Origin of the sequence: Providencia sp. PROV236, assembly GCF_033676985.1 — a bacterium.
GTDB lineage: Bacteria > Pseudomonadota > Gammaproteobacteria > Enterobacterales > Enterobacteriaceae > Providencia > Providencia manganoxydans.
This window is the reverse complement of sequence record NZ_CP096297.1, coordinates 980416-1038086: the sequence shown is the minus strand read 5'-3', so window position 1 is coordinate 1038086 and position 57671 is coordinate 980416. Positions and strand designations below refer to the sequence as shown.

Genomic DNA, 57671 nt, shown 5'->3' with positions numbered 1-57671 from the left:
TTGGTCTTCCGGCGTGCGGGTTTTTCACCCGCATTATCGTTACTTATGTCAGCATTCGCACTTCTGATACCTCCAGCATGCCTCACAGCACACCTTCGCAGGCTTACAGAACGCTCCCCTACCCAACAACATCTAAATGTCGCTGCCGCAGCTTCGGTGCATGGTTTAGCCCCGTTACATCTTCCGCGCAGGCCGACTCGACCAGTGAGCTATTACGCTTTCTTTAAATGATGGCTGCTTCTAAGCCAACATCCTGGCTGTCTGAGCCTTCCCACTTCGTTTCCCACTTAACCATGACTTTGGGACCTTAGCTGGCGGTCTGGGTTGTTTCCCTCTTCACGACGAACGTTAGCACCCGCCGTGTGTCTCCCGTGATAACATTCTTCGGTATTCGTAGTTTGCATCGAGTTGGTAAGTCGGGATGACCCCCTAGTCGAAACAGTGCTCTACCCCCGAAGATGAGTTCACGAGGCGCTACCTAAATAGCTTTCGGGGAGAACCAGCTATCTCCCGGTTTGATTGGCCTTTCACCCCCAGCCACAAGTCATCCGCTAATTTTTCAACATTAGTCGGTTCGGTCCTCCAGTTAGTGTTACCCAACCTTCAACCTGCCCATGGCTAGATCACCGGGTTTCGGGTCTATACCCTGCAACTCATTCGCCCAGTTAAGACTCGGTTTCCCTACGGCTCCCCTATACGGTTAACCTTGCTACAGAATATAAGTCGCTGACCCATTATACAAAAGGTACGCAGTCACACCCGAAGGTGCTCCCACTGCTTGTACGTACACGGTTTCAGGTTCTATTTCACTCCCCTCGCCGGGGTTCTTTTCGCCTTTCCCTCACGGTACTGGTTCACTATCGGTCAATCAGGAGTATTTAGCCTTGGAGGATGGTCCCCCCATATTCAGACAGGATAACACGTGTCCCGCCCTACTCGTCGAGTTCACAACACCAACACCTTCGGATACGGGGCTATCACCCTTTACTGCCGGACTTTCCAGACCGTTCTCCTGATGCTGATGCTGATTAAGACTCTGGGCTGCTCCCCGTTCGCTCGCCGCTACTAGGGGAATCTCGGTTGATTTCTTTTCCTCGGGGTACTGAGATGTTTCAGTTCCCCCGGTTCGCTTCGTTTGACTATGTATTCATCAAACGATAGTGCAACGAATTGCACTGGGTTTCCCCATTCGGAAATCGTCGGGTATAACGGTTCATATCACCTTACCGACGCTTATCGCAGATTAGCACGTCCTTCATCGCCTCTGATTGCCTAGGCATCCACCGTGTACGCTTAGTCGCTTAACCTCACAACCCGAAGGTGTCTTTTTTGTCAGTCGACATGAAACCCGACGGTTTCTGTCTGTTGACGACATCTTCAAGTTGAGATTTTTGAGAGACTCTCACATTGTTTAAGCGATAAACAATGTGCGTTGTTTTCAATTTTCAGCTTGTTCCAGATTGTTAAAGAGCATAATTGTTAAACCCACTACACTGTAATGGGCTTAATCATTATTGGGGTATCGCCTTTCACTCGATGACCGGCGCATTGGCGTCCCCTAGGGGATTCGAACCCCTGTTACCGCCGTGAAAGGGCGGTGTCCTAGGCCTCTAGACGAAGGGGACATCAGTCTCTGCTTCGCAGACGCGCTTGCTGCTCTACTTTCTATCAGACAATCTGTGTGAGCACTTCACAAAAACACTTCAATGGTAAGGAGGTGATCCAACCGCAGGTTCCCCTACGGTTACCTTGTTACGACTTCACCCCAGTCATGAATCACAAAGTGGTAAGCGCCCTCCCGAAGGTTAAGCTACCTACTTCTTTTGCAACCCACTCCCATGGTGTGACGGGCGGTGTGTACAAGGCCCGGGAACGTATTCACCGTAGCATTCTGATCTACGATTACTAGCGATTCCGACTTCATGGAGTCGAGTTGCAGACTCCAATCCGGACTACGACGTACTTTATGAGTTCCGCTTGCTCTCGCGAGGTCGCTTCTCTTTGTATACGCCATTGTAGCACGTGTGTAGCCCTACTCGTAAGGGCCATGATGACTTGACGTCATCCCCACCTTCCTCCGGTTTATCACCGGCAGTCTCCTTTGAGTTCCCGACCGAATCGCTGGCAACAAAGGATAAGGGTTGCGCTCGTTGCGGGACTTAACCCAACATTTCACAACACGAGCTGACGACAGCCATGCAGCACCTGTCTCAGAGTTCCCGAAGGCACCAAAGCATTCTGCTAAGTTCTCTGGATGTCAAGAGTAGGTAAGGTTCTTCGCGTTGCATCGAATTAAACCACATGCTCCACCGCTTGTGCGGGCCCCCGTCAATTCATTTGAGTTTTAACCTTGCGGCCGTACTCCCCAGGCGGTCGATTTAACGCGTTAGCTCCGGAAGCCACGCCTCAAGGGCACAACCTCCAAATCGACATCGTTTACAGCGTGGACTACCAGGGTATCTAATCCTGTTTGCTCCCCACGCTTTCGCACCTGAGCGTCAGTCTTTGTCCAGGGGGCCGCCTTCGCCACCGGTATTCCTCCACATCTCTACGCATTTCACCGCTACACATGGAATTCTACCCCCCTCTACAAGACTCTAGCTGACCAGTCTTAGATGCCATTCCCAGGTTAAGCCCGGGGATTTCACATCTAACTTAATCAACCGCCTGCGTGCGCTTTACGCCCAGTAATTCCGATTAACGCTTGCACCCTCCGTATTACCGCGGCTGCTGGCACGGAGTTAGCCGGTGCTTCTTCTGTCGGTAACGTCAATCGTTGATGATATTAGCATCAACGCCTTCCTCCCGACTGAAAGTACTTTACAACCCTAGGGCCTTCTTCATACACGCGGCATGGCTGCATCAGGCTTGCGCCCATTGTGCAATATTCCCCACTGCTGCCTCCCGTAGGAGTCTGGGCCGTGTCTCAGTCCCAGTGTGGCTGATCATCCTCTCAGACCAGCTAGGGATCGTCGCCTAGGTGAGCCATTACCCCACCTACTAGCTAATCCCATATGGGTTCATCCGATAGCGCAAGGACCGAAGTTCCCCTGCTTTGCTCCTAAGAGATTATGCGGTATTAGCCACCGTTTCCAGTAGTTATCCCCCTCTATCGGGCAGATCCCCATACATTACTCACCCGTCCGCCGCTCGTCAGCGAGAAGCAAGCTTCTCCTGTTACCGCTCGACTTGCATGTGTTAGGCCTGCCGCCAGCGTTCAATCTGAGCCATGATCAAACTCTTCAATTAAAAGTGTTTGATGCTCAAAGAATGCTTTACTGTCGCCTGATTTCCGAAGAAACCAGATTACCTATTAGTTCATATGTATATGAATTAACGTGTTAGTCACTCTTCAAGACTTTAAAATCAAATATTTTTTGATAGTGTCTTGTGAGTGCCCACACAGATTGTCTGATAAATTGTTAAAGAGCGTTGCGACATTTTGATAATTTTTATCAATTAACTTCCTAGGATTTAATCACTTAGGTCGTTGTCGCGAGGTGGCGTATAATACGCTTTCCTCATCGAGAGTCAAGCTTTTTTTCACTTATTCTTTTCAGAATCTCTCGCTGCCTTCGTGATGCCTTTTAGGTTATCCCTTGGGCTTGCCATCACATTTCGTGTCGGCTCATCGTCGGTCAGTGGAGGCGCATTATAGGGAGTCAGGAAATTCTAGCAAGTGTTTTTTTGAAAAAAAATGACAACCGATTAACTTTTATACTTTAAGGCTATTTTTATAGCTAAAATAGTCTTTTTAGATGCTCAAATCCCATATCTAGAAAGATTAGTGATAAAAAAGGCGACCATGAGGCCGCCTTCTATATTTATATCTTTAGAGTTAAATGATTACTGCTTAGCGATGATTTCATCATTTTCAACATCTAACACAACTGGTTTACCTGGAATAAGTTTGCCAGACAGTATCTCTTGCGCCAGCGGGTTTTCAATTTCTTGCTGGATAGCACGTTTCAGTGGACGAGCACCAAAGATTGGATCAAATCCTGCTTCACCAATTTTTTCCAATGCAGCTGGTGTTGCACTCACATCATAACCATGCTCTTCCATACGTTTGTATAAACGTCCTAATTGGATATTCGCAATATTCGTAATTTGTTCTTTACCTAACGGGTGGAACACAACGACTTCATCGATACGGTTGATAAACTCTGGTCTAAAGCTATGTGCTACAACTTCCATTACCATATCTTTCATTTCTGAATAACCTATGGTGCCGAAACGTTCTTGAATCAAATCAGAACCAAGGTTAGACGTCATGATAATAACGGTATTACGGAAATCGACCGTACGACCCTGACCATCAGTCAAACGACCATCATCCAATACTTGTAATAGAATATTGAAAACATCTGGATGGGCTTTTTCCACCTCATCCAATAATATTACCGAGTACGGACGACGACGAACGGCTTCCGTCAGATAACCACCTTCTTCGTATCCCACATATCCTGGAGGCGCACCAACCAAACGGGAAACTGCGTGTTTCTCCATAAATTCAGACATATCAATACGAACCATCGCATCATCACTATCAAACATAAAGTTTGCCAGTGCTTTACACAGTTCTGTTTTACCAACCCCTGTTGGCCCTAAGAACATAAATGAACCAATTGGGCGATTAGGATCTGACAAACCAGCGCGACTACGGCGGATAGCATTAGACACAGCAACCACAGCTTCATCTTGGCCAATTACACGTTGGTGTAATTTCTGCTCCATACGTAACAATTTTTCTCTTTCACTTTCCAACATACGAGAAACCGGTATACCCGTCCAGCGAGCGAGAATTTCTGCAATTTCAACGTCTGTCACTTTGTTACGCAGAAGTTTCATGCTCTTACCTTCTGCTTTTGTCGCGGCTTCTAATTGCTTTTCCAACTCAGGGATACGGCCGTACTGTAGCTCAGACATCTTGGCTAAATCACCACTACGACGCGCCTTATCCATTTCGTGGCGTACATTTTCTAATTCAGCTTTAATATGCTGAGTACCTGTTAATGAAGCTTTTTCTGCTTTCCATTCTTCTTCTAATGAAGAATATTCACGCTCTTTTTCTGCTAACTCTTCTTCAAGCATATCAAGGCGTTTTTTACTTGCGTCATCGGACTCTTTTTTCAGTGCCTGCTGCTCCAGTTTGAGCTGAATAATACGACGCTCTAAACGGTCAAGGGATTCAGGCTTAGAATCCATTTGCATGCGCAAACTCGCACCCGCCTCGTCAATCAGGTCGATAGCTTTGTCTGGCAGCATACGATCAGTAATGTATCGATGTGATAATGTTGCTGCTGCGACAATCGCTGGATCTGTAATTTGTACATGATGGTGCAACTCATAGCGCTCTTTCAGACCACGTAAAATCGCAATGGTATCTTCTACGCTAGGCTCAGCCACATATACCTTTTGGAAACGACGTTCTAAAGCCGGATCCTTTTCAATATATTGACGATACTCGTCTAAAGTGGTTGCACCCACGCAGTGTAATTCACCACGAGCTAACGCAGGCTTCAACATATTCCCTGCGTCCATAGCTCCATCAGCTTTACCCGCGCCGACCATGGTATGTAACTCATCAATAAACAGAATGACATTACCTTCTTGTTTAGCAAGGTCATTCAATACACCTTTTAAACGCTCTTCAAATTCCCCACGGAATTTTGCACCTGCAATTAACGCGCCCATATCGAGAGATAAAACGCGTTTATTTTTTAGTCCTTCAGGGACTTCACCATTAACAATACGCTGCGCTAAACCCTCAACGATAGCGGTTTTACCTACACCCGGTTCACCTATCAATACAGGGTTGTTTTTTGTACGACGCTGTAATACTTGAATTGTACGGCGGATCTCTTCATCACGCCCTATCACTGGGTCTAATTTGCCTTGCTCTGCACGCTCAGTTAAATCAACTGTAAATTTCTTTAAGGCTTGGCGCTGGTCTTCAGCGCTTTGGTCATTCACTTTTTCTCCACCACGCATCTGTTCTATTGCCTTATTTAAGTTAGCTTTATTTACACCAGCCGCTTTAAGCATATCTGCGAGGGATGTATTCGCTTCTAAAGCAGCAACAAGAAATAATTCAGAGGAGATAAATTCATCTCCATTTTTTTGTGCTAGTTGATCACATAAATTTAAGTGACGGATCAAATCACTTGATGGCTGAACATCACCAGCAATACCTTGTACCTGTGGTAGGCGGGCAAGAGCCTCTTCAATTTTTTGTTTAAACTCTACTGCATTAACACCTATTGTGGTCAAAAGAGGACGAATTGAGCCACTCTCCTGATTAAACAGTGCACTTAATAAATGAATAGGTTCAATAAACTGGTTTTCGCGCCCAAGGGCTAATGACTGGGCGTCAGCGAGAGCTTGCTGGAATTTATTAGTTAAACGATCCAGACGCATAACACCTCCAATAAAATGGAATTAAAATTGCTTCTGGTGAATAGATGAGGTCTATTTCTATTTATTCAAGTTTACATCTTAATTATTTTAGTGATATTGGTTAATTTGGAACAATTCACTAATTACTAGTTATTTATCCATATCAATGATGCCATACGCCCCGTTTTACCCTCACGACGATAGGAAAAAAATCTGTTTTTATCATTTACTGTACAAAATGAGCCACCATAAATGGATGAAATCCCTATTGCTTGTAGTTTTTTTCGTGCTAATAAGTAAATGTCAGCTAAATACTTTTCACCGTACGGAACAAAACCTGATGCTAAATCCGTTGATTGTTTAATAAAGGCTTCCTTGACTTCAATACCTACCTCAAAGTTTTCAGGGCCAATGGCAGGACCGAGCCAAGCCATAATCTCACTTTTTGGGCATGAAAATTGAGCGGCTGTATTCTCAAGTACACCATCACACAAACCACGCCAACCTGCATGTGCAGCTGCGACTTCTTGACCATCTTTACTGCAAAAAAGGACAGGTAAACAATCTGCGGTCATGATGGTGCAAACTTGCCCCACCTGATTAGTATATACCGCATCAGCACGGGTGTTTTCCCAATCACCATTGTTTAAACACACAACTTCTGTTCCATGAACTTGCTGGAGCCACAAAGGTTGCTGTGGCAAGCCAGCTAATTTTTGTAATAAAGAACGATTTTCACTGACTAACACAGGGTCATCACCTACATGATCCCCTAAATTTAGGCTATCAAACGGCGCCAAACTCACACCACCAAGGCGAGTTGTGCTACAGCTGGATATATTGCTAGGTTGTGGCCAATCAGGGAAAATAAGTGAATTCATTACCAGTCCATATTATCTTTATGTAGTTGATAATCAGCCTTTAAGGCTTCGATAAGTTCCACCATATCATCTGGTAAAGGTGCATGCCACTCCATTTGGATCCCTGAAATTGGATGATATAAACGTAACATGGTGGCATGTAATGCTTGGCGGTCAAATTTACGCATGACGTCTAAAAATGCTTCACTGGCACCTTTCAATGGGCGAGGACGGCCACCATATAATGGATCACCAATAAGAGGATGGTTAATGTGTGCCATATGTACGCGTATTTGGTGAGTTCTTCCCGTTTCTAAACGCAAGCGCAAGCGAGTGTGTGCTCTGAAATGCTCCATGATACGGTAATGTGTTACGGCAGGTTTTCCCATCGGGTGTACGGCCATATGAGTACGTTTTGTTGGATGTCTCGAAATAGGTTCTTCCACCATCCCACCCGCAGTCATTCGACCAACGGCAACTGCTTCATATTCACGTGTGATTTCACGTAGCTGTAATGACTCAACTAAACGAGTTTGTGCAGGAACCGTTTTTGCAACCACCATCAAACCAGTCGTGTCTTTATCGAGACGGTGAACAATCCCTGCTCGTGGTACGTCAACAATTTCAGGATAACGATATAGTAATGCATTTAAGATAGTGCCATCTGGGTTACCTGCACCTGGGTGTACCACTAAACCACGAGGTTTGTTGATGACTAAGATATCTTCATCCTCATAAACGACATCCAAAGGAATATCTTGTGGCTCCCAACGATTCTCCTCTTCAATCAACGCATCGACTAAAATTTGTTCGCCACCTAAAACTTTTTCCTTTGGCTTATTGATAACTTTCCCATTAACCTGCACTCTATCATCTAAAATCCACTCTTTTATACGAGAACGTGAATAATCAGGGAACAATTCCGCTAAAGCCTGATCTAAACGTTGACCGAGCTGTGATTCAGCAACAGTTGCATTAAGTTGTACTTGTTGAGCCATAAATTAATCTACTTTTTTAGTGTTTGTGTTTTGACGGCGAGGCCGTTTTATTTAAAATATATGCTATTGTAACTCGAATTTTGCCGGGAGCCTTACGGATAGTCTCCCTCGAAACACTCAGAGGATAACCAACACGTGATGATACGTATGAAATATCTGGTGGCTGCCGCCACGTTGAGCCTGGTACTCACCGGATGCTCCAGCAATAATGAAATCAGCCCTGATAGCACCCCGGCTGAAATGTACAGTGTTGGCCAGCAAAAGTTGCAGGATGGTAACTACAAAGCGGCCATCAAGCAATTGGAAGCGTTGGATAACCGCTATCCATTTGGCCCATATGCCCAGCAGGTACAATTAGATCTGATTTATGCTTATTATAAATCAGCTGAACTACCAATGGCGATAGCTGCAATTGACCGCTTTATGCGTCTAAACCCAACCCACCCAAATATTGACTATGTGCTCTATATGCGTGGTTTGACTGCAATGGCACTTGATGATAGTGCATTGCAAGGTTTCTTTGGTATTGACCGCTCAGATAGAGATCCTCAACACGCACGAGTCGCCTTTAAGGACTTTAGCCAATTGGTTCGTTACTATCCTAACAGCCTCTATGCTAACGATTCCAGCAAACGTCTTATCTATTTAAAAGATCGTTTAGCGCGATTTGACCTCTCCGTCGTTGAATATTACAACAAACGTGGTGCCTATGTCGCGGTTGTCAATCGAGTTCAACAAATGTTAAGAGACTACCCAGATACTGATGCCACAAGAAAAGCATTAAAATACATGGAGATAGCTTACAATCAAATGGGGCTTAACGCGGAAGCAAATAAAGTTGCAAACTTGATTGCCGCTAATAGTAATTAATCAAGCTGTAGAATTGAGAAACAGCAGCTTCGGCTGCTGTTTTTTTATGGAAATCCAAGATAGATTAAATATCACTATGCTCTAAATAATTCGAGGTGCAGCTAGGCGACAAGCGAATGAGTCACTAGGAGCATAGAAAACTATATGACTGGTATGACTGGTGGGTAAGTGGTGCGAATGAGCGTAGTTGTTATACCTCAACGTAAAGCGCTGCAACTTGCAGTATGACGAGTATATATTGATTTTTCAGGCTATTTTCTACTATTTACTCATATATCAAATTTTAGCCCAAAGACAGTACCGACTATTAACCGTATTGATAGTCAACTTTTTCAGTTTGGCTCAAGAACTCAAACTTGGCAATCTCTTTCCCCTACTTTTTTATACCAAATCACAGTTCAGATGGTGAGAATGGACTGCATGTATCAAGTGTGATCTAGGTCAATTTTTTAAACTAAATAGTCGCTATTCTGAGTACATCGAAGACGGAAACAATGAGAGGTAACTATATGATAGTGAACATAACTAGCAAACAAATGGATATTACCCCCGCTATCCGAGATCACATTGAGAGCCGTCTGACTAAACTCGACAAATGGCAAGTTTCTTTGATTAATACTCATGTTGTATTATCGAAAGAACCACAAGGCTTTATGGTGGATGCCAATATTAAAACAGCCACAGGTAAACTGGTTGCAAGCGCCAAACATGAAGATATGTATGTCGCAATCAATGAATTAATTAACAAACTCGAAAGACAACTCAATAAAGCACAACACAAAGGAGAATCAAGAAGGGCCAACAATAGTGTAAAAGAAGCGAACCTTGTTACGTTATAATTTTATATTATCTACAAACTTATCTTGAAACCTTTCCAACGCGCTCATCATGGGCGCGTTTTTTGATGGTACAACTTCTTTTTTGTTGACATCCAGTTAACTATCAGTTCTATTTAAGAGAACACTCTGCAATTATGGTATTAATTATGAATATGAATCTTGGTTTCTTTTCTTTCTTTAGCAACTCCTACTAAGGGGCTTTTGTCGTTCGAGAAATAAAAGAAGACAAGATTTAAAGCCCCTCTAAATAGGGGCTTTTTTTATTCACTGATGTTTTAAGGGTAGGTAGGATGGATAACAGCACTAATTTACTGAAAGTACGTGAAAAAATCAGCCAATTGGACAGTGAACTTCTTGGCCTACTGGCTAAGAGACGCGGCTATGCCGTTGAAGTCGCACAAACAAAGCTAGAAGATAACCGCCCAATACGAGATAAAGAACGCGAGCGCCAATTATTGGATGTTTTGATCGACCAAGCAAAACCGCTAGGCTTAGACGGTTTTTATGTCACCCGACTATTTCAAATGATCATCGAGGATTCGGTTCTTACACAACAAGCTATCCTACAGCAACATCTCAATCTAACACCCAGTGATTCAGCACGATTTGCATTTTTAGGCCCTAAAGGCTCCTACTCACACATCGCAGCCCGTCAATATTCAGCTAGACACTTTGACCAACTTGTTGAGTGCAGCTGCCATAAATTCCAAGATATATTTTCTCTTGTTGAAAGCGGTCAAGCTGACTATGGTATTTTACCGATTGAAAATACCAGTTCAGGGGCAATCAATGATGTTTATGACCTATTACAAAACACCACATTATCGATTGTCGGTGAAATCCGCTTACCGATTAACCATTGCTTGCTAACATCCTGTGATACAGATCTTAGCAAAATAGATACAGTTTATAGTCATCCTCAACCGTTCCAACAATGCAGCCAATATCTCTCACAATATCCTCATTGGAAAATCGAGTATTGCGACAGCACCTCAACAGCAATGCAAAAAGTGGCTCAACAAAATTCACCAAATGTTGCAGCACTTGGCAGCGAAGCAGGCGGTGCGCTCTATAATTTACAAGTTCTAGAGCATAACTTAGCCAACCAGCAAATTAATATGACTCGGTTTATTGTTGTTGCTCCACAAGCAATTGAAGTTACTGAGCAAGTCCCTGCGAAAACGACACTACTGATTACCACAGGTCAACAAGCAGGGGCTCTGGTAGATGCGTTAGTTATCTTAAAAAATAATAAGATCATCATGAGCAAGCTTGAATCACGCCCTATTAATGGTAAGCCATGGGAAGAGATGTTTTATATTGATGTGCACTCCAACCTTCGCACCGAAAATATGCAACAAGCACTCAAAGATCTATCGACCATTACACGCTCAATTAAAATTTTAGGTTGTTACCCATCAGAAAATATTGTTCCTGTTGAGCCTGAAAAAATTACCCCTTAGATCTTGGTACATAAAAGCCAGTAATTGACTAACTGGCTTTTATTGATATCAAACTTTCAATTAATGCATTGAAAGGTCAACACGAAAATAATTAACTAGCTGTTTAAGGTGTAAGGCTTGCTGCTCCAATGCTCCAGCGGCAGCAACAGATTGCTCAACCAAGCTGGCATTTTGTTGTGTTGTGGCATCTAATTGCCCTACAGCACTATTAATTTGCAAGATCCCTGCACTTTGCTCATGGCTAGCTTGTCCTATTTCTTGCAAACGTTTATCCATCTCTTCAACATTTTTGACCATACCATGAATTTGCGTTTCCACATTTTCAACTAACTCCATCCCCTCTTTCGTTTCTGTGAGTGAATTTTCAATTAATACTCTAATATCATTAGCTGAATTAGCACTTTTTTGTGCTAAGAGTCGAACCTCTCCCGCAACAACAGCGAAACCACGTCCATGCTCGCCCGCCCTAGCAGCCTCAACAGAGGCATTCAATGCGAGGATATTAGTTTGAAAGGCTATAGAATCGATTAAATTAATAATATCAGTCATTTGACTTGATGATGCATTAATAGCACGCATTTTATCAGTCACTCGATTCATCATTTTGCCATTATTCGTAACGACTAGTGCAGTATCAGCAGCAAGCTGGGTGGCTTGATGGGTGTGTTCAGCCGTATTTTGTACTGTTGATGTGATCTGTTCCATCGAACTCGCCGTCTCTTCGACAGAGGTTGCTTGCTCCTCTGTTCTTGCTGCGAGATTTTGGTTGCCAGCAACAATTTGCCCCGCCGCCGCAGAAATACTTTCTGACCCATTTTGGACTTCCAGCACAATCTCCAATAAACGTTTTTTCATTTCCAACAATGCTTGAAGTAATATACCGGTTTCATCACGATATTTGATTTCTACATGTTGCGTTAAATCACCTTCAGCGATGGCTTGAGCAAAAGCTACCGCTTTTCCAAGTGGGCGAGTAATTGATCGGGTCATAAACCAGCCAATCACACAACCAAGCGCAATACTAATCAGCGCTAATATAATTAAGAAATATTTATTAAAATTGTATTCATCATTAACAACAATGCCCGCTTGCTGCATTTTGTGATTTTGTACCTCAATAAAGTTTTGTACTTTTTCACGATATTCACGTTGAATAGCCGATGTTTTATTCATCATTTCATCAATAGCTGCACGGCGATCATTATTGGCTAAAAAGCGATTCAAACGAGATTGGGATTGAAGAAAACGATCGCGAACATCATAGATCTGTTCAAGTACGCTAATAGACTGTTGATCTGTTGCATGATCATCAAGCTCCTTCAACAGCTGTGCCACATTCTCACTGATTTTGCTTAGTTCGTTTCGACGTCTTTCACTGTCTCTATCATCCAGTAAAATTAACTCTTGTATGCCAATATAAGAATAAAAATTATCCATTAGCTGATTAGCCTTAACAGTCATTGGATAATCTTTATAAATAACCGTCTGAATTCCATCATTCGCTCTATTTAAACTGATTAGAGAAAATGTTGAACTCAATAACATAAGTAAAATAAAGAAAGCGAATGCAATCGATAGTTTTACACCAATTTTCATATCCTTCAGGGACATAGATTCCTCACCGACCAATTAATCATTTCATGGGTCGTGTATTCAATATAGAGATCATCATAATAGATAGTGTTCACGTTCAATGAATGTCCCGATAATTTTGTCATGCATTTCAGGTGACTTCGAGTAACCTAACGTCTTACGGTTAAGGCGCTTCAAGCGGTTTCTCAGATTCAAATTCTCTCTTTCTATTCGTTGCGTATAAAACTTACTTGCTACATGTTTCTGCTTGGGCAATATCTCATAAGCACTGAACTTATCCGTGCACCAAAAAGCGACATTAAACCTAGACAGTAAAGCCAGTAACTGGCGAAGAGTCCTTTTGTTTCGACGACCAAACGTATGAGCAATAATCCGTTTTAGGCGGGGCTCCCACGCATACCAAAGCCAGCGTTGTTGCTTCTTATTAGTCACAAAAGACCACTGTTCATCGACCTCGCAAAGGAGTTCAATGTGCAGATTATCAAGAGGTAAAGAGGTTACCTGTCTAGGCGAGAGTTTTTTAAAGTACGAACAACCGCATTAATGCTGATATGAAGGGCCCTAGCAGTATCACGAATACCGGCATTATTCATCGTGAGGTCGATAATTTTATCTTTAGTTCCGGGTTGGCAAGCACGATATTTATAATCGAGTTGGAAGCTTCGGCAGCAATCTTGGCAACGATAACGTTGATGACCAGTGCTACCTAATCCATGTTTTTTCACTGGGGGCGTTTGTTGACAAAATGGGCACCTTACATCGACTTTAGCCATGAATATTCTCCGATAAATTACCCTATATTACAGGTTAATCACCGGATTGAATACATGACCATTTCATGGGCATTAATATCGGTAAATAATCAACTAACTTTATTATCAAAATCGCTCAATTTTAAAATGTTCAACCTATAAACCAATTAACTGGAGCTAATAGAGAGTTAGTCACTAACATTAGTATATTTATTGGTATGTTAAGTTATGGAATGCAGTAATAAGTAAAATCACATGCACATAGTAAAAAAGAGCGTGATGGCTTAATAATTTGCTTCGTACGATTTTGTAGGGAAATATATCCTCTACATATTGGTAGGTGCCGTTAGACAATTAGTGAATGCGTTATTTACATCTTAACGAAAAGTACTGCAACTTGAAGTATCAAAAATATAGCCCCAATTGGGGCTATAACAAGTATTATTTACGATTATCGTTAGCTCTTTGCAATAGAGACTGACTTTCCTTCATGAAGTGGTGAGCATCTTCACCAAACCACTCACTGACTTTATTAAATTGCTGTATAAATTCAGCTTTATCCTTGCGTTCCAGCATTTCAATCGATTCGCCAAATAATTGATAGTAACGGCGGATCAATTCAATATTTTCATCTGATGACATAATAATATCCGCATACAACTGCGGATCTTGGGCAAATAAGCGCCCAACCATAGCCAGCTCTAAACGATAGATTGGAGATGATAGATCCAGCAACTGCTGGAGATCTACATGCTCCTCCGCTAAATTTTGACCATAGGTAAAGGTGGTGAAATGGCGTAATGCCTGAATAAAGCTCATATTGCGATCGTGGTCGTTCGCAGTAATTTTTTTCAAGCGAGCCCCCCAAACCTGTAGCTGTTCAAGAAACCACTGATAAGCACCACTATCTCTTCCGTCGCAAAATGCAAACACTTGTTTTGCAACACTACCAACATCAGGACCAAACATAGGGTGTAAACCAAGGACAGGACCTTCATGTACCGCAAGCATCGCTTCAAGAGGCTGACGCTTCACTGATGCGATATCAATAAGGATCGTTTCTTTATCTAATTTAGGTAGCTTATGAATAATTTCTACCGTTGTATGTATTGGCACACTGACAATGACAACGCTTGCACCCGATACAATAGAGGTGGCTTGAGGCCAATCTTGCTCACCTAATGTTTTTACTTGGTAGCCTGACAACGTTAGTAAGCGGTTAAATAACCGCCCCATTTTACCGTCACCACCTACAATCACAATTGGGCCGGCATCTGGCTTTAGCGTTTTAAAACCTTTGTCATTTTCACGAGCGTAGGATTCTCGCATAATACGACGAAGTATATCTTCAATTAAATCAGCAGGGATCCCCATTCGCTCAGCCTCTTGGCGGCGGGCAGCCAACATACTTGACTCCCGCTCAGGCACATAAATCGGTAAACCATGTTGACTCTTAACTTCACCGACTTCGGCTACCAGCTGTAAGCGTTTAGCCAATAAATCTAATAATGATTTATCAACTTCATCAATTTGATCTCTCAGATGAGATAATTCAACAGACATACCTATACCTTGTATTAACTCGCAATTTCAAATTTTTCTGCGCGCTCTTCAAGCACAGGTAATAACGCTTGATGAAGTTTGCGCAGTACCACTTCTGTTGTTTCCCAATCAATGCAAGCATCAGTGACTGATACACCATATTTCATCGCATCACGTGGTTGTTCTGATGTTTGATTACCTTCATGTAAATGGCTTTCTAACATAATACCCGTTATTGACTGATTTCCATTAGTAATTTGTTCAATGATTGAATCAACAACTAATGGCTGACGACGGTAGTCTTTATTTGAATTACCGTGGCTACAATCCACCATTAATGACGGTTCAAGCCCCGCTTTTTTCATTTCAGCTTCACAAGCGGCAATATCTTCAGCGCTGTAATTTGGTGTTTTACCACCACGTAAAATCACGTGCCCGTTATCATTACCTTTAGTATGCAGCAAGCTAACTTGGCCAGACTGATTGATGCCCATAAATCTGTGTGGCATTGATGCAGCTTTCATCGCATTGATAGCAGTAGATAAGCTACCATCAGTACCATTTTTAAATCCAACAGGCATTGATAAACCTGAAGCCATCTCACGGTGAGTTTGTGATTCAGTTGTTCTTGCACCGATTGCAGACCAGCTAAATAGATCCCCTAAGTATTGTGGATTATTTGGATCTAAAGCCTCAGTTGCCAAAGGTAGCCCCATATTCACCAAGTTGGTCAATAAATCACGAGCAATATGTAGGCCTGTTTCCATATCAAATGAGCCATCCATCGCAGGATCGCTGATTAGTCCTTTCCAACCCACGGTTGTACGAGGTTTTTCAAAATAAACACGCATCACAATATATAAACTGTCATTCAGCTCAGCTGCAAGTTTTTGTAGACGCTGACCGTATTCAATCGCCGCATCAACATCATGAATAGAACAAGGACCACATACCACGAGCAAGCGCGGGTCACGCTGATGAATAATATCAGCAATAGTTTTACGTGAGGCCGCGATAGCATGCAGGTTATTGTTACTCAGAGGAAACTTCTGTTTCAGAGCTTCAGGTGTAATTAAAACCTGTTCATCATGAATATTCACATTATTGAGTACATCTTTTTGCATGATCATTTTTATTACCTACTTAACTGTTTATATATTTTTTGTGCGTTAAGGACTAACATACCACGCAACGTAAAGATTACAATCCATTAATGTAAAATAATTACAATACTGTAAATTTAAATGAACAAAAATATAAATAATTAATATTAAACAAATTATTTACATATCAATCATTTTAAATTGCTCAAAAAACACACAAAAACACACAAAAACACAATAAGTGTAATTTTATATTTACATCTAGATAATAAAAATCAGTTTAACCAATAAAATTAATTATATCTTAATGAACAGCAGAAAGGATCGCTGCGACAGTTCAAGCTGTAGCTAGGTGGTGTGAGACGCTAGGAGCGTATATGAGTATGTGATGAGTCGCGAGTGAATACAGCCAACAACGCTGCGATTTGAAATATGATGAGTATGCGGATATATAAAGGCTCGTGCTTACTCAGCACGAGCCTTATCTATAACTTTCGGATGTGCGAAAGCGTATTACTTGGCGTTCAGACGCTCTTTAATACGAGCTGCCTTACCAGAACGCTCACGCAGGTAGTACAGTTTAGCTCTGCGAACGGCACCACGACGTTTAACAGCGATGCTATCTACGACTGGAGAGTGAGTTTGGAATACGCGCTCAACACCTTCGCCGTTAGAAATTTTACGAACAGTGAATGCAGAGTGCAGACCGCGGTTACGAATAGCGATAACCACGCCCTCAAATGCCTGCAGACGTTTTTTAGAGCCTTCTACGACCCATACCTTAACTTCCACAGTATCACCCTGACGGAATGAAGGTACGTCCTGCTTCATCTGCTCTTGTTCAAGTTGTTTAATAATGTTGCTCATAATAATTCTCTTACCCTAGGTAAACTGATATATGTTAGACAATTAATTTAATTGTCTGGATTCACTTATTGCTCAAGCTGATATTCACGTTGAAATTCAGCTAGCAACATCCTCTGCTCGTCAGTCAGAGCTAGGCTTTCCAGAAGCTCAGGTCTTCTAAGCCAGGTACGGCCAAGTGATTGCTTCATGCGCCAGCTATCTATCTTTGCATGATTACCTGATAGTAAAACATCAGGTACTTGCATGCCGTCTAAAACTTCAGGGCGAGTATAGTGTGGACAATCTAACAAACCATCTGCAAAAGAGTCTTCTTGCGCAGAAGCTTGATGACCTAGCACCCCAGGTATAAACCGAGATACAGAATCTATCAACACCATAGCAGGGAGTTCCCCACCACTGAGAACGTAATCACCGATTGACCATTCTTCGTCAATTTCGGTTTGAATGATCCGTTCATCAATACCTTCATATCGACCACAAACAAGAATTAACTTCTTATTCGTTGCCAACTCACAAACACCGTCTTGACTGAGTTTGCGCCCCTGAGGTGACAGATAAATCACTTTCGCGCCTTCACCCGCCTCAGCTTTTGCTGCGTTGATAGCATCCTTTAAAGGTTGCACCATCATCAGCATGCCTGGACCACCGCCATAAGGACGATCATCCACTGTTTTATGCCTATCGTGGGTAAAGTCCCGCGGATTCCAGCATTCAACAGACATCAGGCCATTTTTCACTGCCCGACTAGTTACCCCGTACTCGGTTATTGCGCGGAACATTTCGGGAAACAGGCTAATTACACCAATCCACATGATTTAGTCCCACTCATAAAAACCGTTCAACCGGAGATTTAAAAACCAGGATCCCAATCAACTTCAATCAGTTTAGATTTGAGATCGACTTTCTTGATAACCTGCCCATCAAGAAACGGAACCAACCGCTCCTTGATGCCAAATGCATCTTTTAGATTTGCCTTTATCACAATCACATCATTTGACCCAGTTTCCATCATATCAGTGATGGTACCAAGGTCGTACCCTTGCAACGTCACTACATGACAACCCATAAGGTCTTTCCAGTAGTACTCGTTGTTATCTAATTCAGGGAGTTGCGTTGAATCAACAACAATCTCAAAATTAGTCAAGAGCGCAGCTTCATCGCGGTCATCGACCCCTTTGAGCTTAACAATAATGTCTTTGTTGTGGTGTTTCCAATCTTCCAGTTCGATGTGTTGCCATTGACCAGAACGCTGAATAAACCAAGGTTGATAATCAAAAATACTTTCAGCATGTTCGGTGGACGAAAAAACTTTGAGCCAACCACGAATTCCATATGCTGCGCCTAGTTTACCCAAAACAATTGGATTAGTAGGTGTCGCTAGATTTACTTGCTTGCTCATTGTTACCACCGTGACAGATTAAGCTGCTTTTTTAGCTTGTTTGACCAGTTGTGCAACACGGTCAGAAACAGTTGCACCCAGGCCAACCCAGTGCTCGATACGATCTAAGTCTAAACGCAGTTCTTCTGCTTGACCTGAAGCGATTGGGTTGAAGAAACCGATACGCTCGATAAAACGACCGTCACGCGCATTGCGGCTATCGGTTACAACGATTTGGTAGAACGGACGCTTTTTTGCGCCGCCACGAGATAAACGAATTGTTACCATAACATCCTCATTAGTTAATAAAACAACCAGACTCCATCGAGGGATAGAGTCCGGTTGTCATATAAAAAGCCCGAAAATTTTACTCACTTTGACGCAAAAATCAATCAAAAGTGCATATTCTTTCTAGCTTCATTACTTAACGCCCCGGAAAACCCGGTGGCATCATTCCTTTCATACCACGCATCATCTTAGCAAGACCGCCTTTTTTCATCTTCTTCATCATGCGTTGCATATCATCAAACTGCTTCAAAAGACGGTTAACTTCTTGCACGTTAGTTCCTGAACCCGCTGCAATACGACGCTTACGAGACCCTTTGATAATCTCAGGTTTTTCTCGTTCTTTGCGCGTCATTGAGTTGATAATCGCCTCCATACGAATGGTGATTTTATCATCCATCTGAGACTTAACAGCATCAGGAACTTGTGACATACCAGGGATCTTACTCATCATACTGGCCATGCCACCCATGTTGCGCATTTGCTTTAATTGATTGAGAAAATCATTTAAATCAAAACTATCACCCGTTTTGAGTTTTTTCGCCAGTTTTTCCGCTTCGTCACGGTCAACTTTATGTTCAATCTCTTCAATCAGCGATAATACGTCGCCCATGCCTAAAATACGTGAAGCTACACGCTCAGGGTGGAATGGCTCCAGTGCATCGGTTTTTTCCCCTACCCCTAAGAACTTGATAGGTTTACCAGTAATTGCACGAATGGATAAAGCCGCACCACCGCGTGCATCACCATCCACTTTAGTCAGCACGACCCCAGTTAAAGGTAGGGCTTCATTAAAGGCTTTTGCTGTATTCGCCGCATCCTGCCCCGTCATTGCATCAACAACAAACAGAGTTTCGACAGGATTGATAATACGATGGACTTCTTTAATTTCATCCATCATAGCTTCATCGACGTGTAAGCGACCCGCGGTATCCACCAGCAATACATCATAAAACTGCAATTGGGCATGTTTTAAGGCTTTTTGTACGATAGCAGCAGGCTTTTCTTGTGCATCAGATGGGAAGAAATCAATTCCAACTGACTGCGCTAATGTCTCTAGCTGTTTGATCGCCGCAGGGCGATAGACGTCAGCTGAAACAACTAAAACTTTTTTCTTTTGTTTCTCTTTTAAATGTTTACCTAGCTTAGCGACACTGGTTGTTTTACCCGCACCTTGTAAACCAGCCATAAGCACAACCGCAGGCGGTTGAGCAGAAAGATTTAACTGATGGTTCTCTTCCCCCATCGCATTTGTGAGTTCATTTTGAACAATTTTGATGAACTCTTGGCCCGGGGTTAAACTTTTATTGACATCTTGGCCAACGGCACTGTCTTTTACTTTTTGAATAAATTCACGGACAACGGGCAAAGCAACGTCTGCTTCCAGCAAAGCCATGCGAACTTCACGCAGTGTATCTTTAATATTATCGTCAGTCAGACGACCACGCCCGCTGATGTTGCGCAAAGTGCGCGATAGTCTGTCAGTTAAATTATCAAACATATGTCTTAGCTCAATTCTGTTTAAGGGCCTACTGTCAAAGCTAGATTTGGTTATTCATACTGCAAAATGCAAGTACATAGTGGCTAATTTAGGCAACTTTTTTATTATTTATCTTTTAGAAAGGCAAATAACCGCCAATACCTATGCTCTAAATAATTCATCGTGCAGCAACGAATGAATTGATCGCTAGAAGCATAGAGAACTATGTGGCAAGTAGCGAGTAGTAGCTACTATAGCTTAACGCATATACCTTAACGCAAAGCGCCGCAGCTTGAAGTATGACGAGTATAAAACCAACGCCAAAACTTTTTGCCGTAGTGTACCATACCTGATGCGGTTTCGCTTCACCCTGTTTAAGGTTGATTTAGTCGGCCAGCGTTCCAATTTACTTATCTATCTAAATAGGATGAGTAAAATCAAAAAAAAGGGCTCTTCGATATCGTTAACAATTTAAGAAGAGGCTTATTAATGTGACCAATGGTTGGAGCCTACAGCTGCACGAGTTATACTACTTAACATTATCCACTTAAAATGAATAACGACACTATACTATGCCCGTATTTGCAGTCATAGCAGTTTGTACATACCTGCTCAGCCTGTCTCTGATTGTTCCTGGTCAGGTTCGTAAGCAGCCTATGTATCGCCAGCTCGCCCTTTTATTGGCAGTTATTGCACTGATCACACATGCAATAACGCTAAAGTTACTTATTTTTCGTGGAGATGGAGGGCAAAACCTCACATTATTGAATTTGGGTTCCGCAGTCAGCTTGCTGATGTGTATCATTATGACTGTCGTAGCATACAAAGGTAGGGCTTGGTACCTTACCCCTATTGTCTATAGCTTTGCGATTATTAATTTAATGCTTTCGACAATTATGCCCGGTGAATTTATTACACACTTAGAAGCTAGCGTTCCTTTATTTATCCATATTGGGTTAGCTTTACTCAGTTATGCAACACTATTAATCGCTGCGCTTTATGCCTTCCAAGTTGCCTTGATTGATTACCAATTAAAAAATAAAACACTCAAGTTCAGTTCTGATATGCCTCCCATGATGGTGGTTGAACGCAAAATGTTCCATATCACACAAGTCGGTGTCATTCTGCTCACCTTAACCTTATGCACTGGCTTTATTTATATGGATAATATCTTTGATAAAGAAAACATTCATAAGTCTGTGTTATCTGTTATTGCTTGGTTCGTTTATATTATTTTACTGTGGGGTCACTTCCAAGGCGGATGGAGAGGTAAACGAGTTCTATTTTTCCATGTTGCTGGGGCATTAATTCTTACAATGGCTTTTTTCGGTAATCGGTTGATACAGCAAGTTATGGTACCTTAACAAAAAAACTAATAAAATAATCTTATCGACATAGCATAAGGAAACTAGTTTTGGATCACGTATCTACTGGTACGCTTATCATTATATTAGTGGTTTTGATCGTGATGTCTGCGTATTTTTCAGCCTCAGAAACAGGCATGATGACGCTAAATCGCTATCGCCTAAAGCACCTCGCCAAACAAGGTAATCGCTCAGCTAAACGTGTTGAAAAGTTACTTAGGCATCCCGATAAACTCATCAGCTTAATTTTGATCGGCAATAACTTGATCAATATAGTTGCTTCATCACTCGCGACCATTATCGGTATGCGTTTGTATGGTAACGCAGGTGTCGCTATTGCTACTGGTATTTTGACCTTTGTGATACTCGTTTTCGCTGAAGTTATGCCTAAAACCATAGCTGCGCTGTACCCAGAAAAAATTGCTTTTCCTAGTAGTTATATTTTAAAACCACTACAAAAAATCATGCTCCCAGTGGTTTGGACCTTCAACAAAATCACATTATTATTTATGCGGATATGCGGTATAAAATCCCCGATTATTCGTAGCGACGCGGTAAGTAAAGAAGAGCTGAGAACTATCGTTAATGAATCAAAAGCCAAGCTCAGCCGCCGCAACCAAGACATGCTAATTTCCATATTGGATCTTGAGAAAGTCACCGTGGGTGACATTATGTTGCCAAGAAATGAAATTGTCGGCATAGATGTCAATGATGACTGGAAGTCTATCATTCGCCAGCTAACACACTCACCACACGGTCGCATCGTGCTCTATCGTGACTCTCTTGATGATGCTATTGGTATTTTACGTGTACGCGAAGCCTATCGCATGATGATGGAAAAACGCGAATTCAATAAACAGAACCTAATTAAGGCTGCTGATAATATTTATTTTATTCCTAACAGCACGCCGTTAAGCATCCAACTAATTAATTTCCAACACAATAAAGAAAAAATTGGCATCATCGTTGATGAATATGGCGAGATCCAAGGCCTAATTACTGTTGAGGATATTTTAGAAGAAATTGTCGGTGACTTTACGACTTCAATGTCACCCTCATTAGCGGAAGAAGTTTTACCACAAAGCGACGGTAGCGTTTTAGTTGATGGTACAGCAAATATTCGCGACCTGAATAAAGCGTTTGATTGGCACCTGCCAATTGATGGCCCAAGAACCATAAATGGTATGGTATTAGAAGCTATTGGCGATATTCCTGAGTTACAAGAGCAAATTGTGATTGGTAATTATTTAGTGGAAGTATTGCTGATCAGCGACAACATCATTAAGCAAGTTAAAATTACCCCTCTTGCAACAACCGCTTCTGTTATGACACAACAATAAAAAACCGCACCTCCTCTTTTAAAATAATAGGTTAGGTGCAGTTTGTTTTAAAAATGCTGAGCTAGATATGTAGCTCAGTCAATTTTTCGGCTGGTAATGCAAGCTCCTCATTTTTATTAATAAGGATCTCAGATGCCAATACATTGCGAGCGATTTGTTGTGCTTCTTCCAATGAATGCATTTTAAATGTTCCACACTGATAAACATTTAGCTCAGGGATCTTATTTTGATCTTGCACTTTTAACACATCTTGCATCGCACCTTTCCATGCATCTGCAACACGCTGCTCATCAGGTTGACCAATCAAACTCATATAAAAGCCTGTACGGCAGCCCATTGGCGAGATATCAATAATTTCGACACCATTGCCATTCAGATGGTTACGCATGAAACCTGCAAATAAGTGCTCAAGAGTATGAGTGCCTTTTTCCGTCATAGCCTCTTTGTTAGGCACAGTGAAGCGCAAATCGAATACAGTGATCGTATCCCCATTTGGAGTTTTCATGGTTTTTGCGACTCGGACGGCAGGCGCAGCCATACGCGTGTGATCTACAGTAAAACTGTCTAATAACGGCATTTATTGACCTCCTGAAAAAATTATTTTTTATTTGCGAAAAAAATGAAACTATTTTGAAATCGTCGAGTCTTACTTAATGAAAGACGCGCAAATTTGTTATCATCCCTAATTCTCTAAGAGATTTTTGTTTGGCCACCTAGTGTGGCCATTTTCTTTTAACGACCTGCGTGCTTATGCAAGTAATCTTCAAAACTCTCAGTCTCTTCTTTTTCAATCATAGCTTGTTTTTCAATGGAAGCTACCCGAGCGGCTTCAAACTGCTCTTCAGTGATCACTTCATAAGGTTCACTAATTAGCTCTTGATAGTATTTTTCTGCCAGCTCTAAACCATAACCACCAATACCTTGCTCAAGCATTTTATCCATAACTAGCGCCGAGTAGGTTAATTTTGGATCTTCAAACATTGAAACAAACTGATGGCATACCTCTTGATACTTAGCATCACAACAAGTATCAAGCACTTCAGCAACACGGATCAGATCCTTAAATAATTGCTGCCCCACCTCAACAAGAGGCTTCATTTCACTACCACAGCCAATACCAATGACTTGGCCTGGTTTACGCCCCTCAAGGATCACTCGACTCCAGTTTTTACGGCTACAGTCTAATTCTTGAGTATCCATTTCTGGTGCATCAGCTAGCACACACCAAATCAAAAATAGATCAAGGAAACGAGTCTGGGTTTCATCAACACCAATCGCATTAAAAGGGTTGATGTCTAAAGCACGAACTTCAATGTATTCGATACCACCACGCAATAACGCATCTGACGGTGATTCGTCACCTTTAGGCACACGTTTCGGGCGGATAGGCGCATACAATTCATTTTCAATTTGCAGCACGTTAGTATTCAACTGAATATATTTACCGTCTTTTTTAGTCCCTAGCGCTGCAAACTCCTCAGACGGCTTGTAAATCGCTTTCTTTAAACCTGCTACGTAGCTATCTAAATCATTAAACGTGATGTTTAAATCGCTCTGAGACTTATTTGTGTAGCCTAAATCACTCATTCGTAATGAAGTTGCATACGGTAAGTAATAGGTTCCTTTTTCAGTCTTATCAAAAGTTAATTTAGTGTTTCTGTCCTTAAGGAATGAACCACAAATCGCAGGGGAAGCGCCAAATAAGTAAGGGATAACCCAACCAAAACGATAATAGTTTCTGATTAGGCGTAAATAACCATCAGAGATTTGCGCTTTACCACTTTCAGCATCTTTAACACCCGCCCACGCTTGCCAAAACTCAATTGGCAAAGAGAAGTTATAATGAACACCAGCAATAGTCTGCATCAATGCACCATAACGGTGTTTTAACCCTTCACGATATAAATTTTTGAAGCGGCCAATATTCGATGCCCCATACTGTGCAAGTGTGATCTTCTCTTCATTTTCAATGAAACAAGGCATGCTTAATGGCCACATTCTTTCATTATGAAGATGACGCGCTGTATATCGGTGCAAATCCCTAAGAAAAGCCAAACTATGTCCAATACTTTTATCCACAGGAGTAATGAACTCAAGTAGGGGCTCAGCAAAATCTGTCGTGATCCATTTATGTGTTAAAGCTTTCCCCAATTCTTCCGAATGCAAAGTTTCAGCAATAGAACCTTTCGGAGTAACACGTAATGTTTCACGCTCAATACCACGCTGAATGCCATTCAGTGCTTCAGGGTGCGCCTCTAACCATGAGAGCGCTTTAGATACGTCCGGGATCAAATCGACCTCCCGCCTGTGATGTAATTTTATTTTAGTAAGGTGCTTACTTTAGCTTAAATGAAGGAAATTGTCGCTGTCTAGATGTGTGGTTTATCTTGAATGGGTATTGAAATAATAAAGAATAGTCAACTTCAGGATGAAAAAAAAGCCCCTCATTGAGGAGCTTCTTGTTCTGGTGCATCCGGGAGGATTCGAACCTCCGACCGCTCGGTTCGTAGCCGAGTACTCTATCCAGCTGAGCTACGGATGCATAATTCTTTTATTGATATGAGTTAATCAATAACTAGCAATACTGTTTAATAAGGGAATATTTGATATGTGAGAATATCACTAATAGGTGGTGCATCCGGGAGGATTCGAACCTCCGACCGCTCGGTTCGTAGCCGAGTACTCTATCCAGCTGAGCTACGGATGCATTACAATATCAAACTCTACTTCATCAGTTACTGCTATGTTTTGGTCGCTAAAAACCAAAACAAAACCCCATCAGTATCACTCACAGGGTTAAATATGGTGCATCCGGGAGGATTCGAACCTCCGACCGCTCGGTTCGTAGCCGAGTACTCTATCCAGCTGAGCTACGGATGCAGCAATCTAAAATGGCGGTGAGGGAGGGATTCGAACCCTCGATGCAGCTTTTGACCGCATACTCCCTTAGCAGGGGAGCGCCTTCAGCCTCTCGGCCACCTCACCGTTTTTAGTCACACACGATTTGTTTTTCAACATCTCGTCTCTGTGTGGCGCACATATTACTTTCCTGACCTTAGAAGTCAAACAATTTTTCCAAACTTTTTGGTTTCTAATGACTGTTTGCACATTTCACAAGCAAGATGATTAGTTTAGCATCGAAAATCGCATTCATCACGGCTTAATTTTACTCTTTTTTTAGCCACTAAAAATTTACCCTGCGCATATCTTTCTCACCCCAAATTGCAACACATAGAATTAAACATATTAAGCAACAATTTCTGCTGTGATGCTTGCTCAAAAACAGAACAACACATCTAGCATAAAAAAACAGCAGGTAATTAAAATTTAGCAACAGCTCAAATGATGAGTGAAAGGATTGATACGAATATCGTCGATGCGAAATTTGAGTTGATGAATAGTCACACTATAATTATGACAATTCATTATACGGCTGGCTTTCCAATGAAAGACAAGCGTCCATTTTCGCTGTGTGGGTCAAAATTTGGACGCTTATTCATTATTATTGATTATCTGGTTGAGTCTTTTCGGCCTGGATCCGTTGATAAATTTCTTCACGGTGAACAGAAACTTCTTTTGGGGCATTGACACCAATACGAACTTGATTGCCTTTTACTCCCAGTACAGTAACTGTTACCTCATCGCCTATCATGAGTGTTTCACCAACTCGACGAGTCAGAATAAGCATTCTTTGCTCCTTGAAATATTATAAAGAGTCGGGTCTCTAGGTTTCCCCCGCTATTGTCCATCACACACCGTGAAAACGTAAAGCAATGATATACACCTAAAGCATCGATGCCATCAAGGCAATCATTTTAATTATATACATACAAAATATAACACTACCCACAACACATTAACAATGTTGCAACAAGCAAAGTTGCCTCACGGTGCATGAGGCAACGTCACTATATGCTTAGAGCCGTGAGCTCACCCATTCTTCTACGCTTGCCATAGCAGCTGGTAATGCACTAGCATCAGTACCCCCAGCTTGCGCCATATCTGGGCGACCACCACCTTTACCACCTACTTGTTGTGCAACATACGATATCAAATCACCAGCTTTTATTTTAGCAGTCAAATCATTTGTTACACCAACAATTACACTGACTTTATCACCACTTGTTGTTGAAAGCACGATAATCGCAGATTTCAACTGATTTTTCAGGTCATCAACCATTGTTCTCAAAAGCTTAGGCTCTGTGTTATTAAGTTGGCTTACAAGTAATTTAGCGCCTTTGATATCTTTTGCTTGGCTACTTAGTGAAGCACTTTCTTGAGATGCTTGTTGATCTTTTAATTGCAAAATCTCTTTTTCTAATTGGCGCGATTTATCCAATGCAGATTTTACTTTCTCAACTAGGCTATTCATATCGCCTTTTAAGAGATGAGCAATCGCATTCAGTTGTTCGGATTGGCTGTGAACACTTTCAAGTGCGCATTCACCTGTTGTTGCCTCAATACGACGAACACCTGCGGCGGTTCCCGACTCACTCAAAATACGGAATAAACCGATATCACCGGTACGGCTAGCATGAGTACCACCACAAAGCTCAATTGAGAAATCGCCCATACTTAAAACACGTACGCGCTCTTCATATTTCTCACCAAACAATGCCATCGCACCTTTAGCTTTCGCACTCTCTAAATCCATAAGTTCCGTATCAATGGACGTATTCTTACGAATTTGTACGTTAACGATATCTTCTACCTGACGTAGCTGTTCTGCTGTCATCGCTTCGAAATGTGAAAAATCGAAACGGAGATATTTATCATTAACTAAAGAACCTTTCTGCGACACATGATCACCAAGAACTTGACGCAGTGCAGCATGCAATAAGTGTGTTGCTGAGTGGTTAAGACGAATAGCGTCACGTCTTTCCACATCAATTTTCGCATCAATACGATGGTTAATCACTAATGTGCCAGACTCAACTTTACCAATATGACCGATCGCTTGACCATACTTTTGTGTATCAGTAACAATAAAACTACCACTATCATTACGTAACAAGCCAGTATCACCGACTTGACCGCCTGATTCGGCATAAAATGCAGTTTTATCTAAAATGACCAACCCTTCATCACCAGCATTCAATGAATCAACTGGTTGGCCATCTTTATAAAGCGCAGTAATGGTGGCTAATTGTTCATTATAAGCATAACCAGAGAATTCACTGTGTTTTTCGACCTTGATTAATGAATTATAATCGGTACCAAAACCACTAGACTCTCTCGCACGGCGGCGCTGATCTTCCATTGCACGCTCAAAGCCTTCTTCATCGACCTTAAGATTACGCTCACGACACACGTCCGCAGTTAAATCGATGGGGAAGCCATAAGTATCATATAAACGGAATGCCGTCTCACCATCTAAAGTGTCACCCTTAAGTACTGCGAGTTCTTCATCAAGCAATTGAAGACCACGTTCTAATGTACGTGCAAACTGTTCTTCTTCTGTTTTAAGAACTTTTTCAACCATAGCTTGTTGACGTGCAAGCTCATCCGCCGCAGCCCCCATCACTTTAATTAATGGCGCCACTAGCTTGTAGAAAAAGGTATCTTTTGCCCCCAGCATATAACCATGGCGCACAGCACGACGGATAATACGACGTAGCACATAACCACGACCTTCATTTGATGGAATAACCCCATCGCTAATCAGGAATGCACAAGAACGGATGTGATCGGCAATAACACGCAATGATTTGTTCGACAGATCCTGAGAGCCTGTTGCGCTCGCAGCAGCTGCGATCAAATCACGGAAAATATCGATGTCATAGTTTGAATTAACGTGCTGCAATACCGCTGCAATACGTTCTAGCCCCATGCCTGTATCGACAGAAGGTTTTGGTAATGGATCCATCGTACCATCTGACTGGCGATTGAATTGCATGAAAACAATGTTCCAAATTTCAATATAACGATCGCCATCTTCTTCAGCACTTCCTGGAGGGCCACCCCAGATATGATCGCCATGATCATAGAAAATCTCAGTACATGGACCGCATGGACCGGTGTCACCCATCTGCCAGAAGTTATCAGATGCGTATGGTGCGCCTTTATTATCACCGATACGAATGATGCGCTCTACCGGAATACCGACTTCTTTGTTCCAGATTTCATAAGCTTCATCATCAGTTGCATACACAGTGACCCACAATTTTTCTTTTGGCAGGTTGAACCATTCTTTCCCTGTTAATAGTTCCCATGCAAAATTGATTGCATCATGCTTAAAGTAATCGCCAAAGCTGAAGTTACCAAGCATTTCAAAAAAAGTGTGGTGACGGGCAGTATAGCCGACGTTTTCTAAATCGTTATGTTTACCACCTGCTCGCACGCATCTTTGTGCGGTTGTCGCTCGGGAATATGCTCTTTTATCCAGACCAAGAAATACATCTTTGAACTGGTTCATCCCTGCGTTTGTGAACAATAATGTTGGGTCATTATTTGGTACTAGCGAACTGCTACTTACCACTTGGTGACCTTTCGTATGAAAAAAGTCGAGAAACGCTTGACGGATCTCAGCGGTGCTTTTACTCATATTTATCCCGATTTCAAGCTGGAAACTAAATTACGAATTGTTGAGATGGAATGTAACATCACCTCTAATCAACTCTCCGATTAAAAAGTGACTGATAAGATAAAGTCTCTTTGCGTAGAAGTAAAATTTATACTCACATCCCCAAAATCACAGTACTGTTGGCTACTTTCATTTTCATTGAGCACACTATTTATGATGTCATAGATAATGTATTCATTGGCCATTTCACTGCATTTTGAATGATTGAGTGTAATAGCTACATCCATTCGTTGCTTTCATTGTAAAGCGTCTAAATATTTTCTGAAAGTATGTTTATACCTTTCAATTGGCTATTTTTCCACAGAAAACCAACATCGCGCTCTATTATAGCTCAAACGAGAAACAAAAAAACGCCACTCTTTTTTTGGGTGGCGTTTATAATTTACTTATTTATCAAATCAATAACTAAGCATTAAAATTCTTCAGGAACTTCTTCATCGGAGTCGCTGATATAATCAGTTGCTGCACTCTGAAATTCCCCTGTATGAGTTAATAACATTTCACGCAACTTTTTATCAATTTCGTTGGCAATCTCAGGGTGCTCTTTAAGATAAGTCGTCGAATTAGCTTTACCTTGCCCGATTTTATCGCCGTTATAGCTATACCAAGCACCTGCTTTTTCAATCAGCTTATGTTTCACACCTAAGTCAATCAGCTCACCAAAGGTATTGATCCCTTCTCCATATAGGATTTGGAATTCAGCTTGTTTAAATGGTGCTGCAACTTTGTTTTTAACGACTTTAACACGTGTTTCGCTACCGACGATCTCTTCACCATTTTTCACTGCACCGATACGACGAATATCTAAACGCACAGATGCATAGAATTTTAGAGCATTACCGCCAGTTGTTGTTTCTGGGTTACCAAACATTACCCCAATTTTCATACGAATTTGGTTAATAAAGATAAGTAACGTATTCGAGGTTTTTAGGTTACCAGCGAGTTTACGCATTGCTTGGCTCATCATACGAGCTGCTAGCCCCATATGTGAATCACCAATCTCACCTTCAATCTCAGCTTTTGGTGTTAATGCAGCCACTGAGTCAACGATGATAACATCAACGGCACCTGAACGCGTCAATGCATCACAAATCTCAAGCGCTTGTTCACCTGTATCTGGCTGAGAACATAACAAGTTGTCGATATCAACACCCAATTTTTTTGCATAGATTGGGTCTAAAGCATGCTCAGCATCGATAAATGCACATGTTTTACCACTGCGTTGTGCTGCGGCGATCACTTGTAGAGTCAGGGTTGTTTTACCTGAAGACTCTGGCCCGTAGATTTCAACAATACGACCTAATGGCAAGCCACCAGCACCTAAAGCGACATCAAGAGATAAAGAACCTGTTGAAATAGTTTCAACATCCATTGTGCGGTCTTCACCTAGACGCATAATAGAGCCTTTACCAAATTGCTTTTCAATTTGACCTAACGCCGCAGCTAGTGCTTTTTGTTTGTTTTCATCGATAGCCATGTTCACTCCCTTTGGTGCAATGGACTGCCCCACTGCAAATAGAACGATTGAATTCGGTTTGTTGGTACTAAGTATACTGTATAATCATACAGTATCAAGAAAATTTTTATCTAATGATTTTTAAAAGTGTCTCTAATGCGTAACGAGTTGATTGCAAACGAACTGAGTATCGGTCACCTTGGAAAAGACAATGCTTAGTGGTAATTTCTATCGTTCCTGTAGGTTGTTTTTTAGCAAATCCAAACCACACGGTGCCTACAGGTTTCTCATCGCTTCCTCCACCGGGACCTGCAATACCACTGACAGAAACAGCAAAATCCGCTCCAGCTACTTTGAGTGCACCTTGTGCCATCTCAGTCACTACTTGCTCACTCACAGCACCAAATTTTTGCAATGAATTCTCTGTAACACCAATCATTTGGTGTTTGGCTTCATTACTATATGTCACAAAGCCGCGATGAAAGTAATCTGAGCTTCCTGCTATATCCGTCACTACTTTTGCAATCCATCCGCCAGTGCATGATTCAGCGCAAGTTATCGTTTTACCCTGTTTTTTTAGCAATTGCCCAAGCTGAATACTTAGCGTTTCGAGGTCACTTTCATTTTTCATTTGATTGTTTACCTTTGTATTATGACTTTTTGCGAGTACGATCCCAAATCCACAACCCAGCAATGGCGACAGCAAAAACAGTACCAAAACCAATTCCTACGCTGACAACCGATAATCCCACTTTCATTGCCAAAGAATAAAGCCCTAACATGATTAACATGGCGCTATTTTCGCCTAGATTTTGCACCGCTATTGCGTTACCCGCTCCAACAGTTTCTTTACCTTTTTCTTGGAGCAATGCATTGAGAGGGACAACAAACAAGCCACCAAAAATACCTAAAACCGCTAAAATAACATAAGATGGAAAAATGTTTGTTTGCAGAGCAAGTAATACCACCATCACACCAATCACAATTCCTGCTGGGATACAGCGTGATACTGTTTTTAATGTAATAAATTTCGCCGCCAGACCTGCACCAACCACGATCCCGATCGCAACCGCCGCATTCAGGTAAGTAGGGGTAGCATTATCTTGTAATCCTAATGCGACAGGCACCCATGCTACTAATAAAAAGCGCAGTGTCACACCCGCTCCCCAGAACATACTGGTTCCTACCAAAGAAAAACGGCTTTCTTGATTGGACCATAATGTACGGCAAGCATTCCAAAAATCGATCAATAGCAGTTTAAAATGCCAGCCTTTACCTGGGCGCGCAGCAGCTAAGCGTGGGATATAAATATTCGCAATGACAGCTAATGCGTAGAGTACAGCACAAGTGCCAAGCGCTAACATCAAATGGATATCAGAGAGGATCCCACCAACGACAGAACCAATTAAAATTGCAGCAATTGTTGAAGCTTCCATCACGCCATTGGCTTTAACGAGGTTATCACCGCTCGTCAGTTCACCTAAGATACCGTATTTAGCTGGTGAATATGACGCTGCACCAATACCAACAAGCCCATAACATAAGAATGGATTAAGTCCTAAACAAATCCCAAGCGCGCCAGCAAACTTAAATAAGTTTGAAAATAACATTACCCGCCCTTTCGAAAAGCGATCAGCGACTTGTCCAACAAAAGGAGCGAGTATGATATAGGTAAACACAAATACCATTTGCAGTACTGGATGGCTCCATTCAGGGTAAAACTCCGCTTTTAACTGAGCTAAAATGGCAAATAACAAAGCATTATCAGCAAAAGCAGATAGGAATTGAGAAGCCAATACCGCTTTCATTCCTCGGCTCATTAATGGCGCGTTGACATCTTGCATACGATTATCCCTCTAACGCCATTTGTTTTAAGGTCACAAAATCCGTTTTACCTGAACCAAGTACGGGGAGTTCTTTAACAATACGAATATCTCTTGGTACTGCTAATTCAGTTAAGCCTTTCTCTTTTGCTGCTGAGGAAAGCGAGCTTCTATCAAGCTCTTTATCGGTCGTAAACAAAACAAGAGCTTCCCCTTTGCTGCTATCTGGCTTAGTCACCACAGCATGATGGGCATTCGGCGATAAACTAAAGACCATTTGCTCAATACTTTCAAGAGATACCATTTCACCTGCAAGTTTCGCAAATCGCTTCACTCGACCTTTGATAGTACAGTAGTTAAGCTCATCAAGAACCACGATATCACCTGTATCATACCAACCAGCCTCTTGCTCACCTTGTTGATTCTCCGCTGAAGGTAGTTCAAGAACCCCCGGAGCTTCTACACGTAAGTAGCCCTTCATGATATTAGGGCCCTTTAATTGCAGTTTACCGCCGTTCTCAATCCCTGAAATAGGGATAATCCGTGATTCCATTTGTGGCAATATTTGCCCTACGGTGCCTTCTTTCGATGCCATAGGCACATTAATTGAAACAATTGGTGCGCACTCTGTTACACCATAACCTTCTAAAATGCGAATACCAAATTTATCAAACCAAATTTTCTTAGTACTGTCTGATAATTTTTCTGCACCAGCAACGACATAACGTAATCTTGCAAAATCATATTGATGAGCAAAACGTGCATAATTTGCTAAGAAGGTCGATGTACCAAATAGCACGGTACAGTTTTTGTCATATACCAATTCAGGAATGATCCGGTAATGAAGAGGGCTTGGGTATAAAAAGACTCTGCTTCCTGAAAATACAGGGATCAATAAGCCGACCGTTAATCCAAACGCATGGAATAATGGCAATGATGACATAAAACGATCTCTAGGCGTAAAATCAGCAATTGTTTTAATTTGCTCAACGTTCGCCATTAAACTCGCATGACTATGCACAACGCCTTTCGGAGTACCTTCAGAGCCAGACGTAAACAAAACAATTGCTTCATCTTCTGCTTTACGAGGTAACACGGCTTTCTTTGGCATGAAAAGATGTTTTACGATCCAAAGCTTATCTTTTAGGGTGACTGTGTCTTTGAGATCTTCAAGGTAAATCCAACTCGCATCTGTGACTTGCTCAGGGATATGTGTCAAGTTGCCTTTTTCAAGAAATTGGCGAGAGGTAAAAATAACTTTTGCTTGAGAGGCTTTCAGTGCATTACTGATGCCGTGGCTACCAGCTGTATAGTTTAACATGGCAGGCACACGTCCACGCATTAATGCGCCAAATATGGCAGCTGCGGTGACGGTTGTATTAGGGAGCAATAAGCCAATACGTTCATTTTCATGGGTATAGCGCTCAATGATCCGCCCTACTCCTAATGATTTTTTTAATAGCCCTTGATAGCTATCTTCTTTAAAATTGATATCTTCAATGCAAGGCGCACGTCGACCGAAGCGTTTTACACTATTGAGGAACTCTTCAACTAACGTCACTTGAGGACGGCAGGCCATACGTGCAGATTTCATAATGCTGTATAAATGTATACCCGCTAAACGACGGCGCTCCACGGCTTTAGGCGCTTCTGGCATAGGGATCGTTTCTGCGGGCAAAATATGCAGTGTGATAGTGGGAAACCATTTCAGTGGAATGATCCCTTTTAGGCGGCTAAAGTGGCTACGCTCAGCCCCTTCGATACGCATAGGAACCACTTTGGCTCCAGACTTTGCCGCCACAAATGCAGCGCCTTCATAGATTTTCATTAAAGAGCCATGAACAGAGATCCGGCCTTCAGGAAAAATGACGATTGGACGGCCTTTTTCGACTTCTTTAACTAGTTGGCGGATGCCTAGCGGGTTTGCAGGATCGAGAGGAACAATATCAACATATGGCTTAAGCAACTTGATCATTCTTGGTGTTGCGAATGTCGAGTAAACTGCAAACACAGGTTTTATAGGCAAAAAAAGCGCAACTAGCACCCCATCGATAAATGAAACATGATTAGGTGTAATCAAACACTTTTCTTGATAGAGTTCTTTTTCATCACCAACCAAACGAACTCGAAATAAAAATCTAAGTACTGCCTTAAGCACATTTGCCAGCATAATGAATCCCTATATTGTCATTTCTTTTATCATTCCAATCGATAATTATGTCCTGAAAATCAAAAGCCTCTAAGTAGTTTATTCCTAAAAGAGAAAAAAGGCTGCAATACTTACGCCAAATGCGTTAATTGGCTAATTATTGTATCAATCGGCAGCCCTGCATCGACAACATGATGCGCAGTTGCTCGATAAAGAGGTTCTCTTTGTGACATAACTTCGGCAATTTCTTCTATCATCGATTTACCAGTGAGACTTGGCCGTTGATCTGCTTGTGGCTCTGCTGCTAACCTTTCTGCGAGGATCTCTGGTTTGGCCCTCAAATAGATAACTGTGCCGTTATCACGCATAACACGCTGGTTTTCTTCTGACAGAATAATCCCGCCGCCAGTAGAAACTATTGAGTTAGGCTGAGAAATTGATTTTAGTACTTCACTCTCTAAATGACGGAAATAGTCCCAACCATGCTGCTCAACAATTTGTGCAATACTGGTTCCTGCCCTCTCAACAATCAATTTATCAGTATCGATAAATTGATACGATTTTTGTTCCGCCAACTGTTTACCGATTGTTGTTTTTCCTGAACCTCTTGGACCGATAATGTAAAACATTAATATTCATCCCATCGTCATGATTATTATGGTATTTGCGCCACTTATTTTAAATTCTATTGCTCAGTGCTAAAAAACGACAAATAATTATAAAAAACAAAGCCACACATATTGCTGTGTGGCTCAATCGTTATTGTTTTAAATATTACGCACGATTAAGAAAATCGCCATAGCCAATCCATTTGTAAGTCGTTAGTGCATCTAACCCCATCGGGCCTCGAGAGTGTAATTTTTGTGTACTCACTGCAACTTCAGCACCTAAACCAAACTGCCCGCCATCAGTAAATCTTGTACTCGCATTGACGTAAACAGCCGCTGAATCAACTCGTTGGATAAAGTAATCTGCTTGGCTAATAGACTCCGTTAAAATCGCATCCGAGTGTGCAGTACCATAAGTACGAATATGGTCGATAGCAGCATCAATACCAGAGACCACTTCAACATTCAGATCAAGAGATAACCATTCATCCACTAAATTCTCAGGTAACACCTCAACCACTTTAGCTGCGCCGTTTTTTAAGTATGGCATCGCTTGCACACTCGCGTGTAATGTCACCTTCTGCTCTGCCATTTTTTGGCTTAACACAGGCAAAAATTCAGCCGCGATTTTTTCATGTACTAAAACAGTTTCGAGTGAATTACATGCACTTGGCCTTTGTACTTTGGCATTGATTAACACGCTGATTGCTTTATCAAAATTTACAGATTGATCAACAAAAGTGTGGCAAACACCAATCCCACCGGTGATCACGGGGATCGTAGATTGTTCACGACATAATTTGTGTAATCCTGCACCACCTCGCGGAATTAACATATCTACATAGCGATCTAATTTTAATAACTGTGCGACTAATTCGCGATCAGGGTTATTAATCGCCTGAATGGCATCCGCTGAAATGCCGCAATTTTTAAGTGCTTTTTGAATGACTGCTGTTACGGCTAAGTTGGTGTTATGTGTTTCTTTACCACCTCGCAAGATCGCCGCATTCCCTGTTTTTAAGCACAGAGCAGCAACATCAACAGTCACATTCGGACGTGCTTCGTAAATTACGCCAACCACCCCTAGAGGCACACGACGTCGCTGTAAATTTAGCCCGTTATCCAGTTGACTGCCATCAATGACTTGCCCGACAGGATCAGCCAGCTGGCATACTTTACGTACATCATCGGCGATACCTTTCAGGCGCTCTTGTGTCAGTAACAGTCTATCTTGCAGTGCTGGTGTCATGCCATTTGCACGCGCCTGTTCGATATCTTTCGCGTTGGCTTCAAGAATAGTCGCGCTTTCTTGTTCCAGTAAATCAGCAATTTGCTCTAAAGCTGCATTTTTTTGTTTGGTACTTAGTTGAGCCAGTTGCCATGAGGCTTCACGAGCTGCTTTTCCCATTTGTTCTAACATAATTAACTCACTATCATATCATCGCGGTGGACAGCCACAGACCCATGTTCATAACCCAGTATACTGCCTATTTCTTGTGAATGATGACCTGCAATCATTCTTAATGCATCACTATTGTAGTGGCTGACACCATGCGCCAGATCTTTACCTGCCAGATTTCGTATACGCACGACAGCTCCACGAGAAAAATCCCCTTCAATCTTTTTGATGCCTTTAGGGAGCAGCGAACTGCCTTTTTCCATAATAGCAAGTTGTGCGCCATCATCGATATAAATATCGCCGGCGGCTGGCGCACCAAAGATCCAACGTTTACGATTTTCCATTGGATTTTTATGACCATAAAAACGCGTTCCCACAGGGATGTTGTCGATCACTGCACTGATCACATCAGGCTTATTACCCGCAGCAATGATGACATCAATTCCGGCTCTCCCAGCAACATCAGCAGCTTGCAACTTAGTCGCCATGCCCCCTGTGCCTAACCCTGTAACACTACCACCAGCCATTTCACGTAGCTCATCATTGATCCCATACACTTCAGGGATCAATTTTGCATTGGGATTACTACGAGGATCTGAGTCATACAGCCCTTCGATGTCGGTCAACAGTAATAGTTTGTCTGCATCACCAAGAATAGCAGCAAGTGCTGATAAATTATCATTGTCACCCACTTTGATTTCAGCCGTTGCGACCGCATCGTTTTCATTGATCACAGGAACAATGCCGTTATCTAACAGTGCTTGTAATGTATCTCGGGCGTTTAAAAAACGCTCTCTATCTTCCAAATCAGCCCGAGTAAGTAACATTTGCCCGATATGAATACCATAGATAGAAAAGAGCCGTTCCCATAACTGAATAAGGCGGCTTTGCCCTACCGCAGCAAGTAACTGTTTAGATGCAATGGTTGCGGGGAGTTCGGGGTAATTAAGGTGTTCACGACCAGCTGCAATGGCGCCAGAGGTGACAATAATAATACGGTGTCCTTTTTCATATTGCTGTGCGCATTGCCTAACCAGTTCAACAATATGTGCCTGATTCAATTGGCGTGAGCCCCCAGTTAACACACTGGTTCCTAATTTAACCACCACTGTTTGGCTATTTTTCATCATTTTTCTGCCATTAGGATTAACAAATACAAAGTAGATACCATTTTTATCAGCTGGAGAGCGTTATGCCAACAGGCATAACGCAAAATTAAACAAAAGTTGGTCTAAAACAAATTTATGCGCTTAATTCCAGTTTAAATTCTGCCATTTGCGCAGAAGGAAACAAAGTAAGCTCAAGTTCAGAAAATTGTTTGGAGAGGGATTGGTGAAAGGATAAAAGATTTTGCTCAATAAAATCAGTAACTGCATGGTCTTTTAGTGGCTTTGCTTGCCAGCTACCATGGCTATTGTATAGCCCAAGATGATATGAATACTCAAATCCCTCTTCACTTGGTGATAGTATCATCCACCAGCCCCAAAACTCCCTCTTCTCTGGCGCAATATTGGTGTTGACACAAACAGCAAGGCTATCAAAGAAATAGCTGCCTTCTAAGCATTGCTTTTCTCGTAAATAAGGTCCCAAAGCAGCAAACTTTTTTAAATACTTTCCGTTAGAGTAATCTGTTGGTAAAGCCATGTAAGGATCTCCTTGTTGAGAGATCCCTTTTTAACAAAAGTTAAAAAATAATCAAGTTATTAAATAAAATTAAACTATTTTACTTTTTAGCCAATCTGTCGTTTCACTGAGTGCTCGTTGAAAATTTTCAAAAACTGGGCTAGCTGGAAGTGTTAATAAATGGCTGTCCATAGATGATCGAATAATTAAATCCGACTCCGCTTTTGGACTATAAATATCATTCTTCCAATGCACCGACATCATTGGCACTTGACTCCTACGACCTAAAAGCCCTTGATTTTTTAATGAATAACAACTTAGCTCATGTCGAAGTGCCGCACCATCTACGTAGTAAATCCCTAAACGGCTAGCAAAAACATCTAACTCCATTCGAGGGATATCGCTTTGATATTTATCTTCATGTAATAAACTATGAACAATAGGCCCCAATGCAGCAACCGCTTTAATTTTATCAGGGCACATATAAGCTAATCTTAAGGCTATATTTGCCCCAAAGCGTAAGCCAATAAGACCAAAGCGTGTATGATCGATCCAAGGGATGGTATCTAATTGCCTAACGACTTGCTCATGTAAAACACTCGTTTCTTGTGAGAGTTTATATTTAACTGAATAGCCGATAGATGGCATATCCAATGTCAGCATGGCAATGCCAAGAGGTTCAAGGTATTCCCGGAAATAGCGACAGTAATCAATTTGCAAACTATCAAGCGTGCCACAAATCATCACTGTCGGGTATGGGCCTTGGCCTGTTGATGGAATATGTAAAAAGCCACAAACCTCTTTATTACCATCAATCTTAAATGAAATTTTCTTCAACTTATAACGTGAAAACTGTGCAGCACTGTCATAAGCCTTACAAGCCAATACAATCGCTTGGTCCGCTAATTCATCACCTTTAATAAAAGGGTATGCCGCGATACTGTATAAATTTGCTGCACGTAACCATGCTCGACTGGCTTGCTCGCCACTTTCAAACTGTAATGCATTTTGTTGCCAGCGCATCGCTTGGTTTGACCATTCAAAACACCAATTACCACGCCGATTACCGATAATAGTATCAAGTAAATTATTATCACTACGCTCTGCATCAGTAACCGCAATACGGCTCAAAACCTCTTCTATTTCTAAAGCATCAATACCACGCCAGATCCACATTAAGCGATTGATCATTCGGTACCAGCCTGCATGTTGCGTACCACTGAGCGCAGAATGACTTTTTATAATCGGTGGGCTATAAGCAGAGTATGAAACCAGTGTCGATGTTTCGGTCTGCCTAACTTTTGGCTTGAACAGTTTTTCGGAAAGATTTTGTTGAGTCATTTAGATAACCTGTTGGTTGAGCTAAATAAAAAAGGAATGCCATCGCATTCCCCTATCATATCGTTTTATGTTTTAATTTATTAGGTAATAATGTGTTAATAGGGTATTTCTTCTATCCTAACGTCAATTATTACCTTTTATTTATACTCTAAACAATAATGATTACTTATCCTGCTCACACAAAGGCTTAACAAATACAACGCCCATATCCCACGGTTGTTCAATCCATGTATTTTGCGGAATATCCACAACATAATCATCAACTAATGGGCGGCCTGCTGGTTTTGCAAAGATAGTCACAAAGTGTGCTTTTGGATACATATCGCGGATTGCTTTAGCAGTGCCGCCAGTATCAACAAGGTCATCAATAACAATAAAGCCTTCACCATCACCTGGGGCACGCTTAATCACGTTGAGGTCACGTTGGTTATCATGATCATAGCTAGAAATGCATACAGTATCGACATGACGAATACCCAGTTCACGTGCGAGAAGCGCACCAGGAACAAGGCCACCACGGCTAACAGCGATGATACCAGTCCATTGTTCGACAGGTAGTAAACGTTGTGCGAGTTTACGGGCATGTATTTGCAACATATCCCACGTTACGACATATTTTTCGCTCATAAAATTTGGGTCCCGACAGCTGAGTAAAACTGAAATGTGTCTTGCGGAAAAAAACGTTGCGCGAGATTATAGTGATTTGGTTCGCTAAAAACCAGCAAAAACGGATAATTGAGATCAATTAATATCATTTACACTGACTATTTATCGCATTAAGGTGTATGCTGAGATAATCAGTTGTATGGCTTGAATCACTTCACCATGCCTTTTTCACAGAATAAATTACTGTGCTCTATCTAATTTGAGATACAGCTAAACTGTAAAAGAGTGAACGACTAGAAGTAATAAAAAAACACTATAGTGGTTACTATAAACAAAGCTATTATTTTTCAAATTAGTACAGCAAGTTAAAGTATTTCGAACATGTATACTCTAAATAATTCGAGGTGCAGCTAGGCGGCAAGTGAATGGATCGCGAGTCGCGTACATCAGTATGCGACTGATGCCAGTGAACGCCGTCACCATACCTTAACGCAAGGTGCTGTTACTTGAAGCCTAATGAGTTATAACCAAAGTCGTATTAGGAGATCTAACGTGTCTGAACTCGCTAAACTGTCACCACAGCCATTATGGGATATTTTTGCTAAAATTTGTTCAATCCCCCATCCGTCACATCACGAAGAAGCGCTAGCAACACATATTATTGAATGGTCAAAACAAAAAGGTTTTCACGTAGAACGTGACCAAGTTGGTAATATTTTGATCCGTAAAGCAGCAACCAAAGGCTATGAAGATCGTAAAGCCGTTGTTTTACAAGCTCACTTAGATATGGTTCCACAGAAAAATAATGACACCGTTCATGATTTTACTAAAGATCCAATCCGTCCTTATATCAACGGAGAATGGGTAACCGCCGAAGGGACCACTCTTGGCGCAGATAACGGTGTAGGTATGGCATCTGCACTCGCAGTTTTAGCTGATGATAGTGTAGAACATGGCCCACTTGAAGTATTGCTAACCATGACCGAAGAAACTGGTATGGATGGCGCATTTGGCCTACAAGCTGGTTGGTTACAAGCAGACATACTGATCAATACTGACTCAGAAGAAGAAGGCGAAATCTACATGGGTTGCGCAGGGGGCGTGGATTTCACAGTCACCTTTGATTTAGCTCGTGAAGCCATCCCACAAGGTTATAAAACCTTTACCATGACGTTGAAAGGTCTAAAAGGCGGTCACTCAGGTGGTGATGTGCATTTAGGTTTAGGCAACGCTAACAAGCTACTGGCACGCTTCCTTGCAGGACACCAAGAAGATCTTGGCTTAAAACTGCTGGAGTTTACCGGTGGTACCGTTCGTAATGCGATCCCTCGTGAAGGACATGTCATTATTGCGGTTCCTGCTGATAAAGTGACTGAATTAACTGCACTCAGAGCGCGTTATGAAGGTATCTTAAAAAATGAATTAGCCGTCGTTGAACCAAATTTAGTCCTGCTATTAGAAGAAACGCAAACAAAGCTACAAGCTCTCACTGAAGACTGCCAAAAACGCTTTGTATTCTTCTTAAATGCGGCACCAAATGGTGTTATCCGTATGAGCGATGTGGCAAAAGGCGTTGTTGAAACTTCCCTTAATGAAGGTGTTGTAACAATGACAGACAAGCAAGCTGAAGTGATCTTCTTAGTTCGTTCATTAATTGATAGCGGCAAAAACTATGTTGTTAACATGCTGACATCAATCAGTAAGCTTGCACAGGCTAAGTATAAAGCCGAGGGGAGCTACCCGGGCTGGCAACCAGATGCAGACTCACCAGTCATGCATTTAGTCAGTGAGACATACCAAAAATTGTTTGGTAAAACACCTAATGTCATGGTGATCCACGCTGGATTGGAATGTGGCTTATTCAAAAAACCTTACCCTGATATGGATATGGTTTCTATTGGCCCAACCATTCGTGGCGCACACTCACCTGATGAGCGAGTACATATCGCGAGTGTCGGTGAATATTGGAAATTATTGACAGCTGTTTTAAAAGCAATCCCAGTTAAAAACTAATTTTAAGTGGCAAAGCGCTCGTCATAAGGCGAGTGTTTTGCCTACTTAAAGTGCTAATAGCAATTGCCTTTCTATTTGTGGGCTTTGAAGAGTAACATGCAAACCAACTAACCTAACCCCTCGATTTTCACGGCGATTTTCCCAAACTTGCTTAGCTAATAAAATTAAATCTTGCTTATCTAATATAGGATAAACATGTTCTTGGGTTGTTTGCTGAAAATCATTAAATTTAATTTTTACCCCTTGGCGTGCAATACGACGATCAGGCTTAACTTTAGTCAATCTTAGCTCTAACTCCTCATAAAGCTTATCAAGTAATGGCAGGCATTCTTCCCAGTGATGAATATCTTCAGCTAATGTACGTTCAACCCCAACAGATTTGCGTAGCCTTTCAGGGTTAACTGCACGTTCATCAATAGCGTGACAACGCTCCCACAACACTTGTCCAAATTTCCCCATCGATTTTATTAAACTAACAACATCATACTGTTGTACATCTGCACAAGTTTCTAATCCCATATCTAACAATTTTTGTGCCGTAACTTTGCCAACACCGGGGATCTTCTTCAATGGCAGTGAAAGAACGAACTCAGACATATTCTGTGGAGTAATAACATATTGACCATTGGGTTTATTCAGATCAGAAGCTATTTTGGCAAGAAATTTAATTGGGGCGATCCCCGCCGAAGCCGTAAGCTGCAATTCATCAAATATTTGCTGACGAATAGCTTGAGCTATTAGGGTTGCTGAACCATGATGCAGCTCACACTGACTAACGTCTAAATAAGCTTCATCCCAAGAAAGTGGCTCAATAAGGTCGGTATAGCGAGAAAAAATTTTATGGATATGCAAAGAAGTTTCTTTATAAAGCGCCATTCGGCCTGATACAACTTTTAGATGAGGGCACAGCCTTAATGCAACTGCCGTAGACATTGCACTATGTACTCCATAACGTCGAGCTTCATAGTTAGCGGTACTAATCACCCCACGACGATCGGCACTTCCCCCGACGGCAATAGGAATATTACGCAAGCTAGGGTCATCACGCATTTCTATTGCTGCATAAAAGCAGTCCATATCAATATGAATTATTTTTCGCACAGCAATTCACCAAAAGAAAATGAACAACTGAATAAATATACAGTATTTTATTTTAATGCGCAATTATTCAACAAAAATCATATGTTCATCTGATTGAAACATATCGCTGCCAAACTTCACAATTTCTAAAACTTCTCTGTCCTCGACGGTTGTTAACAAGTACGGATTGAAGTGCTCTCGAACAAAGTTACTCCTAATTAGATGAGATATTGCATACAAATGCTGAGAAAAGTATTACAAAAAGGACTCAAAAAATTAATTTAGCTTTATTCACACTCTAAATAATTCATGGTGCAGCTAGGCAATAAGTAAATGAATCGCTAAGAACTAGCACATTAGTATGTCACTAATGCGAATGAACTTAGTCACCATGACTTAATGAAGATGTTGTCACTTGAAGAATGACGGGTAGAAAACAAATATTTTTATAGGTAGCCAATATGATAAAAACGTTGATTCCACAATTAAAAAAAGGGATGGTTTTCAGTTTGTTTATTCTTGCCAGCCACAGCGCACTTGCTCAATCACCATTAATCGTGGCACATCGTGCCGGTACCGCTGACGCCCCTGAAAATACCCTTTATGCCATTAAGTTAGCAAAAGAAAATCAAGCTGATATTATTTGGTTAACTGTTCAGTTATCTAAAGATAATCAAGTTGTTTTATATAGACCTAGTGAACTCAAGGCGCTAACCGATAAGAACGGTGTAGTATCTGATTACTCAGCCAAACAACTCAACAAAATCAATGCGGCATATCAATTTAATAAAAAAAATAATATCCAATTGCCATTAGCAGAAACAACCATTGCTACGCTTGAATCTGTTCTTAAAAAATATCCTGATACTGAATTTTATATTGATTTAAAATCACCTGATGCAAATCCAGACATCCAAGCAGAAGCTATTTACACTCTGTTAGAAAAAACTAATGCCTTTAACAACACCCGTTTTTATTCAACTAACAATGCGTTTATAAAAGCTTTAGCGAAACGCTCTGATCGCATTAATACCTTTGAAAGCCGTGATGAAACTCGCACACTACTAGCCAATAATACGATGAATCATCAATGTTCAACATCAACTGAAGAAGCATCTAAAAAGCGTTGGTATGGATTTGAATTACATAGAAAAGTTGAAGTGATTGAAAAATACACGCTTGGCGAAGCACGTTCACCGGCAACCTTATCGTGGGATAAAGAAGCGATTGATTGCTTTAGAAAAAATGGTGACGCATACATAGTTTTATTTGGTGTTAATAACATCAATGACTATCAATTTGCTAAAGAAATTGGTGCTGATGCCGTGATGGTTGATTCACCACAACTATTTAAAAAATAAATTTATTTTTGGCTTAATTAAGCTACATTTGATAATTCATAATGTGTAACTAAATTAAGCCTTTTATATTAAATGTAAACCTATAATACAAAAAGAAAATTACATTCCCATGTAGGTATATAATACTATTCTTACTTGGTTCTAAGAAGGGAACATAAAATACTATTTTCATTAAAAATCAAAAAACATTGTAATTATTTTCAAGATAATAATAGATTAAAAATATTCCCCTCTTACAATCACATAATAGTTATTAGAAAACCCTTATCATTAAAAGCCAATAATAATACTTAATTGATAGTCATTAAAAATGATAATTAAATAATATAATAATATAATAATATAATAATATAATAATATAATAATATAATAATATAATAATATAATAATATAATAATATAATAATATAATAATATAATAATATAATAATATAATAATATAATAATATAATAATATAATAATATAATAATATAATAATAAATATAATATAATAATATAATAAATAAATAATAAATATAATAATATAATAATATAATAATATAATAATATAATAATATAATAATATAATAATATAATAATATAATAATATAATAATATAATAATATAATAATATAATAATATAATAATATAATAATGCTAAATTATATATTAAATCTTTATAATTAACGCCATGAAATAAAATATACTCTAAAAGAAATTAAAATATCATAATATAAAAAGCCAGTATTAGGAGTCATAATGAAATTAGCACCTATAGGTAACGTAACATTAGAAAATTTTTGGAACAGTGACCTAAAATCTTTTTCAATAACTCATACACATGATAAAATTTTACATTTAGGTACAAGCCATACCGAGTATGATATTAAAGATAAACAAATAATACATAATGCTTATACCCTTATTTATACGCCACAATATGATGACTATTGGAACGTGACAATTACCACTGCAAACGGTGAAATTTGGCACAATACAAGCCGTTTAAAATGTAATATAAAAAAGGAAGATAACGGAAATGTTATTATAGGAGTAAATGGTGATTCTCAAAGAATGTATGTTGCTTTCCCATTCTCCAGTACATGCTCAATGTCTCTAAAAAAAATGGATTAAAAAATTTAATACCAAAACAATCAAGAGAATATTTCGATAAAAACGTGAAGATATAACCTTAACTGTCACCAATACAGCTAAGGTTATAAGATAATAATTAAATATTTTAGATAATACGGTTTTTTTCCAACATCTTTTGGCGAGCTTGCTCACGTGCCATACGCTTTTTACGTGCATCGCAAGGCTCAGGGCAATCACAGACTTTTTCAACGCCTATGCTGCTTAACCCCCCACAACTACCTTGAATGCTTTTACGCTTAATAATGTACCCAAGTGACATGCCTAAAAATGCCAGTAGGAACAAGATAAACGCTGCAATAAAAACATTTAGCATCCTATCCCCCTAGTGTTACTGCTTCTTCTGTAAGAATGGTTCGAATGCCTTAGTATAGCGCTCTTCAAACCCTTTTTCTGTTTTCACTATCATAAATACTGGAATATTCATTTTTTCCGCTACAGCAAAACCGGTTTCTGGTCCTAAAACATTTAACCCTGTAGATAAGCCATCAGCGCTCATACAGGTTGGAGCCAATACCGTGATCGACACTAAGTTATGTTTAATCGGCATGCCAGTTTTTGGATCAATTGTATGAGAGAAACGCACACCATCTTGCTCAAAATAATTACGGTAGTCACCCGAAGTCGCAATTGACATATCCCCCGGCTCAATGACTTCTTGAGCAGTTTGATTTACACCATCAGTCGTTGGCTTTTCAATCGCTATGCGCCATGGAGCACCTTTACCATTATTGCCTTTTGTACGTACCTCACCACCAATATCAACCATATAATCATTGATCTTAACGGATTCTAAGTACTCAGCGACCACATCAACACCATAGCCCTTAGCGATTGATGATAAATCGACATACAATTCAGGAATAGTTTTAATCAGGTTATTACCCTGTACAGATAATTTTTCTATTCCGACCCAAGCACGACGTTTTTCTAATTCATCAGCCGAAGGGGCTTTTGTTACACGTCCTTCAGGGCCAAACCCCCATAAATTAACTAAAGGCCCTACCGTCACATCTAATGCACCATTAGTTAATTCGTTAATACGGATTGCTTCTTTAACAACTTTTGCTGTTGCAGCCGACACAGGAAAAGGAACATTAACCTCTTTTGATTGATTGAAGCGGCTTAGTTCAGAGTCAGGGCGATACGTTGACATCTGATCATTTACCTCTTCAAGGCGTTTATCAATCTCTGCTTGGATCGATTCACTACTTGGAGATGAAGAATCAGTAACGTATTTAATGGAATAGTAGGTTCCCATTGTCTGACCCTGTAGATTTGCCTGTTCAGGCCCACCGCAAGCGGTCAAAAAGAGTGTCGCTGCGAATAGCAGTACTGGTGTAATGACTTTTTTGTTCAGCATATTTTTCTCTGCTTCAATCATAAGTACCATAACGCTAGGTACTTAGACTATTGACAAACTAGTTCAGTTTGGCAGCAGCCGGTCGAGGTTGTAAAAAATTAACGAGTCAGCCAATTTATTCGTTTTTAACTAAAAACACAAAGGGGAAACCTTATCTTGCTCCCCCTTTTATCAACTGATAACCCTAAAAACTGAGGCTATCCTCGTTATACTTCAAGTATATACAGTGAATTAACCACCAAAGTCATCCAGTAAGATGTTTTCATCCTCTACACCAAGATCTTTAAGCATCTTGATGACTGCGGCGTTCATCACTGGAGGCCCACACATGTAAAACTCACAATCTTCAGGTGCAGGATGATCTTTTAAGTAGTTTTCATACAGAACATTATGAATGAATCCTGTATAACCATCCCAATTATCTTCCGGCATTGCATCGGAAAGTGCAACATTCCAAGTGAAATTTTCGTTTTCAGCAGCAAGCTGATCGAAATCTTCGGTATAAAACATCTCGCGTTTAGAACGAGCCCCATACCAGAAACTAATCTTACGCTTAGACTTCAAACGTCTTAATTGATCGAAAATATGTGAACGCATAGGTGCCATACCTGCACCACCACCAATAAAGATCATCTCAGCCTCAGTCTCTTTGGCAAAGAACTCGCCAAATGGGCCTGAAATGGTGACTTTATCACCGGGTTTCAAAGACCAAATATAGGAAGACATGATCCCTGGCGGAACATCTGGATTACGAGGAGGAGGCGTGGCAATACGCACGTTTAGCAAAATAATCCCATGCTCTTCTGGATAGTTAGCCATTGAATATGCACGCACTGTAGGCTCTTTCACCTCAGATACATAACGGAATAAATTAAATTTATCCCAATCTTCGCGGTATTCTTCTGGCACATCGAAGTCTTCATATTTAACAACATGCTCAGGACATTCGATTTGAATAAAACCACCCGCACGGAATGGAACAACTTCACCCTCTGGGATTTTTAGTTTTAGTTCTTTAATGAAGGTTGCTTTATTATCATTAGAGATAACTTCACACTCCCATTTTTTAACTCCAAAAATCTCTTCAGGTAATTCAATTTTTAGATCTTGCTTAACATTCACTTGACACGCTAAACGGCAGCCTTCTTTTGCTTCACGTTTATTAATGTGAGAAAGCTCGGTTGGCAGAATATCACCACCGCCTTCTTTAATTGTCACTCGGCATTGGCCGCACGACCCACCACCACCACAGGCAGATGAAACAAAAATACCTTGGTTAGACAACATCCCTAACAGTTTATCACCCGCTGGAGCATCAAAGCTTTTTTCAGGATCACCGTTAATTTCAACTTTAATGTTACCTGTATTGACTAGCTTGGATTTCGCAAACAGGATCAAACCTGTCAGCGCCAAGACTATCAAGGTAAACATCACTACACCTAGAATAATAATATCCATGAATTCTTCTCGCCCTTATAGCTGAACACCGGAGAAGGACATAAAGCCCAGTGCCATCAAACCAGTGGTGACAAAGGTAATACCTAAGCCTTTCAGACCCCCCGGAACATCGGAATATTTCATCTTTTCACGGATTGATGCTAACAGCACAATCGCTAACATCCAGCCGATACCTGAGCCGAATCCATATACGATAGATTCGCTAAAGTTATAATCACGCTGAGCCATGAAAGAGACGCCACCAAAGATTGCACAGTTAACGGTAATCAACGGCAGGAAGATACCCAATGCGTTATAAAGTGACGGGAAATAACGATCTAAAATCATTTCCAAGATTTGTACTAGAGCAGCGATAACCCCAATGAAGGTAATAAAGTTAAGGAATGATAAATCAACGCCTTCAACTAGTGCACCATCCCGTAATACAAGGTTATAAACTAGGTTATTAGCGGGTACAGAAATACCTAACACAACCGTAACAGCGATACCCAAGCCAAACGCGGTCTTAACATTCTTTGATACAGCCAAAAACGTACACATACCAAGGAAGAATGCCAAAGCCATATTTTCGATAAAAATCGCTTTTACAAATAGGCTAATATAATGTTCCATAGACTTAATCCTTCTCTACCTGAGCTGGTTTTAGAGTACGTAAACCCCAAATCAGCATCCCAATGATAAAGAATGCACTAGGTGCTAACAGGAACAGACCATTAGGCATGTACCAACCACCATTTTGCAGTGATTCCATAACGGTGATACCAAATAACTTACCTGAACCAAACAGTTCACGTAAGAAACCGACTAAGATCAATATCACTCCATATCCCAGTCCGTTACCGATACCATCCATAAAACTTTCAATTGGTGGCGATTTCATCGCATATGCTTCAGCACGTCCCATTACGATACAGTTTGTAATGATGAGGCCAACAAATACCGAAAGCTGTTTCGATATCTCATACGCATAAGCACGCAGTATTTGGTCAACAACGATAACTAAAGATGCAATGATTGCCATCTGTACGATAATTCGCACACTGCTTGGAATATAATTACGAATTAATGAGATAAAAAAGTTAGAAAACGCAGTAACTAAAGTTACCGCAATAGTCATTACGACCGCTGTTTCCAACTTAGTGGTTACTGCTAATGCAGAACACACACCAAGGATTTGTAACGCAATTGGGTTGTTATCGAACAAAGGCCCAAATAGAACGCGTTTTACTTCTTTAGAATCAGCCATTATTCAGCGCTCCTTCACGAACTTTTTTCAGGAACGGACCAAAGCCGTTATCACCTAACCAAAAATCAAACATATGCTGAATGCCATTTGAGGTTAGCGTTGCTCCTGACAAACCATCGATACCATAAGGGCTATCAGTTGAGCCACTACGAACAATTTTTATGGCAGGAACACCTTGCTCGTTAAATAGCTTTTTGCCCGGCCATTGTGCTTTCCATTGCGGATTATCAACTTCACCACCCAGACCTGGAGTTTCACCGTGTGAATAGTAGGTGATACCACGGGAAGTCACGCCATCAATATCAACAGCAACAAAAGCGTACATCACGGACCATAGCCCTGAGCCATAAACAGGTAAAATGACTTGCGATATTTTGCCTGCATCATCTTTGACTAGATAAATCTCAGCACTATTAGCTCGACGACGAATTTTGGCGATATCTTCCGCAGGAGACAATGCAATACTGGTTTCATCACTACGCAATTCGCTATTTAAGTCAAAACGGCTGGTACTGTCAGAAAGCTCATTGGTTTTGAAATTCAAAAGTTTTGGCTCGATTCGCTCGCCATATACTTTCTGAACTTCTTCTGGTGTCATTTTAGGTTTTAATAGACCTGCAACGCTCAAAATATTGCGCTGCGTATCTAGCATAATTTGTTCTTGCTGCTGAGATTTTAGTCCAACAGCAGAACCCGCTACGACGATAGAACAAACTAAACATAGAATGAATACGACTATGAATGTCCTGCCGACGCTATCTTTATTTGTTGTATTTTCACTAGCCACGAGCTTTTCTCCGTTTAATATTTGCTTGAACGACCAGATAGTCAAACAGAGGAGCAAACAGGTTGGCGAACAGAATGGCTAACATCATGCCTTCTGGATACGCAGGGTTTGCAACACGGATCAGCACACACATCACGCCGATTAAGATACCGTAGGCCCACTTACCTTTATCTGTAAATGATGCCGATACCGGATCCGTCGCCATGAAGATCATCCCAAATGCGAAGCCACCTAGTACCATGTGCCAATACCAAGGCATTGCAAATAATGGGTTAGTCTCTGAGCCAATAAAGTTAAACAGATAGGACATGGCTATCATACCTACCATCACACCCGCGACGATGCGCCACGAAGCGATTCGGAAGAACATGATAAATAAACCACCAATGAAGATCATCAGCGTTGAAACCTCACCGATGGAACCTGGCATATTACCTAAAAATGCCTGCATCCAAGTGATTGGCTCACCGGATACGGTATTCATTAGCGCGTGTTCGCCACCCGTAGCCCATTGAGAAAGTGGTGTTGCACCTGAAAAACCATCCGCCGCAGTCCAAACTAAGTCACCCGAGATTTGCGCAGGGTAAGCAAAGAAAAGAAACGCACGACCAGCTAATGCAGGGTTCAGGAAGTTACGACCTGTACCACCGAAAATTTCTTTCGCAATCACAACACCGAATGTGATCCCTAATGCAGCCTGCCACAGAGGAATCGTTGGCGGTACAATAAGCGCGAATAAAATAGATGAAATAAAGAAACCTTCGTTGATTTCATGGCCACGGATCATGGAAAACAACACTTCCCAAAATCCGCCAACTACGAAGACAACAAAGTAGATAGGTAAGAAATACACAGCACCTAGTAGCATTTTACTGCCCCACCCCGCATCAGGGGTTAATGAAGCCCCTAAAAACTGCGCTAGGCGGTAATGCCAATCACCAGCAAGTACTTGCTGTAACTCCGCACCACTATATAAATGGTAAAGTGCAGGGATCGCTTGGTTACCTACGTTGTACATTCCCCAAAACATTGCTGGGAAAACAGCCAACCAAACAAGAATCATCATGCGTTTTAGATCGATAGTATCACGAACGTGAGAACGACCTTTTGTCACAGTTCCCGGAGTATAAAATACTGTAGAGACAGCTTCATACAATGGATAGAATTTTTCTAACTTTCCACCGGGCTCAAAATGATGCTCATTCTTTTCAAATAAATTTTTCAGACCCATGGAATTACCCTTCTAACTCAATCTTGGTCAGTACATCACGAAGTACTGGGCCATATTCATACTTGGCCGGACAGACGTATGTACACAGTCCCAGATCCTCTTCATCCAACTCTAGGCAACCCAGTTCCTGTGATGAATCGGTATCCCCAGCAAGCAGATCACGCAGTAAATGAGTGATCATAATGTCAAGAGGCATCACTCGCTCATAGTTACCAATTGGAACCATTGAACGCTCACCACCATTCATGGTAGTTGTGAAGTTAAAACGTTTATTTTTCAGGAAATGGCCAATCGTGGTACGTGTAATGGTGAATTTATTTACACCGGGCATAATCCAACCAAATAGTTCTTTCTCACGCCCTTCGCGTAATACTGAAACTTGATTATGGAAACGACCGAGGTAATGATGAACATCATCACAGGTCACCCCCCATAATATTGAGCCAGAAATAATTCGGTTTTCACCTTCTTTAAGCTGACCTTTTGTCAACTCATACAAATCTGCACCAAGACATGTTTTCAATAGGCGAGGCTTCTCAACTTGAGGACCTGCCAGTGAAATAACACGCTCAGTATATAGATAGCCTGTCGTAAATAGCTTACCAATCGCAATCACATCTTGATAATTGAGATGCCATACTTTTTTCTTAATGCTTACTGGCTCAAGAAAATGAATATGCGTTCCAACTAAGCCTGCTGGGTGTGGGCCGGCAAACTCACTGTAAGTAATTTGTGCATTGATTTCAGATTTAACCAAAGCCCCTGCGCCATGGCAGACATGGACTTTTCCATCAGTTAAGCGACTTAGAACAGTTAACCCATCATTAAAGGCTTGCTGTTGTAACTGAATAACCACCAAAGGATCAGCTGCGAGCGGATTGGTATCCATTGCTGTCACAAAAATTGCAACTGGCGTAGAGCCAAGCTCTGGTGAACGGCTAAATGGGCGGGTTCTTAACGACGTCCACAAACCTGACTTAACTAAATTCTGCTCGACTTGCTCACGAGATAGACTTGCAAGCTCATCACTCTGATAACTCGCGAAAGTTTCCTGATCATCACCATCGATTTCGATAACAACAGATTGTAGGACGCGACGCTCACCACGATGAATAGCAACAATTTTACCGCAGGCTGGGCTGGTGAATAATACACCGGGGTTCTTTTTATCTTCAAAAAGTACCTGCCCTTTTTTTACGTGCTCACCTTCTTTAACCAGCATCGAAGGACGCATTCCGACATATTCTTCACCTAGCAATGCTACGTGTTGAATTTTCGGGCCGTCTTCTATTACTTGGGCTGGCTCACCTGCAATAGGAAGGTTGAGGCCTTTTTTAATTTTAATCATAAGATCTGCACAAGTTTCTCAGTTAACCCTAAGCTAATAATCCAGCATGGACCATAGCGACTCAGTAAATAAAAACAGCTCAAGTTACATTCATAACTCAAGCAAATAATTCTCTCAATATTGTGACGCTATTCTCTTATTCTGCCGTTCGTAATTTTACCAGTTCCCCCGACCTATGTCCGGTTATTCAAGTGACTTAGCTCAAGCAAATAACAATAAATTTTCAATTTTGTTGACAATAAATCGGAATAATCGAGCTATTAACTCATATTTATCGAAAGCTGACTATTTTTCATGCAATACCAGTACATCACTAAACTATTCACTCGCTATATCAAATAACTACCCGCTCATCTAAAATACCGTTAGAATGTCTTTTTTTTAGGCAAAACTCTTAATTTCATTTGGTTTAAGTATGAACAAAAACATCCTTATCTGTGTTGGATTTTCGTTATTATTCTTACAATCAGCTGCCGCTGAAACGAATAACCCTTCATTTTTGCTTAATATGAAGACGAATAGTTCCTCAAACTCAGCAATTTATATTCAGATTTTTAAGCAAGAAGGTGTTTTAGAACTCTATCAAAAATTGCCAAATGGAAAGTTTAACCTGTCCAAAACTTATCCTATTTGTAAATTTTCAGGTGGCCTTGGCCCTAAAAAAGTTGAGGGAGATCTAAAAAGCCCAGAAGGATTTTATCAAATAACCGCTAACCAACTGAATCCAAACAGTCGGTATTACCGATCTATTAATTTAGGATTTCCTAATGAGTATGATCGTGCTCAAGGTTATCAAGGCAATTACTTGATGATCCATGGTGACTGCGTTTCTGTCGGCTGTTATGCAATGACAGATAAATATATGAGTGAGATCTACCAAGCAGTGGAAGTCGCCTTTAGAAATGGGCAAAGTACTATAGATGTCAGTATTTACCCATTTAAAATGACAAAAGAAAATATGTTATTGCATAGAAACTCAAGCCATTATGCCTTCTGGCAGCAATTAAAACCTGCATATGATTACTTTCAAGATACAGGCAAGCCTGCACAAATCTCTGTTACATCAGGGAAATATGCGGTCAATAGCTTGCCAGAAACTTCGGATAAGTTGTTGCGACTCAGATCACAATATGCGTTGGCCGAGATGAAATAGCACAAAACTGCCTGGTGCTATCTTTTGCCAGCTCTCATTGCCAGTGAGTGGCTGTGTGGCAATAACAGAAACAATATCGGTTGGTGTCGTACAGCTTTGAAAATCAATTTCAACATCTTGATCGAGCAATTTTGCTTTACCAAAAGGCGCTTTACGGGTGATCCAATATAGATTGGTTGAGCAAAAAGCCATGACGTAGCGCCCATCAGATAACAACATATTAAACACGCCTTTAGCCCGTAATTGCTCAGCAAGTTGGCCAATAAAACGGAATACAGCCGGCCAATTCGCAGGCTTCTTTGGATATTTAGCAGCAAGCTGACTTAAGATCCAACAAAAAGCTTTTTCACTATCAGTTTCACCAATTGGTCGATAATAGCCAGTCTCCAACGAGCGATAACCTTTCAGTTGCCCATTATGTGCATACGTCCAATTACGCCCCCAAAGTTCGCGAGTAAATGGATGAGTATTGGCTAAGGTCACATCCCCTCGGTTAGCTTGCCGTATATGAGCAATAACCGTTTCCGATTTGATTGGATACTCCTGCACAAAACGCGCAACAGGAGATAAAAAGCTGGGCTGAGGATCTTTAAAAGTGCGACAACCTAACCCCTCATAAAACGTGATCCCCCAACCATCTTTATGAGGGCCAGTTTGACCGCCACGTGAGATCAAACCACTGAGGCTAAAATTTATATCCGTCGGCACGTTAGCACTCATGCCAAGTAACTCGCACATCTCAAGACCCTCTATCATTCAGAGAATTACTTAACCATCTCTTTTTCAATTAGCTGGATCAGGATATGGATCACTTTAATGTGAATTTCCTGAATACGATCAGCGTAACCAAAATGTGGCACACGAATTTCAATATCTGCCGTGCCCGCCATTTTACCGCCATCTTTGCCGGTCAATGTGATCACTTTCATGCCTTTTTCACGAGCAGCGCTGATAGCTTTAATAATATTGCCTGAATTACCTGAAGTCGAAATGCCAAGCAATACATCGCCTTCTTTCCCAACAGCTTCAATAAAACGAGAGAAGACAAATTCATAACCAAAATCGTTGCTCACACAAGAAAGGTGGCTGACATCTGAAATCGCGATAGCAGGGTAACCTGGACGGTTTTCACGGTAACGCCCTGTGAGTTCTTCAGCAAAGTGCATAGCATCACAATGGGAACCACCATTACCACATGACAGTACTTTTCCTCCAGCCTTAAAAGAGTCAGCCAGTAACACTGCCGCTTGCTCAATTGCCTTAATATTTGCTTCGTCGTTTAGGAATTGCGCCAACGTATCGGCTGCTTCTGAAAGTTCACCACGGATCAGGTCTTGATACATGAGATAACCCCTTAGATTGAATAATTTAGAGTAATAACCATTACCCTTTAACTATTCAGATTGTTACACAGGGTTAATTTTCTTTCTACACCTGATTCAGTGCAAATTTAGGCATTTAAGGCTAATCAGTGCTTTTTCGATACTTAAGTTATTACAGATCCCCCATAAATCCATTTTTGAAATTATCACAAGGAGGTATTTGACGATTTTGTGAGCCAAGTTGTAATTAAGATGTAAATTTGTTGCTAATTGTTTATTAATGGATATAGATTAAAGGAAACAACAGGTCAGACCTCTTACAAGTAGACAGGAGTTTCCCTATGACCCTACTCAGCGTTATTCTCTTTCTCGCATTAATCGGTGTTCTTTGTTATCACAAAACATCATTGGTTCTAAGTACCGTTCTGTTACTTGCCTATACCGCAGTAATGGGGCTATTAAGTGTTTGGAGCTACTGGATGTTACTGCCTGTCGCACTGGTGCTATTCCCCTTTGTTTTTACACCAGTTCGTCAATCATTATTCTCTGCTCGCGCACTAAAAATGTTCCAAAAAGTTATGCCACCTATGTCTAGCACAGAAAAAGAAGCTATCGACGCAGGAACAACATGGTGGGAAGGTGATCTTTTCCGTGGGGCACCTGATTGGAACAAACTACATAATTATCCAAAACCGCAATTGACCGCTGAAGAGCAAGCTTTTATTGATGGTCCTGTTGAAACTGTTTGCAGAATGGTTAATGACTTTGAAGTTAGCCATGAGCTGGCGGATCTTACCCCTGAAGTGTGGCAGTACTTACGTGATCATCGCTTCTTTGCCATGATCATTAAAAAAGAGTACGGCGGCCTTGAATTTTCTGCTTATGCGCAATCACAAGTGCTACAAAAACTGGCTGGCGTATCAGGTATTCTAGCGATTACTGTTGGGGTGCCTAATTCTCTAGGTCCCGGTGAATTATTGCAACATTACGGTACTGATGAGCAGAAAAAACGTTATTTACCTGGTTTAGCGACCGGTGAAGAAATCCCTTGTTTCGCACTCACAAGTCCAGAGGCGGGCTCTGATGCAGGTGCTATCCCTGATACAGGCGTCGTTTGTATGGGTGAATGGCAAGGTGAGCAAGTTTTAGGTATGCGTTTAAACTGGAACAAACGCTATATCACCCTAGCACCTATTGCTACGGTTCTTGGGCTGGCATTTAAATTATCTGACCCTGATCGTTTATTGGGTGGTGAAAAGCACCTAGGTATTACCTGTGCATTAATCCCGACTAACACCCCAGGGGTGGAAATTGGTCACCGCCACTTCCCACTTAATATTCCATTTATGAACGGGCCAACTCGTGGACAAGATATTTTCGTACCTATCGATTATATCATTGGCGGTCCAAAAATGGCTGGTCAAGGCTGGCGCATGCTTGTTGAGTGTTTATCTGTT

At 41.1% G+C, this 57671-nt stretch carries 47 protein-coding genes, 5 tRNA genes, 2 rRNA genes and 1 other annotated feature (2 of these 55 only partly in view); of the genes, 10 read left to right on the top strand and 44 right to left on the bottom strand.

The genetic code is table 11. The features are described 5' to 3' along the window. The 6 genes from M1E96_RS04515 to rluD all read right to left on the bottom strand — a co-directional run. Nucleotides 1-1307: ribosomal RNA gene (locus M1E96_RS04515) — 23S ribosomal RNA — on the bottom strand; it reaches 1595 nt to the left of the window's first position. Nucleotides 1308-1549: 242 nt separating this feature from the next. Next, nucleotides 1550-1625, bottom strand: a tRNA-Glu gene (locus M1E96_RS04510). Nucleotides 1626-1710: 85 nt separating this feature from the next. Beyond that, nucleotides 1711-3249, bottom strand: a 16S ribosomal RNA gene (locus M1E96_RS04505). The 16S and 23S rRNA genes sit together here with 1 tRNA gene alongside, the layout of an rRNA operon. Before the next feature lie 597 nt (nucleotides 3250-3846). Beyond that, nucleotides 3847-6420, bottom strand: coding sequence for an ATP-dependent chaperone ClpB (gene clpB / locus M1E96_RS04500; RefSeq protein ID WP_272580295.1), 2574 nt, complete (start codon nucleotides 6418-6420; stop codon nucleotides 3847-3849). Nucleotides 6421-6545: 125 nt separating this feature from the next. Continuing rightward, on the bottom strand, nucleotides 6546-7280 hold the full coding sequence (yfiH, locus tag M1E96_RS04495; RefSeq protein WP_272580296.1) for a purine nucleoside phosphorylase YfiH: 735 nt from the start codon (nucleotides 7278-7280) through the stop codon (nucleotides 6546-6548). Beyond that, entirely contained in the window at nucleotides 7280-8257 is a 978-nt protein-coding gene (gene rluD / locus M1E96_RS04490) for a 23S rRNA pseudouridine(1911/1915/1917) synthase RluD (protein WP_070926472.1), read from the bottom strand. Before rluD ends, yfiH begins: the two co-directional genes overlap by 1 nt. A 138-nt stretch (nucleotides 8258-8395) precedes the next feature. On the opposite strand from rluD, the gene bamD reads away from it, so the two are divergent. The 3 genes from bamD (at nucleotide 8396) to pheA (ending at nucleotide 11429) form a co-directional block, all read left to right on the top strand. Beyond that, complete coding sequence (bamD, locus tag M1E96_RS04485; protein WP_070926474.1) at nucleotides 8396-9127, top strand: outer membrane protein assembly factor BamD; 732 nt, start codon at nucleotides 8396-8398, stop codon at nucleotides 9125-9127. A 509-nt stretch (nucleotides 9128-9636) separates the two neighbouring features. Beyond that, on the top strand, nucleotides 9637-9966 hold the full coding sequence (raiA, locus tag M1E96_RS04480) for a ribosome-associated translation inhibitor RaiA (RefSeq protein WP_272580297.1): 330 nt from the start codon (nucleotides 9637-9639) through the stop codon (nucleotides 9964-9966). 142 nt (nucleotides 9967-10108) lie between these two features. Next, nucleotides 10109-10230: a sequence feature (Phe leader region), on the top strand. A 26-nt stretch (nucleotides 10231-10256) separates the two neighbouring features. After that, nucleotides 10257-11429, top strand: coding sequence for a bifunctional chorismate mutase/prephenate dehydratase (gene pheA / locus M1E96_RS04475; RefSeq protein ID WP_272580298.1), 1173 nt, complete (start codon nucleotides 10257-10259; stop codon nucleotides 11427-11429). Nucleotides 11430-11489: 60 nt separating this feature from the next. Here pheA and M1E96_RS04470 read toward each other — a convergent pair whose 3' ends face one another. The 9 genes from M1E96_RS04470 to ffh all read right to left on the bottom strand — a co-directional run bounded on the left by M1E96_RS04470 (nucleotide 11490) and on the right by ffh (nucleotide 20450). Further along, nucleotides 11490-13040 carry a methyl-accepting chemotaxis protein gene (locus tag M1E96_RS04470; protein WP_070926480.1) on the bottom strand — a complete coding sequence of 517 codons (1551 nt, stop codon included), beginning with the start codon at nucleotides 13038-13040 and terminating at the stop codon, nucleotides 11490-11492. Nucleotides 13041-13097: 57 nt separating this feature from the next. Beyond that, nucleotides 13098-13795 (bottom strand): IS1 family transposase gene (locus tag M1E96_RS04465; RefSeq protein ID WP_104872948.1). Its coding sequence is split into 2 segments (ribosomal slippage): nucleotides 13098-13546 and nucleotides 13546-13795, totalling 699 coding nucleotides; the frame shifts between segments, so codons are not numbered across the junction. 420 nt (nucleotides 13796-14215) lie between these two features. Then, nucleotides 14216-15337: a bifunctional chorismate mutase/prephenate dehydrogenase gene (tyrA, locus tag M1E96_RS04460; protein WP_140181995.1), complete on the bottom strand. Its 1122-nt coding sequence runs from the start codon at nucleotides 15335-15337 to the stop codon at nucleotides 14216-14218. A gap of 14 nt (nucleotides 15338-15351) precedes the next feature. Beyond that, entirely contained in the window at nucleotides 15352-16446 is a 1095-nt protein-coding gene (locus tag M1E96_RS04455) for a 3-deoxy-7-phosphoheptulonate synthase (RefSeq protein ID WP_070926482.1), read from the bottom strand. A gap of 486 nt (nucleotides 16447-16932) precedes the next feature. Beyond that, complete coding sequence (gene rplS, locus M1E96_RS04450) at nucleotides 16933-17286, bottom strand: 50S ribosomal protein L19 (protein ID WP_004914006.1); 354 nt, start codon at nucleotides 17284-17286, stop codon at nucleotides 16933-16935. 65 nt (nucleotides 17287-17351) lie between these two features. Next, a complete protein-coding gene (gene trmD / locus M1E96_RS04445) occupies nucleotides 17352-18098 on the bottom strand; it encodes a tRNA (guanosine(37)-N1)-methyltransferase TrmD (protein WP_070926483.1) in 747 nt (248 codons plus the stop codon). A 38-nt stretch (nucleotides 18099-18136) separates the two neighbouring features. Then, nucleotides 18137-18685, bottom strand: coding sequence for a ribosome maturation factor RimM (gene rimM / locus M1E96_RS04440; protein ID WP_070926485.1), 549 nt, complete (start codon nucleotides 18683-18685; stop codon nucleotides 18137-18139). Between the two features lie 18 nt (nucleotides 18686-18703). Then, on the bottom strand, nucleotides 18704-18952 hold the full coding sequence (rpsP, locus tag M1E96_RS04435; protein WP_140181997.1) for a 30S ribosomal protein S16: 249 nt from the start codon (nucleotides 18950-18952) through the stop codon (nucleotides 18704-18706). Between the two features lie 136 nt (nucleotides 18953-19088). Continuing rightward, on the bottom strand, nucleotides 19089-20450 hold the full coding sequence (gene ffh / locus M1E96_RS04430; RefSeq protein ID WP_070926489.1) for a signal recognition particle protein: 1362 nt from the start codon (nucleotides 20448-20450) through the stop codon (nucleotides 19089-19091). Between the two features lie 551 nt (nucleotides 20451-21001). Here ffh and M1E96_RS04425 point away from each other — a divergent pair. Next, entirely contained in the window at nucleotides 21002-21793 is a 792-nt protein-coding gene (locus tag M1E96_RS04425; RefSeq protein ID WP_070926492.1) for an inner membrane protein YpjD, read from the top strand. Between the two features lie 50 nt (nucleotides 21794-21843). After that, a complete protein-coding gene (locus M1E96_RS04420; protein WP_070926494.1) occupies nucleotides 21844-23133 on the top strand; it encodes a CNNM domain-containing protein in 1290 nt (429 codons plus the stop codon). 61 nt (nucleotides 23134-23194) lie between these two features. Here the strand turns inward: M1E96_RS04420 and luxS are convergent, their stop codons facing one another. The 18 genes from luxS to gpt form a co-directional block, all read right to left on the bottom strand. Further along, a complete protein-coding gene (luxS, locus tag M1E96_RS04415) occupies nucleotides 23195-23710 on the bottom strand; it encodes an S-ribosylhomocysteine lyase (RefSeq protein WP_272580299.1) in 516 nt (171 codons plus the stop codon). 155 nt (nucleotides 23711-23865) lie between these two features. After that, nucleotides 23866-25425 (bottom strand): glutamate--cysteine ligase, encoded by a 1560-nt coding sequence (gshA, locus tag M1E96_RS04410; protein ID WP_272580300.1) that lies wholly within the window; start codon nucleotides 25423-25425, stop codon nucleotides 23866-23868. Between the two features lie 173 nt (nucleotides 25426-25598). Further along, a tRNA-Arg gene (locus M1E96_RS04405) sits at nucleotides 25599-25675 on the bottom strand. An 88-nt stretch (nucleotides 25676-25763) separates the two neighbouring features. Continuing rightward, a tRNA-Arg gene (locus M1E96_RS04400) sits at nucleotides 25764-25840 on the bottom strand. A 96-nt stretch (nucleotides 25841-25936) separates the two neighbouring features. Beyond that, nucleotides 25937-26013, bottom strand: a tRNA-Arg gene (locus M1E96_RS04395). Between the two features lie 12 nt (nucleotides 26014-26025). After that, nucleotides 26026-26118 (bottom strand) — tRNA-Ser (locus M1E96_RS04390). A gap of 517 nt (nucleotides 26119-26635) precedes the next feature. After that, the gene (gene csrA, locus M1E96_RS04385) at nucleotides 26636-26821 is read right to left on the bottom strand and encodes a carbon storage regulator CsrA (RefSeq protein ID WP_004264815.1); all 186 of its coding nucleotides are present in this window, start codon (nucleotides 26819-26821) and stop codon (nucleotides 26636-26638) included. A 228-nt stretch (nucleotides 26822-27049) separates the two neighbouring features. Further along, nucleotides 27050-29677, bottom strand: a complete 2628-nt coding sequence (alaS, locus tag M1E96_RS04380) for an alanine--tRNA ligase (protein ID WP_369427382.1) — start codon at nucleotides 29675-29677, stop codon at nucleotides 27050-27052. Between the two features lie 451 nt (nucleotides 29678-30128). Next, a complete protein-coding gene (gene recA / locus M1E96_RS04375) occupies nucleotides 30129-31193 on the bottom strand; it encodes a recombinase RecA (RefSeq protein WP_070926502.1) in 1065 nt (354 codons plus the stop codon). Between the two features lie 106 nt (nucleotides 31194-31299). Further along, on the bottom strand, nucleotides 31300-31803 hold the full coding sequence (pncC, locus tag M1E96_RS04370) for a nicotinamide-nucleotide amidase (RefSeq protein ID WP_272580302.1): 504 nt from the start codon (nucleotides 31801-31803) through the stop codon (nucleotides 31300-31302). 19 nt (nucleotides 31804-31822) lie between these two features. Continuing rightward, the gene (gene lplT, locus M1E96_RS04365; RefSeq protein WP_272580303.1) at nucleotides 31823-33016 is read right to left on the bottom strand and encodes a lysophospholipid transporter LplT; all 1194 of its coding nucleotides are present in this window, start codon (nucleotides 33014-33016) and stop codon (nucleotides 31823-31825) included. Between the two features lie 4 nt (nucleotides 33017-33020). After that, nucleotides 33021-35165, bottom strand: a complete 2145-nt coding sequence (aas, locus tag M1E96_RS04360; RefSeq protein ID WP_272580304.1) for a bifunctional acyl-ACP--phospholipid O-acyltransferase/long-chain-fatty-acid--ACP ligase — start codon at nucleotides 35163-35165, stop codon at nucleotides 33021-33023. A 110-nt stretch (nucleotides 35166-35275) separates the two neighbouring features. Continuing rightward, complete coding sequence (gene aroL / locus M1E96_RS04355) at nucleotides 35276-35773, bottom strand: shikimate kinase AroL (RefSeq protein WP_369427381.1); 498 nt, start codon at nucleotides 35771-35773, stop codon at nucleotides 35276-35278. A 145-nt stretch (nucleotides 35774-35918) separates the two neighbouring features. Continuing rightward, nucleotides 35919-37172 (bottom strand): glutamate-5-semialdehyde dehydrogenase, encoded by a 1254-nt coding sequence (proA, locus tag M1E96_RS04350; protein WP_070926512.1) that lies wholly within the window; start codon nucleotides 37170-37172, stop codon nucleotides 35919-35921. A 2-nt stretch (nucleotides 37173-37174) separates the two neighbouring features. After that, complete coding sequence (gene proB / locus M1E96_RS04345; RefSeq protein WP_070927033.1) at nucleotides 37175-38278, bottom strand: glutamate 5-kinase; 1104 nt, start codon at nucleotides 38276-38278, stop codon at nucleotides 37175-37177. Nucleotides 38279-38393: 115 nt separating this feature from the next. Then, on the bottom strand, nucleotides 38394-38795 hold the full coding sequence (gene crl, locus M1E96_RS04340; RefSeq protein WP_070926514.1) for a sigma factor-binding protein Crl: 402 nt from the start codon (nucleotides 38793-38795) through the stop codon (nucleotides 38394-38396). 69 nt (nucleotides 38796-38864) lie between these two features. Beyond that, nucleotides 38865-40115, bottom strand: coding sequence for an esterase FrsA (gene frsA / locus M1E96_RS04335; RefSeq protein WP_337979810.1), 1251 nt, complete (start codon nucleotides 40113-40115; stop codon nucleotides 38865-38867). 162 nt (nucleotides 40116-40277) lie between these two features. Then, complete coding sequence (gpt, locus tag M1E96_RS04330; RefSeq protein WP_070926518.1) at nucleotides 40278-40742, bottom strand: xanthine phosphoribosyltransferase; 465 nt, start codon at nucleotides 40740-40742, stop codon at nucleotides 40278-40280. A gap of 531 nt (nucleotides 40743-41273) precedes the next feature. Between gpt and pepD the strand changes: the two genes are divergently transcribed. Continuing rightward, nucleotides 41274-42734, top strand: a complete 1461-nt coding sequence (gene pepD / locus M1E96_RS04325; protein ID WP_272580306.1) for a beta-Ala-His dipeptidase — start codon at nucleotides 41274-41276, stop codon at nucleotides 42732-42734. A gap of 45 nt (nucleotides 42735-42779) precedes the next feature. Here the strand turns inward: pepD and dinB are convergent, their stop codons facing one another. Continuing rightward, nucleotides 42780-43835 carry a DNA polymerase IV gene (gene dinB / locus M1E96_RS04320; RefSeq protein WP_272580307.1) on the bottom strand — a complete coding sequence of 352 codons (1056 nt, stop codon included), beginning with the start codon at nucleotides 43833-43835 and terminating at the stop codon, nucleotides 42780-42782. A 440-nt stretch (nucleotides 43836-44275) separates the two neighbouring features. Between dinB and M1E96_RS04315 the strand changes: the two genes are divergently transcribed. Both M1E96_RS04315 and M1E96_RS04310 read left to right on the top strand, forming a co-directional pair. Further along, nucleotides 44276-45175 (top strand): glycerophosphodiester phosphodiesterase family protein, encoded by a 900-nt coding sequence (locus M1E96_RS04315; RefSeq protein WP_272580308.1) that lies wholly within the window; start codon nucleotides 44276-44278, stop codon nucleotides 45173-45175. Between the two features lie 738 nt (nucleotides 45176-45913). Beyond that, nucleotides 45914-46288 carry a hypothetical protein gene (locus M1E96_RS04310; RefSeq protein WP_140182011.1) on the top strand — a complete coding sequence of 125 codons (375 nt, stop codon included), beginning with the start codon at nucleotides 45914-45916 and terminating at the stop codon, nucleotides 46286-46288. 106 nt (nucleotides 46289-46394) lie between these two features. On the opposite strand, the gene nqrM is transcribed toward M1E96_RS04310, so the two are convergent. The 8 genes from nqrM to M1E96_RS04270 form a co-directional block, all read right to left on the bottom strand. Beyond that, complete coding sequence (gene nqrM / locus M1E96_RS04305; protein WP_140187210.1) at nucleotides 46395-46622, bottom strand: (Na+)-NQR maturation NqrM; 228 nt, start codon at nucleotides 46620-46622, stop codon at nucleotides 46395-46397. 15 nt (nucleotides 46623-46637) lie between these two features. Beyond that, complete coding sequence (locus M1E96_RS04300) at nucleotides 46638-47669, bottom strand: FAD:protein FMN transferase (protein WP_140182015.1); 1032 nt, start codon at nucleotides 47667-47669, stop codon at nucleotides 46638-46640. Between the two features lie 231 nt (nucleotides 47670-47900). Next, the gene (gene nqrF / locus M1E96_RS04295; protein ID WP_070926524.1) at nucleotides 47901-49127 is read right to left on the bottom strand and encodes an NADH:ubiquinone reductase (Na(+)-transporting) subunit F; all 1227 of its coding nucleotides are present in this window, start codon (nucleotides 49125-49127) and stop codon (nucleotides 47901-47903) included. Between the two features lie 15 nt (nucleotides 49128-49142). After that, entirely contained in the window at nucleotides 49143-49739 is a 597-nt protein-coding gene (gene nqrE / locus M1E96_RS04290) for an NADH:ubiquinone reductase (Na(+)-transporting) subunit E (RefSeq protein WP_070926527.1), read from the bottom strand. Between the two features lie 4 nt (nucleotides 49740-49743). Beyond that, nucleotides 49744-50373 (bottom strand): NADH:ubiquinone reductase (Na(+)-transporting) subunit D, encoded by a 630-nt coding sequence (locus tag M1E96_RS04285; RefSeq protein WP_070926529.1) that lies wholly within the window; start codon nucleotides 50371-50373, stop codon nucleotides 49744-49746. Continuing rightward, a complete protein-coding gene (locus M1E96_RS04280) occupies nucleotides 50366-51160 on the bottom strand; it encodes a Na(+)-translocating NADH-quinone reductase subunit C (protein WP_070926531.1) in 795 nt (264 codons plus the stop codon). The genes M1E96_RS04285 and M1E96_RS04280 overlap by 8 nt, the downstream gene beginning before the upstream one ends. After that, the gene (locus M1E96_RS04275; RefSeq protein WP_272580309.1) at nucleotides 51153-52391 is read right to left on the bottom strand and encodes an NADH:ubiquinone reductase (Na(+)-transporting) subunit B; all 1239 of its coding nucleotides are present in this window, start codon (nucleotides 52389-52391) and stop codon (nucleotides 51153-51155) included. Before M1E96_RS04275 ends, M1E96_RS04280 begins: the two co-directional genes overlap by 8 nt. Before the next feature lie 4 nt (nucleotides 52392-52395). Next, the gene (locus M1E96_RS04270; RefSeq protein WP_140182019.1) at nucleotides 52396-53739 is read right to left on the bottom strand and encodes a Na(+)-translocating NADH-quinone reductase subunit A; all 1344 of its coding nucleotides are present in this window, start codon (nucleotides 53737-53739) and stop codon (nucleotides 52396-52398) included. A 415-nt stretch (nucleotides 53740-54154) separates the two neighbouring features. Between M1E96_RS04270 and M1E96_RS04265 the strand changes: the two genes are divergently transcribed. Continuing rightward, nucleotides 54155-54892, top strand: coding sequence for a murein L,D-transpeptidase family protein (locus tag M1E96_RS04265; RefSeq protein ID WP_272580310.1), 738 nt, complete (start codon nucleotides 54155-54157; stop codon nucleotides 54890-54892). Here M1E96_RS04265 and M1E96_RS04260 read toward each other — a convergent pair. After that, entirely contained in the window at nucleotides 54863-55630 is a 768-nt protein-coding gene (locus M1E96_RS04260; protein WP_070926538.1) for a class II glutamine amidotransferase, read from the bottom strand. The genes M1E96_RS04265 and M1E96_RS04260 overlap by 30 nt on opposite strands. A 26-nt stretch (nucleotides 55631-55656) precedes the next feature. Further along, complete coding sequence (lpcA, locus tag M1E96_RS04255) at nucleotides 55657-56235, bottom strand: D-sedoheptulose 7-phosphate isomerase (protein WP_070926540.1); 579 nt, start codon at nucleotides 56233-56235, stop codon at nucleotides 55657-55659. Nucleotides 56236-56555: 320 nt separating this feature from the next. Between lpcA and fadE the strand changes: the two genes are divergently transcribed. Then, nucleotides 56556-57671, top strand: the beginning of a protein-coding gene (fadE, locus tag M1E96_RS04250) for an acyl-CoA dehydrogenase FadE (RefSeq protein ID WP_369427380.1). Its footprint extends 1350 nt past the window's final position; 1116 of the gene's 2466 nt are visible here — the first part of the coding sequence; its start codon is at nucleotides 56556-56558; its stop codon lies off the right edge, out of view.

What these genes read in the sequence shown, in the direction of transcription:
- clpB (WP_272580295.1), bottom strand. Translation starts at nt 6,420, where the DNA reads ATGCGTCTGGATCGTTTAACTAATAAATTCCAGCAAGCTCTCGCTGAC.
- yfiH (WP_272580296.1), bottom strand. Translation starts at nt 7,280, where the DNA reads ATGAATTCACTTATTTTCCCTGATTGGCCACAACCTAGCAATATATCC.
- rluD (WP_070926472.1), bottom strand. Translation starts at nt 8,257, where the DNA reads ATGGCTCAACAAGTACAACTTAATGCAACTGTTGCTGAATCACAGCTC.
- bamD (WP_070926474.1), top strand. Translation starts at nt 8,396, where the DNA reads ATGATACGTATGAAATATCTGGTGGCTGCCGCCACGTTGAGCCTGGTA.
- raiA (WP_272580297.1), top strand. Translation starts at nt 9,637, where the DNA reads ATGATAGTGAACATAACTAGCAAACAAATGGATATTACCCCCGCTATC.
- pheA (WP_272580298.1), top strand. Translation starts at nt 10,257, where the DNA reads ATGGATAACAGCACTAATTTACTGAAAGTACGTGAAAAAATCAGCCAA.
- M1E96_RS04470 (WP_070926480.1), bottom strand. Translation starts at nt 13,040, where the DNA reads ATGTCCCTGAAGGATATGAAAATTGGTGTAAAACTATCGATTGCATTC.
- tyrA (WP_140181995.1), bottom strand. Translation starts at nt 15,337, where the DNA reads ATGTCTGTTGAATTATCTCATCTGAGAGATCAAATTGATGAAGTTGAT.
- M1E96_RS04455 (WP_070926482.1), bottom strand. Translation starts at nt 16,446, where the DNA reads ATGATCATGCAAAAAGATGTACTCAATAATGTGAATATTCATGATGAA.
- rplS (WP_004914006.1), bottom strand. Translation starts at nt 17,286, where the DNA reads ATGAGCAACATTATTAAACAACTTGAACAAGAGCAGATGAAGCAGGAC.
- trmD (WP_070926483.1), bottom strand. Translation starts at nt 18,098, where the DNA reads ATGTGGATTGGTGTAATTAGCCTGTTTCCCGAAATGTTCCGCGCAATA.
- rimM (WP_070926485.1), bottom strand. Translation starts at nt 18,685, where the DNA reads ATGAGCAAGCAAGTAAATCTAGCGACACCTACTAATCCAATTGTTTTG.
- rpsP (WP_140181997.1), bottom strand. Translation starts at nt 18,952, where the DNA reads ATGGTAACAATTCGTTTATCTCGTGGCGGCGCAAAAAAGCGTCCGTTC.
- ffh (WP_070926489.1), bottom strand. Translation starts at nt 20,450, where the DNA reads ATGTTTGATAATTTAACTGACAGACTATCGCGCACTTTGCGCAACATC.
- M1E96_RS04425 (WP_070926492.1), top strand. Translation starts at nt 21,002, where the DNA reads ATGCCCGTATTTGCAGTCATAGCAGTTTGTACATACCTGCTCAGCCTG.
- luxS (WP_272580299.1), bottom strand. Translation starts at nt 23,710, where the DNA reads ATGCCGTTATTAGACAGTTTTACTGTAGATCACACGCGTATGGCTGCG.
- csrA (WP_004264815.1), bottom strand. Translation starts at nt 26,821, where the DNA reads ATGCTTATTCTGACTCGTCGAGTTGGTGAAACACTCATGATAGGCGAT.
- alaS (WP_369427382.1), bottom strand. Translation starts at nt 29,677, where the DNA reads ATGAGTAAAAGCACCGCTGAGATCCGTCAAGCGTTTCTCGACTTTTTT.
- recA (WP_070926502.1), bottom strand. Translation starts at nt 31,193, where the DNA reads ATGGCTATCGATGAAAACAAACAAAAAGCACTAGCTGCGGCGTTAGGT.
- pncC (WP_272580302.1), bottom strand. Translation starts at nt 31,803, where the DNA reads ATGAAAAATGAAAGTGACCTCGAAACGCTAAGTATTCAGCTTGGGCAA.
- lplT (WP_272580303.1), bottom strand. Translation starts at nt 33,016, where the DNA reads ATGCAAGATGTCAACGCGCCATTAATGAGCCGAGGAATGAAAGCGGTA.
- aas (WP_272580304.1), bottom strand. Translation starts at nt 35,165, where the DNA reads ATGCTGGCAAATGTGCTTAAGGCAGTACTTAGATTTTTATTTCGAGTT.
- aroL (WP_369427381.1), bottom strand. Translation starts at nt 35,773, where the DNA reads ATGTTTTACATTATCGGTCCAAGAGGTTCAGGAAAAACAACAATCGGT.
- proA (WP_070926512.1), bottom strand. Translation starts at nt 37,172, where the DNA reads ATGTTAGAACAAATGGGAAAAGCAGCTCGTGAAGCCTCATGGCAACTG.
- proB (WP_070927033.1), bottom strand. Translation starts at nt 38,278, where the DNA reads ATGAAAAATAGCCAAACAGTGGTGGTTAAATTAGGAACCAGTGTGTTA.
- crl (WP_070926514.1), bottom strand. Translation starts at nt 38,795, where the DNA reads ATGGCTTTACCAACAGATTACTCTAACGGAAAGTATTTAAAAAAGTTT.
- frsA (WP_337979810.1), bottom strand. Translation starts at nt 40,115, where the DNA reads ATGACTCAACAAAATCTTTCCGAAAAACTGTTCAAGCCAAAAGTTAGG.
- gpt (WP_070926518.1), bottom strand. Translation starts at nt 40,742, where the DNA reads ATGAGCGAAAAATATGTCGTAACGTGGGATATGTTGCAAATACATGCC.
- M1E96_RS04315 (WP_272580308.1), top strand. Translation starts at nt 44,276, where the DNA reads ATGATAAAAACGTTGATTCCACAATTAAAAAAAGGGATGGTTTTCAGT.
- M1E96_RS04310 (WP_140182011.1), top strand. Translation starts at nt 45,914, where the DNA reads ATGAAATTAGCACCTATAGGTAACGTAACATTAGAAAATTTTTGGAAC.
- nqrM (WP_140187210.1), bottom strand. Translation starts at nt 46,622, where the DNA reads ATGCTAAATGTTTTTATTGCAGCGTTTATCTTGTTCCTACTGGCATTT.
- M1E96_RS04300 (WP_140182015.1), bottom strand. Translation starts at nt 47,669, where the DNA reads ATGCTGAACAAAAAAGTCATTACACCAGTACTGCTATTCGCAGCGACA.
- nqrF (WP_070926524.1), bottom strand. Translation starts at nt 49,127, where the DNA reads ATGGATATTATTATTCTAGGTGTAGTGATGTTTACCTTGATAGTCTTG.
- nqrE (WP_070926527.1), bottom strand. Translation starts at nt 49,739, where the DNA reads ATGGAACATTATATTAGCCTATTTGTAAAAGCGATTTTTATCGAAAAT.
- M1E96_RS04285 (WP_070926529.1), bottom strand. Translation starts at nt 50,373, where the DNA reads ATGGCTGATTCTAAAGAAGTAAAACGCGTTCTATTTGGGCCTTTGTTC.
- M1E96_RS04275 (WP_272580309.1), bottom strand. Translation starts at nt 52,391, where the DNA reads ATGGGTCTGAAAAATTTATTTGAAAAGAATGAGCATCATTTTGAGCCC.
- M1E96_RS04270 (WP_140182019.1), bottom strand. Translation starts at nt 53,739, where the DNA reads ATGATTAAAATTAAAAAAGGCCTCAACCTTCCTATTGCAGGTGAGCCA.
- M1E96_RS04265 (WP_272580310.1), top strand. Translation starts at nt 54,155, where the DNA reads ATGAACAAAAACATCCTTATCTGTGTTGGATTTTCGTTATTATTCTTA.
- M1E96_RS04260 (WP_070926538.1), bottom strand. Translation starts at nt 55,630, where the DNA reads ATGTGCGAGTTACTTGGCATGAGTGCTAACGTGCCGACGGATATAAAT.
- lpcA (WP_070926540.1), bottom strand. Translation starts at nt 56,235, where the DNA reads ATGTATCAAGACCTGATCCGTGGTGAACTTTCAGAAGCAGCCGATACG.